Here is a 55,132-nt window from a genome sequence, read left to right as displayed (position 1 = left end):
GACCCTCGGAGCCCCATCCGTCAGCAGGCCTACGTGCGCGCTCTCCGCACCTCGCCGAGGGTCTCCGTCCACCTCGGCACGTTCCGGGTGGACAAGCGGACGATGCCCGTCCATCCGGTCCGGTTCGATGCTGACGGCGCGCTCGTCAAGGTCAACGTGCGGAAGACCGAGGAGAAGGGCTCGGATGTGAACCTCGCCGCCCACATGCTGGTCGACGCCTTCCGCCGAGTCTCCGACGTGTGCTTCTTGCTGTCCAACGACTCGGACTTCACCGACGCCTTCCGCCTCGTCCGAGACGAGGCGGGTACCGACATCGGTCTCATCTCACCGACGGACCGCCCCTCCGCGTCGCTGCTCGGCGTCGGGCCCTCGCACATCAGGAAGATCCGACGCGGGGCGCTCGAGCGATCGCAGTTTCCGGACACCATCGGCGACTCGGTCGGAGAGGTCCACCGACCGGAAGCGTGGCGGGAAATAGCTGAGGCTCCTTCCGGGGAAGGAGCCTCGCGCCCGGAAGCCGAAGCGACCGGGGGTGTGAACCCATGTTAGCGGACCGCCGCTCTCGTTGAGCGGAGCTGCCCGGCGACAAGTCCGGCCGTGGACGCGCTCCGACTCAGTCGAGCACGATCCCGACGATCATGGCCAGCATCCCGACGATGGCGAAGGGCAGGGCCGCGAGGTACATGGACCTCGGCGCCGGCTCGTTCGTGCGGGAGGTGTGGTTCAGCGTGCGGAAGAGGCCCACCCCCATCCCGATGAGGCACACGATCGTCACGACCTGCAGCACCTTCTCCACGACGTCAGGCACGGGTCCGCCTCCGCAGCCGGACCGCGCGGACGACCGCCCATCCCAGTCCCGCGAGGCCGAGGCTCGCGAAGAGGCACGCGCCGAACCAGGCGGGCGTCCCGCCCGCACGACCGCTCGGCGTGGACAGGTCGGGGACGAGCCCCACGATCAGCAGACCCAGCATCAGCGTGAAGGCGGCGATGCCCGCGAGCGTCCGGACCCGGGCCGCCTCGGCGTCGTGGTCGCGCATGCCGTCCCCCTCGCGTGGTCGCGCCCGGTGCCGGCCGCTCCCCCCATCGTGCCCGACGCGTGGAGGTCCGTCGCACGGGTCCCGCGTCAGCGACCCAGGAGCGCCTCGAAGGCCGGGAGCGCCTCTGCCGCCGGGGGCAGGGCCGCGATCTGGTCGCGGATCCGGCCGGCCGCGTCCGCGAAGGACGGCTCGTCCCGGATCCCGCGGACCGCGTCGGCGATCTCCTGGGGCGTCGCCGTCGCCGCGTCCAGCATGCGGCCGACCCCGAGCTGCGCGATCCGCTCGCCGTTCAGCCGCTGGTCGGCGCCCATGGGCAGCACGACGAGCGGGACGCCGGCGGCGAGCGCGCCGGCGACCGTCCCGGATCCGCCGTGCGTGATCACGACGTCCACGCGATCCAGCACCGCGCCCTGGGGCACGTAGTCCTCGAGGCGGCGGCGCGGGGTCGCGCCGGGGAAGGCGGCGGGATCCACGCAGGGCCCGACCGTCGCCAGCACCCGCGCCTCGGTGGTCGCGAGGCCGTCGAGGATGCGGTGCAGCAGGTCCCCCGAGCGCGTGTTGAACTGCGTGCCGAGGGTCGCGTAGACGCGCCAGGGCTCGTCGCCGGCGGCGAGCCAGCGCACGGCGGGGTGGTCGTCTCCCGTCTCGGGGGCCTCCGGTCGCACCCGCAGCACGGATCGGGGCGCCGGCTCGGCGCCGGACGCCGCGCCCTGCCCCGCACCGGCCACGGACTCCGGGAACGGCACGACGAGGAGGTCGCCCGCGAGCATGGCGAGCCCGGGATCCGGCGCGAGCCCCGCCTCGGCCCGCAGCGCATCCAGCGCGTGCGCCACCGACGGCCGCCAGCCCGCGTACGCCGAGGCGGTCACCTCCACCACGACGACCGGCACCCCCGCGCGCTCCGCGGCCACCATCGCGCCGAAGTCGAACTCGTCGCAGACGACGAGGGACGGGGCCCAGTCGGCGATGGCATCGTCCACGCTCCGCGCGACCGTCCGCGCCGCCTCGCCCAGGAACACCTCCTCCACCCGCGCGTACGGCCGCCGCGGATCCGCGACCACGAGGCGGCCGGTGCCCCGCTCGGTGCGCGCCGCCCCGGTGTCGCTCGGGAACAGGGGCGCGAAGTCCGCCCGCCCCGCCACGTTCTCGCGCGGCCCGGCGAGGGCCGTCTCGTGACCCCGCGCGCGTGCGGCGCGGGCGAAGGGCAGCAGGGGGTTCAGGTGGCCCTGACCGCGCGCGAAGGAGAACAGGATCCGGAGCGGAAGGGGCATGGCACCACGATCGCCCGTGCTCGCGGACACGGGAGCACCCTCTCCACATCGGCTCGCCGTCCGCGCGTCCGGGAGACTGGACGCATGTCCTCCCCCGTCACGCTCACCGCCCGCGCGCTCCTCCTCGACATGGACGGGACGCTCGTCGACTCGACCGCGCTCGTCGAGGAGATCTGGACGATGCTCGCCGTGCGCTTCGGCCACGACCCGGCCGACCTCCTGCGGCGGATCCACGGCGTGCGCGCCGCCGACAGCATCGCCCGGTTCGCGCCCGCCGGCAGCGACGTGCCCGCCCTCCTCGCCGAGCTCGACCGCCTCGAGCTCGACGGGAGCCCGGCGACCGTCGAGATCCCCGGCGCCCGCGAGCTCGTGGCCGGGCTGCCGGCCGGATCCCACGCCCTCGTCACGAGCGCCGGCCGCGAGCTCGCGCGCGCCCGCCTCACCGGCGCCGGCGTCCGCGTGCCCGACCTGCTCGTCACCGCCGAGGACGTGGCCAACGGCAAGCCGCATCCCGACGGCTACCTGCTCGCAGCGGAGCGCCTGGGTGTCGACCCCGCGGACGCGATCGTCTACGAGGACGCCGAGGCGGGGATCCGCGCGGGCCTCGCCGCGGGCATGCGCGTGGTCGTCGTCGGCGACCACGCGAGCGACACGACCGTCGGCCTCCCCCGCGTGCGCGACCACCGCGGCACGACGGTAGAGGTCCGCGACGGGATCCTGACGCTCACGCTGCCGGGCGCCTGACGCCGGCCGCCAGCCGCCGGCCGCCGGGCGCTCCCCTGCGCATCAGCTCGGAGCGACCTGCGCGGAGCCCTCGATTAGGCCACCCGGCCGAATCCAGCGATACGGTCTCCCCATGACCTCCCGCTCCCGCATCCGCTCCCGCAGGGCCGCCTCGTGAGGTGGCTCCTCCTCGGCGCCGCCATCGTCTCCGAGGTGGTCGCCTCGCTCGCCCTGCAGGCCGCCGTCGAGGTGCCCGGCTGGTACGCGCTCGTCGTCGCCGGCTACCTCACCGCGTTCTGGTTCCTCACCCGCGTGCTCAAGGCGGGCATGGCCGTGGGCGTCGCCTACGGGATCTGGGGCGCGTCCGGCGTCGCGCTCACCGCGATCGGCGCGACGGTGCTGTTCGGGCAGCCGCTGACCGGCCTCATGATCCTCGGCCTCGTGCTCATCGTCGGGGGCGTCCTGCTCGTCGAGCTCGGCTCGCAGCGCGCGCACGCGACCCGCGCGGCCGCCGCCGCCAGCGCGACCGCCGCCGAGGCAGCCGCGCCCGCCCACGTGACCCCGACCGGCGAGGCCCGCTGATGGCCTGGCTGCTGCTCGCGATCGCCATCGTCACCGAGGTCGCCGCGACCATCTCCCTCAAGCTCGCGACCGACGGCCGGAAGCGCTGGTACGCGGTGGTCGCGGTCGGCTACGTGACCGCGTTCTCGATGCTCGCCGGCGCGCTCTCGCTCGGCCTCCCCATCGGCGTCGCCTACGGGATCTGGGCTGCCACCGGTGTGGCCCTCACGGCGATCCTCGGCCGCGTGCTCTTCCGGGACCCGCTGACGCGCACGATGCTCGCGGGCATCGCCCTCATCATCGGCGGCGTGCTGCTCATCGAGCTCGGGCACTGACGGCGGCGCGACCGGCCCTGGCACCATGGCCGCATGACATGGACGGACGCGGGAGACCCGCAGCGGTACGGCGCGGGGATCCTGCAGGGCGAGCGGATCCGGCTGCGGGCGCTCGAGGACGCCGACCTCCCCGACCTCGTGCGCTGGTGGCGGGATCCGGAGTGGGCGGTGCTCCAGCAGCTCACGGTGCGCCCGCGGCCCGAGGGCGATCTGACGGAGCTGTTCCGGAAGTGGAGCAGCAGCGAACCGGCGGGCGACGTCGGCTTCTGCGTCACCGACCGGATCTCCGGCCGACTCGTCGGCCACGTGACTCTCTTCGGAGCCAAGCTCCTGACCCGCGCGGCGACGCTCACCGTGATGATCGGATCCGAGCACACGGGCTCCGGCTACGGCACCGACGCCGTCCGCACCCTCGTCGACTACGGCTTCCGCGAGATGGGGCTGAACCGGATCCAGCTGCACGTGTTCGCGTTCAACGCCCGGGCCCGCGCCACCTACCGGAAGGTCGGCTTCGTCGAGGAGGGCGTGCTCCGCGAGACGGTCTTCCACGACGGCGCGTTCCACGACGAGGTCGTCATGTCGGTGCTGGCGCGCGACCGGCTCGCCGCCCGCTCCTGATCCGCCGCCCCGCTCACTGCGGGTGCGGCGCCTCCCCGCGCTCGAGCATCGCGACGAGCTTCGCGAGCCGGTTCGCGCGGACGGTCGCGTTCGGCGCCGTCGTCACCCGATGGATCACGGCGTAGCGGTTGACCTTGGACAGCGTCGCGAAGGTCTCCGCGGCCGCGGGCGACGCGGCGAGCGCGGCCAGCAGGTCCTCCGGCTCGGCCGCCGACGCCTGGCCCGCGTAGGCGCGCTCCCACCGGCCGTCGGCCTGCGCGCGCTCGACCTCGCGGATCCCGGCCGGCCGCATCCGGCCCTCCGCGGTGAGCGTCGCGACGAGCCCGATGTTGCGCTCCGACCACAGCGACGCCTTCCGCCGCGGGGTGAAGCGGCGCCGGAAGACCCGCTCGTCGATGCTCGCGGTCTGCCCGTCGATCCACCCGCTGCACAGCGCCTCGTCGAGGGCCTCGGCGTAGGTGAGCGAGGTCGGATCCGTGGTGCCCTTCTTCGCGAGCACCAGCCACACGCCGTCGCTCGTCTCCTCGTGCGCGTCGAGCCAGGCGCGCCAGGCGGCGCGGTCGGGGACGGTCAAGAGCTCGTGCGCGGCGGCGGGCATGCCCCGATGCTACGGAGCGCCGCCGACGACGCGGCTCCGCTCAGGCGCGGTCGACGGGGTGGCCGGCGGAGATCCAGGCGCTCGTGCCGCCCTCGACGTCGACCGCGTCGACGCCCCGGGCGGCGAGCGCCTCGGTCGCCCGGGCGCTGCGGCCGCCGGACTGGCAGATCACGTGCACGGGACCATCGGTCGGCACCTCGTCGACGCGCGCGTCGAGCTGCGACATGGGCAGGTTGACGGCGCCGGGCGCGTGGCCCGCGGCGTACTCGTCGGGCTCGCGCACGTCGATGAGGACGGGCGAATCCAGGGCGGCGAGCTGGTCGACGGTGATGCGGCTCATGCGGGTGCTCCTCGGGTGTCGGTGCTCCCCACGCTAGCCGCGCGGGTCACGCCCGGTCGTCCAGCGCGACGACGTCCTCTCAGCGCATACCAGAATCATTCGCGCCGACGTATGATTCTGGTCTCACATGGGAGGCGACATGGCGGAGGTCAGTGCGGCCGAGTACGCGAAGGACCAGGGCGTCTCCGCCCGGAGGGTCCAGGCGGCGGCCTCGGCAGGCGTGCTGCGTGCACGCAAGATCGCGGGCAGGTGGGTCATCGACTCGACCGAAGCCCGACATGACGAGGTCGGACGTCCGCTGTCGTCGCGCTCGGTGCGCGCGCTGCTCGCGCGCCTCTCCGGGGATGACGCATGGCGCGCCGGATTGTCCGCCAGCGAGGCGGGCCGCGTGATCGTGCGTCTCACGAGGCTCCGAGACGCCCCGAACGCAGCGGAGGTGCTGACAGCGTGGATGCGGAGCGCTCGGCCCGCGGCCCGGTCCTTCCACGTGGCGGACGAGGATCTGGAGGACCTGCGTGGGGATCCGCGAGTCGTCGCCGGCGGGATCAGCGACCCCCGCTCGGGCATGTCGGACGCGGGGGAGCTCGAGGCGCACGTGCACGTGCACGATCTCGATCCGATCGTCCATGAGTACCTGCTCGTCCCGGCCGACCGGCCCAACGTCCTCCTGCACGTGCATGAGCGACCCGTCCAGCGCCCCCTGCCGCTCGGGGAGCTGATCGCCGATCTGGCCCAGCACCGGGGCCCCCGCGAAGGCGCGGCGGTCGCGCGCCTCCTCGGGGAGGTCGCGTGATCGTCGAGGCGCCGCCCCTCCGCCGCGCCCAAGCCGATGCATGGCATGCGCTCTTCGAGGTCCACGAGCGGATCCCCACCGGCTGGGCACTCGTCGGCGGTCAGATGATCCAGGCGCTGTGCTGGGAACGCGGCGCCCCGACCAACCGCCCGACGGTGGACGCGGACACCGCCCTCGACATCCGCGCGCATCCGCAGATGCTCATGACGTTCACGACGGTGCTGCGCGACATCGGCTTCGAGCCGGACGGCACGAGCTTCGAAGGACACCAGCATCGATGGGTCCGTGGGGAGGCGCTCATCGACGTGCTGATCCCGAGGTTCCTCGGCGAACGGGCCGATGGCCGTCGCGGCGCCGGTGGCGGGACGACGGTCTCCGCTCCCGGGGCGCAGGGCGCGCTCGACCGATCGGCCTATCTCCTCTTCGGCGTCGAGGGCCAGGTCGGGACCATCCGCCGCCCGACGCTGCAGGGCGCGATCCTCTCGAAAGCCGCAGCTCTCGAGATCACGGGTGACGACAGCACGCGGCACCTCGTCGACATCGCCACCCTCGGAGCGCTCGTGACGCGACGAGACGATGTGGGCGCGAACATCAGCGCGACCGAACGCCGTCGTGCGCTGGCTGCTGCGGCCCTGATCCGGCGCGACTCCACGTACGCGCGCCTGGCGGGCGTGGATCCTTCGGTCTCCGAGCGGCTGCGCCTGGCCTTCGCCGAGCCTCCGCTCGCCGCACCCCGCGCCTCGGACAGGCCCCGCACCCACCCACGCGCTCCCGGAGGCACGACGGGTCGTGGTCGCTAGCGACGGAGAGCGATCGCTGGAGGGGTCGGATCCGTCGTGCCCTTCTTCGCGAGCACCAGCCACACTCCGTCCGATGCCTCCTCGTGCGCGTCGAGCCAGGCGCGCCAGGCGGCCCGGTCGGGGACGGTGAGGAGGTCGTGCGCGGCGGCGGGCATGGATCCGATGCTACGGACGGACCCCGCCACCTACCGCGTGGGCATCTCCATCATCCCGTCAGCGGTCATCGCCATCCCGCCGTCGGCCGCCATCTCCATCGCGCCATCTGCCGTCATCGGACCCATGTCGCCGAAGGCGGAGGGCGCCGCGGAGGCCGCCTCGGCCTGATGGGCGGCGCAGGGCACCGTGACGTCGATGGTGGCGGTGTGCGCGGTCTCGTCCATCGCGGCGACGGAGACGGACATGCCGTCGGCGAGCGCCACCTTCTCGCCGGGCTGCACGAGCTCGTCGCCGACGCCCGAGTCGCCGGGGCGGATGAGGATGGTCCCCGAGTCCGGCACGGTCGGATCGGTCCGCAGGATCTGCACGCCGGACGGTCGCTCGACCTTGAAGCCGGAGATCCACAGCGGGTCGTACTCCGACTGGTCGACCACGTCGGCGTACTGCACGTAGTACCGGACCGACGGGCGCTTCGGGTCCGTCCACGAGATGATGCGCAACGCGTCGAAGCCCGCGCTCATGGTCTGGATGGGGATGCGCCGCGTGGCGCCGCACGTGGGGACGGCGCGACGCGAGATCAGGCCGAGCCGGTCGAGCGAGGGCGCCGACGCCGGGTAGTAGGAGTAGGAGGAGCCCATCAGGTCCGTGGTGTTCCCGTACTCGTCGCGGCTGCAGGAGGAGGGCAGCCCGTTCGAGGCGTCGAAGTCCCAGCCGGTGGAGCACTGCACGCCCGACGCATGGTGCAGCGAGAGGTTGTGCCCGAGCTCGTGCGTGAGTGCCGCCGGCGTGATGTCCGTGACGTAAGCAGTGCCCCCGGCGTCGATGTCGTCCCCCTGGTCACCGGAGGAGAAGTCCCCGCACTGCTTCCCGCCGGGCACGAAGGCGACGAGGTCCTTGTCAGGGCCCGGCTTCCAGCCGGACTGGGCCAGTGCGAACGTGACGACCGCGGTGGGGTCGTCGCAGCGGACGCCCGGGTCGGCCGGCTGGATCCAGTCGGTCACCGACGCGGCGTCGAACTTCACGAAGCCGTTCGACTCGTGCTCCCAGTACGCGGACGCGTCCTGGATCGTGGTCAGGGCGTCGGCCCGCGTGAAGTCCCGCGTGGTGCCGGCCGGGGCGACGAGGACCGCCGTCACCTCGTGCACGGCTGCTTTCCCCGCGGGTGAGGACGACACGACCGTGTACGGAGCCGTCGCCGCCAGCGCCGAGTCGGCCGGGACGGCGGACGTGACCGCCCCCATGAGGAGCAGGCCGGTCAGGACGAGCAGGGTCAGCGGTCTCCGCATGGCGATGCCTCACTCCCGCGAACGGGGTTCACGCCGCAGGTGCTCCGCAACGTGGAGGAAGCTAGCCGGTCGCGGCCGACGCCCGCGGGATCACCGCACATGCGACGCGCGGGCCGGTCGCCGGGCCTCTCCGCCTACAGCGTGACCACGAGCTTCCGCGCCGAGACGCCCTGGCGCAGCCGGTCCATCGCGGGCTGGATCGCCGCGAGCCCGGATCCGACGACCTCGGCCGCCGGCGCCGCGACGTAGCGACCCTCGGCGAGCGCGGCCGGCAGGAAGCGCTCCCAGAGCATCGGGCCGACCTCGTCGTGCATGAGGGCGCTGCCCCAGATGAAGGTCGCCCGGATGCCGCGGACGCGCGCGCGGATCATCAGGGCCGGGGTCGCGGTGCCCATGCGGATCCCGAGGCGCACGAGCGGCAGGCCGACGCGCCCGCCGCGCGGGAGGGTCTCGAACGACACCGGCGGGCTCGCCATGCTGACCCGCGTCGCGCCCGTGGCGACGGCGATGTCGACGGCCGGGGCGCCGGATCCGGTGCCGATGGCGAGCACGCCCGCCACCTTCCTGCCGCTCGCCGAGAGGTGCGCCACGATGTCCCGCACGGCCGTCGGGCTCCGGTAGTCGAACGCGCGGCTCGCGCCGAGGCCCGTCACGAGCTCGTGGTTGCGCGGCGAGGCGGTGGTCACGACGTCGTACCCGGCGGCGACCGCGAGCTGGATCGCGTTCAGGCCGACGCTCGTGGATCCGCCCCACACCACCACCGTCCCGCCCGTCGGCGACGTGGTCGCGTCGGGCATGCGGAGACCGAGCTGGCCGGCGCCGAACAGGGCCGATGCGGCGGTGGAGATCCCGAGCGGGAGGACGGCGGCGTCCTCGAAGCGCATCGCGTCCGGGATCGGCGAGGCCAGGTCGGTGCGCACGATCGCCCGCGTCTGGAACCCGCCCTCGGGCGCGTGGCGCCGCCCCTTCTCCATGCCGACCGCGTACGCGACGACGCGGTCGCCGACGGCGAAGCGCGTGACCCCGGGGCCGACCTCCTCGACGACACCCGCGACGTCCTCGCCGAGCACCGCGGGGTGCGGCAGCCAGCGGTACATGAGGTCGCCCATGTGCTGCTTCATGGTGTCGAGCGGGTTGATCGCGACGGCGCGGACGCGGATCGCGACCTCGCCCTCCCGAGGAGCGGTGAGCGGCGCGGGCCCGACGGTGAGGTCGGCGGCGGACGAGGCGAGCCAGGCGGCGGATTCGGTGGGCACGGTGGATCTCCGATCTGCGGATCGCGCTGCCCGATGGCATCGCGTGTCATCACCATACACACCCATGACACGGAATGTCATCACTAGGATCGACGCATGAGCAGATGGCGGCCGGACACGCGTGAGCGCCTGGCCGCCGCCGCCCTCGAGCTGTTCCAGAGCCAAGGCTTCGCAGAGACGACCGTCCCCGAGATCACCGCCCGCGCCGGCCTCACGACCCGCACCTTCTTCCGCCACTTCGCCGACAAGCGCGAGGTGCTCTTCGCCGAGGAGGACGAGCTGCCCTCGCTCGTCACGCGCATCATCCGCGAGGCGCCCGCCGACCGCTCGCCGCTGCAGGTCGTCGAGGACGGCTTCCCGGAGGTCGTCGCCTCGCAGTTCGCGGAGGGGCGCGACACGCTGCTCGCCCGCAAGCGCATCATCGGCGCCGATGCCGGGCTGCAGGAGCGCGAGATGCGCAAGGTCCAGGCGATGCAGGAGGCCGTGCGCGCGGGCTTCGTGGAGCGCGGGTCGGATCCGCTCACCGCCGTGCTCGTCGCCCACGCAACCGCGACGGTCTTCGGCGTCTCCATCGGCCGCTGGCTCTCCGACGGCGGCGCCGAGACCGACCTCGCCGAGGTGCTGCGCGAGACGCTGGATGCGTTCCGGGCACTGATGGGTTCGGGCGCGTGATGCAGGTCACCTACGACCCGAGCGCCGACGCCGCGTACGTCGAGCTCACGGGGCCGCTCGGCGACGGCGCGGCGGCCACGACCATCCACTCGATCATGACGCCGGGCGGCCGCGGCGAGGTCGCGCTCGACTTCGACGCCGACGGCCGCCTCCTCGGCATCGAGGTGCTGCACGCGAGCGCGGTGCTGCCGGCGGCGGTGCTCGCGGAGGCCGTGCGAATCGGCTAGCTGCCGCGCAGCACCTTCTGCATCGGCCGGCCGCGCGCGACCTCGTCGACGAGCTTGTCGAGGATCCGGATCTCCTTCATCAGCGGGTCCTCGATCTCCTCGATGCGGACGCCGCAGATCACGCCGCGAACCTCGTCGGCGAGCGGGTTGAGGCGGGCCGCCGCGAAGAAGTCCTGGAAGGTCGTCTCCGCGTCGATGTGGCGCTGGAGCTCCGCGGCGTCGAAGCCGGTGAGCCAGGTGATCACCTGGTCGACCTCCGCCTGCGTGTGCCCCTTGCGGTCGACCTTCTTCACGTAGAGCGGGTAGACCGCGGCGAACGGCGTCGTGAAGATGCGGTGCATGGTCGGAGCGTAGGCCGGTGAGGTCGGGAGTGCCAGGTACCGTCGCGTCACCCCCGACGAAAGGTGACCATGACCGAGGACGACGAGACCTCCTACCTGCTCCGGAACCCCGCTGGAGCGAAGAGGCTGCTGGCGGCGCTCGAGCGAGCGCGTTGTGGGGAGATCGTCGAACGCGAGCTGATCGAGCCGTCGGATGAGGTTGAGCGGCACGACCCGCGGGAATAGGCAGGCGCGGGGGCGTGGTTCGCTTCCATGCAGACGCATCCACCCGGATCCGTCGCCGTCGAGCACCGAGGAGCGCCCCATGGCCACGAAGATCGGCTTCCTGTCGTTCAACCACTGGCAGGACGTGCGCGGATCCCGCGTGCGCACCGCCCAGGACTCGCTGCTCCAGTCGATCGACCTCGCGGTCGCGGCCGAGGAGATCGGCATCGACGGCGCGTACTTCCGCGTGCACCACTTCGCGCCGCAGCAGGCGTCGCCGTTCCCGCTGCTGGCCGCCATCGCGAGCCGCACCAGCCGGATCGAGATCGGCACCGGCGTCGTCGACATGCGCTACGAGAACCCGCTCTACATGGCGGAGGAGGCGGCCATGACCGACCTCATCTCCAACCGCCGGGTGCAGCTCGGCATCAGCCGCGGATCGCCCGAGCAGGTCGAGGCCGGCTACGAGTCGTTCGGCTACGTGCCGCTCGACGGCGAGACCGACGCCGACATGGCCCGCCGCCACACCGGCCTCTTCCTCCGCGCGCTCGAGGGCGAGGAGCTCGCGACCGCGGCACCGCAGCGCGGCATGATCGCCGGCGGCGTCGCCATCACGCCGCAGTCGCCCGGCCTCCGCGAGCGGATCTGGTGGGGCGCCGGCACGCGCGCCACCGGCCAGTGGGCGGCCGAGCAGGGCATGAACCTCATGTCGTCGACGCTCCTCTCCGAGGACACCGGCGTGCCGCTCGACGTGCTCCAGGCCGAGCAGATCCAGCTGTTCCGCGACGGCTGGGCCGCCGCCGGACACGCGTGGGAGCCGCGCGTGAGCGTCAGCCGCAGCATCATCCCGATCGTGGATGACGAGTCGGAGATGTACTTCGGCGTCCGCTCGCAGATCGAGGGCAAGGACCAGGTCGGCCAGGTCGGCGGCGAGAAGTGGCGCTTCGGCCGCTCCTACATCGGCAGCCCGGAGCGCCTCATCGAGGAGCTCGGCGCCGACCAGGCGATCGCCGCGGCCGACACTCTCCTCGTCACGATCCCCAACCAGCTCGGTGTGGACTTCAACCTGCGGTCGCTCGCCGCGATCAAGCAAATCGGGGAGGCGCTGGGGTGGGACCGGGCGGACGTCGCGGTGGGGGCGTCCGCCTGATCCGCTGACGCCTGCGCGCCCTCGCGCTCAGTCCCCGGTCGGCCGCTTGCGCTGCTGCTTTGTCGCGGAGCGCTGCGTCTTGGCCGCGAGGCGCCTCTTCTGGGATCCCTTCGTGGGGCGGGTCGGACGTCGTGGCGCGGCGTCGGGCGCGAGCGCATCCGCCACGATCTCGCGGAGCGCGTCGAGCGCGGCCACCCGGTTCCGCAGCTGCGACCGCTGCTCCGAGACCGTCACGGTGATGGTCCCGGCGACCAGGCGCCGACCGAGCCGGTCGAGGATCCGCTCCCGCTGCTGATCGGTGAGCACCAGCGACTCGACCGGGCTCCACGTGAGCTGCACCCGACTGTCCGACGTGTTGACGTGCTGCCCACCGGGCCCGGACGACCGGGAGAACCGCCACCGCAGCTCGGCGGCGGGGATGGTCAGCGCGGGGCCGACCTCGAGATCCATGCGGCAAGGGTCGCACGGAGCGGCCCTGGCGCGGGCGGGCTAGCGGTTCCGGCGGAGGTTGCTGCGGCGGATGACGACCCGGCCGATCAGCATGAGCACCAGCATCACGACGATCATCAGGACGATCCGCGTGACGAAATCGATCTCGACGAATGCGAGGGCGGACGCGGACATGAACGCGGTCACCGCGATCAGCACGAGGATCTGACGAGCGGACGGCTCACCCGTCAGACGCTGGTGTGCCGCGGAGTCGTGCTCGAAGCTGCGCCTGTCATCCATCTCCCCACCGTCCCACAGGCCGGACGGATCAGCGGGCCCCGACGACCGACGCCACCTCCGGCCGCCGCGTTGTCAGATACAGCCGATGCGCCGTGATCACCAGCGCAAGCCACGCGCCGCCGAGGAAGAAGGCCGCGAGCACGTCCGTGAACCAGTGGTGGCCGAGGTAGACGCGGGTGGCGGCGATGGTCACGGCGAAGACCACAGCCACCGCGACCGAGAGCACGCGGGTCGCGCGGCGGTGCTGGCGGAGGAGGAGTAGGTAGGCGAGGATCCCGGCGATCACGACCGCGTTGAGCGTGTGGCCGCTCGGGAACGACGGCGAGGTCTCGTACGGCGGCACCGCGTCGGCGAGCGCGGGGCGGGCGCGGTCGATGATGTCCTTGCCCGCGATGGTGAGCAGCAGGGATCCGCCGCCGGCCGCGACGACCAGGATGATCGGCGTCCACGAGCGGCGCCGCAGCGCGAGGAACAGCATCGTCGCTACCGCGATGATCGGCATGCCGACGACGCCCGCCACGTTCGTGTACGCGGTCGCCGCGTCGTCGAGCCACGGGGTGCGGAGGCCGAGCATCGCCGTGAGGATCGGCTTGTCGAGGCCCGCGACCCCGTCGGCGTCGGTCACGTTGTCGTAGACCTGCGCGGCGATCGCGGAGAGACCAAAGGCGAGCACGAGGCCCACCAGCAGCGTGATGACGAGGGCCGCGTACGGGCCGAGCGCCCGCACGATCCGCTGCACGAGCCGCACCAGCGCACGGCCGGGCGGCGTCGCCCAGCGGGTGAGGTCGCGTCCGCCGAGGAACCGGTCGCGGCGGAGCTCGCCCTCGACGCCCTGGTCGGCGGGGTCGATGCGCGTGCGGCCGGGGGTCTCGCTCATGTGGTCCTCCTGGTCGGGCGGAGCGGCGGGAGGACGCCGACCGCGCGGGGACGGCGCCGCGCGCTCCCGACCAGCTTGGCCCGCCGGGCGCCCGGCCGCCGCCACCGGGAGGATCCGGGACACCGACACCGACGCCGGATGCCGACACCGGAAGCCGGAAGCGCGGCGCACGCGGACCGGAGCGCCCGCGCCCGCCACCCGCCACCCGCCACCCGCCACCGGCCACCGGCGGCGCCCTACCCCCCGGTCGACGCCCGGACGACGAGCTCGGGCTGGAAGAGCACCTGCCGCGGCGATCCGCCGAGCAGCAGCTCGACCGCCGTGGCGCCGATCAGCGCGCTCGGCTGGCGGATGCTCGACAGGGGCACGACCGTCGCGCTCGCGAACGCGATGTCGTCGTAGCCGATGAGGGCGATGTCGTCGGGCACCCGGGTGTCGCCCAAGAGCACCAGCGCCTGGAGCACTCCGACGGCCACGAGGTCGTTGGCGGCGAAGATCGCGTCGGGGCGCGCGGCAGCGTCGCGGGCCGCGATCGCGCGCCCGGCCTCGCGCCCGGCCAGCACGGAGAGGTCGTCGGTGGGGATCTCCTCGAGGACGGCCCCGGGCACGGCGGCGACCGCGGCGCGCGCCCCGGACACCCGGTCGGACACCTGGCGGATGGAGGACGGGCCGCCGATCACCGCGATCCGACGGCGACCGAGCCGCAGGAGATGCTCCACCGCGAGGCGGCCGCCGGCCACGTCGTCGACGGCGACCGACGAGTGCTCCGCGTCGTCGGCCTCGCGGTCGACCAGCACGCAGGGGATCCCGTGGGCGCGGAGCCGGGCGATGCGGGTCGAGCCCTCGCCCTGCGGGGAGATGAGGACGCCCGTCACCCGCTGCTCCTCGAACAGATCGATGTAGGCGTCCTCCCGCCCGGCGTCGCCGTCGGTGCTCCCGAGCAGCACGGCGAGCCCCGCGTCCGCGGCGCGGGCCTGGGCACCGCGGGCGAGCTCGGCGAAGAACGGGTTGCCGGAGTCGAGGACGACGAGGCCGATGCTCCGGCTCCGGCCCGCGCGGAGCTGCCGTGCGGCGTCGTTGCGGATGAAGCCGAGCTCGGCGATCGCGTCCTGCACCCTGCGCACGGCGTCGGGCCCGACCCGCTCCGGGCGGTTGAGGACGTTCGACACCGTCCCCACGGAGACCCCGGCCCGAGCGGCGACGTCGCGGATGCTCACGGACACGTCGGCTCCTCGCCACGGGATCGGGGATCGCGGCGGGGTCGCCACCGCCTCGGGTCCCGAGGCTATGCCATGGCGGGCCCGCGGCAGGGCGCGGGCGGATCGCCGGCGGAGCGCCGGCCGGGCGCGGACAGAGCCCGGGCGGATCGCCGGCTGGTCGATTCGGGCCCGGCTCGTTGACAGCCCCGCGGATCCCGCACTACTGTCGCTCACGGGTCGATGAAACGATTCATCCGCCGCCCTTCCTCCACCGTCGCAGACAAGGACTCCCCGTGACCGACCTCGGCCCCGACACTCTCCGCCAGCTCGAGCAGCAGGCCATCGAGCTGCCCTCCTGGGCGTTCGGCAACGCCGGCACGCGCTTCAAGGTTTTCGCGACGCCGGGCACGCCGCGCACCATCGAGGAGAAGATCTCGGATGCCGCGACGGTGCACGAGCTCACCGGGCTCGCCCCGACGGTCGCGCTGCACATCCCCTGGGACCGGGTGGACGACTACTCCGCGCTGGGCGACTTCGCCGCGTCGAAGGGGGTGTCCCTCGGCACGATCAACTCCAACACGTTCCAGGACGACGATTACAAGTTCGGCTCGCTCACGCACTCCGACCCGGCCATCCGGCGGAAGGCGATCGATCACCACCTGGCCTGCATCGACATCATGGACGCGACCGGATCCCGCGACCTCAAGATCTGGCTGGCCGACGGATCCAACTACCCGGGCCAGCAGGACATCCGCGGCCGCCAGGACCGTCTCGCCGACTCCCTCGCGGAGATCTACGCGCGCCTCGGGACCGAGCAGCGGATGGTGCTCGAGTACAAGTTCTTCGAGCCGGCGTTCTACCACACGGACGTCCCCGATTGGGGCACCAGCTACGCGCACGTGGCGGCCCTCGGCGACCGGGCGCTCGTGTGCCTGGACACCGGCCACCACGCGCCCGGCACCAACATCGAGTTCATCGTCGCCCAGCTGCTGCGCCTCGGGAAGCTCGGCTCGTTCGACTTCAACTCGCGCTTCTACGCCGACGACGACCTCATCGTCGGCGCGGCCGACCCGTTCCAGCTGTTCCGGATCCTCCACGAGGTGATCCGCGGCGGCGGCTACGGGCCCGACTCCCCCGTCGCGTTCATGCTCGACCAGTGCCACAACGTCGAGGACAAGATCCCGGGCCAGATCCGCTCCGTGCTCAACGTGCAGGAGATGACGGCGCGCGCGCTGCTCGTGGACCGCGCGGCGCTCGAGCAGGCGCAGCTCGCCGGCGACGTCCTCGGCGCCAACGGGATCCTCATGGACGCCTTCTACTCCGACGTGCGCCCCGCGCTGGCCGCGTGGCGGGAGAGCCGCGGCCTCCCGGGCGACCCCATGCGGGCCTACGCCGCGTCCGGCCGCGCGGAGCGGCTCGCCGAGGAGCGCGCCGGCGGGACCCAGGCCGGCTGGGGCGCCTGACCGCGCTCCGCCCTCCCACCCCTCTCGATCCCCCTCTGGACAGGAATCCCGCATCCCATGACGAACGACACCGCAGCTGAGCTCATCGCCCGCTCGAACCGCCTGGGCGCCGACCCGGCGAACACGAACTACGCGGGGGGCAACACCTCCGCGAAGGGGACGGCCACGGATCCCGTCACCGGGGAGCCCGTCGAGCTGCTCTGGGTGAAGGGCTCCGGCGGGGACCTCGGCACGCTCACCGAGTCCGGGCTCGCGGTCCTGCGGCTCGACCGCCTGCGCGCGCTGACGCGCGTCTACCCGGGCGTCGAGCGGGAGGACGAGATGGTGCCCGCGTTCGACTACACGCTGCACGGGAAGGGCGGCGCCGCGCCGTCGATCGACACGGCCATGCACGGACTCGTCGACGCGGCCCACGTCGACCACCTGCACCCCGACTCCGGCATCGCCTTCGCGACGGCGGCCGACGGCGAGCGGCTCACGGCCGAGGCCTTCGGCGGCACCGTCGCGTGGGTGCCGTGGCGGCGCCCCGGCTTCCAGCTCGGCCTCGACATCGCCGCCGTCAAGGACGCCGACCCGCGGCTCATCGGCGCGATCCTCGGCGGGCACGGCATCACCGCGTGGGGCGACACCAGCGAGGAGGCGGAGGCGAACTCGCTGCGGATCATCGAGACCGCGACCGCCTACATCGCCGAGCACGGCCGCCCGGATCCGTTCGGCCCCGTCCTGGACGGCCACGGCGCGCTCCCCGAGGCCGAGCGGCGGGCCAAGGCCGCGGCCCTCGCGCCGCACCTCCGCGCGATCGCCTCGCACGACCGCCCGCAGGTCGGCCACTTCACCGACTCCGCCGAGGTCCTCGACTTCCTCGCGCGCGCGGAGCACCCGCGCCTCGCCGCCCTCGGCACCTCGTGCCCCGACCACTTCCTCCGCACCAAGGTGACGCCGCTCCTCGTCGACCTGCCGGCGACGGCGAGCGTCGAGGAGATCGTCGAGCGCCTGCCCGCGCTGCACGAGGCGTACCGCTCGGGCTACCAGGCCTACTACGACGCGCACGCGACGCCCGAGAGCCCGGCGATCCGGGGAGCGGACCCGCTGATCGTCCTCGTCCCCGGCGTCGGCATGTTCTCCTACGGCGCGAACAAGCAGACCGCGCGGGTCGCGGGCGAGTTCTACGTCAACGCGATCAACGTCATGCGCGGCGCCGAGGCCATCTCGACCTACGCGCCCATCGACGAGGCGGAGAAGTTCCGGATCGAGTACTGGGCGCTCGAGGAGGCCAAGCTCCAGCGGATGCCGAGGCCCAAGCCGCTCGCCTCCCGCATCGCCCTCGTGACGGGCGCCGCGTCCGGGATCGGCAAGGCCATCGCCACGCGCCTGGCCGCAGAGGGCGCCTGCGTCGTCGTCGCCGACCTCGACCTCGCGAAGGCGCAGGCCGCGGCCGCGGAGCTCGGCTCGACCGACGTCGCCGTCGGCGTCGCGGCGGACGTGTCGGACGCCGCCGCGGTGAAGGCCGCCGTCGACGCCGCCGTGCTCGCCTTCGGCGGGCTCGACCTCGTCGTCAACAACGCCGGTCTCTCGCTCTCCAAGTCGCTGTTCGACACGACCGAGGCCGACTGGGACCTCCAGCACGACGTGATGGCCAAGGGCTCGTTCCTCGTCTCCCAGGCCGCGGCCCGCGTGCTCGTCGACCAGGGGCTCGGCGGCGACATCGTCTACATCTCCTCGAAGAACTCGGTCTTCGCGGGCCCGAACAACATCGCGTACTCCGCCACGAAGGCCGACCAGGCCCATCAGGTGCGGCTGCTGGCCGCCGAGCTCGGGGAGCACGGCATCAAGGTCAACGGCATCAACCCCGACGGCGTCGTGCGCGGATCCGGCATCTTCGCCTCCGGGTGGGGAGCGAACCGGGCCAAGACCTACGGGATCGAGGAGGAGGACCTCGGCGCGTTCTACGCGAAGCGGACGATCCTCAAGCGCGAGGTCGTGCCCGAGAACGTGGCGAACGCGGTCTTCGCGCTCTGCACGTCGGACTTCTCCCACACGACCGGCCTGCACGTGCCGGTCGACGCCGGGGTCGCGGCCGCGTTCCTGCGATGAGGGCGGTCGCGGCGGTGGACCTCGGTGCCACCAGCGGGCGGGTCGTCGTCGGGTACGTCGGCCAGGACGAGCTGCGCCTGCGCCACGTGGCGCGGTTCCCGAACCGGCCGGTGCGCACGCACGAGGGCGACGCGTCCGCGCTGCACTGGGACATCCTCGAGCTGCACCGCGCGCTGATGCACGGGCTGTCCGGCGCGCTCCGCGAGGAGCCGGGCATCGTCTCGATCGGGGTCGACTCGTGGGCCGTCGACTACGGCCTGCTGCGCGGCGGCCGCCTGCTCGGATCCCCGTACCACTACCGCGACGAGCGCACCGCGCGCGGCGTCGCCGACGTCCACGCGCGCATCGACGCCGAGGAGCTGCACGGGCGCAACGGCCTGCAGCACCTCCCCTTCACCACGCTGTACCAGCTCGCGGCCGAGCGCGACGTCGTGGCGCTCGCCGACCGGGCGCTCCTCGTGCCCGACCTGATCGGCTACTGGCTGACCGGGGTCGAGGCCACGGAGATCACCAACGCCTCGACCACGGGCCTCCTCGACCCGCGGACCCGCACCTGGGACGCGGAGCTCCTCGCCCGGCTCGACCTGCCGCGGGGGATCCTCGCGCCGCTGATCGAGCCCGGCGCGCGGCTCGGCACGCTGCTGCCCGCTGTGGCCGCCGAGCTCGACGCGCCGCCGGACCTCGGCGTCGTCGCGGTCGGCTCGCACGACACGGCCTCCGCGGTCGTCGCGGTGCCGTTCACCGGCGACGACGTCGCGTACATCTCGAGCGGCACCTGGTCGCTGGTCGGCCTCGAGCTGGAGGAGCCCGTGATCACGCCGGCCAGCCGCGCCGCGAACTTCACCAACGAGGGCGGGGTCGACGGGAGGATCCGGTTCCTCAAGAACGTGTCCGGCCTCTGGCTGCTGTCGGAGTCCATCCGCACGTGGGAGCGGTCCGGCGAGAGCGTCGACCTGCGCGGCCTGCTCGCGGAGGCCGCCGCCGTCCGTGGCCGCACGACGACGTTCGACGCGTCCGACGAGCGGTTCGTCGCCCCTGGCGACATCCCCGGGCGGATCGTCGAGTGGTGCGTCGAGCACGACGCCGCGCCGCCGCGCACCCGGGCGGAGTTCGTCCGCGCGATCCTGGAGTCCCTCGCCGAGGCCTACGCGACCACGCTCGAGCAGGCGTCCGCGCTCTCCGGCCGGCGGATCGACACGGTGCACGTCGTCGGAGGAGGATCGCAGAACGAGCTGCTCTGCCAGCTGACCGCGGACCGCACCGGCAGGACCGTCCTCGCCGGCCCGGTCGAGGCGACCGCGATCGGGAACGTCCTCGTGCAGGCGCGAGCGCAGGGTCTCGTCTCCGGCTCGCTCGAGTCGCTCCGCTCTCTCGTCCTCCGCACGTACCCGCCGGTCCGATACCGGCCGGCGCAGCCCACCCGCTGATCCGCTCGATCCACTCCCCTCCCCACCAGAAAGGGCGGCGCGCACATGGTGCAACGTCAGTTCCCCAAGCCCGTCGAGCTCCTCGAGTACCTGAGCTTCAAGAAGCCCGAGCTCGACGGCCGCAAGCGCCGGCTCGACGCGGCGCTCACCATCGAGGACCTGCGCGCGATCGCGAAGCGCCGCACCCCGAAGGCCGCGTTCGACTACACCGACGGATCCGCGGAGGGCGAGATCTCCATCGCGCGCGCCCGCCAGGCCTTCGAGGACGTGGAGTTCCACCCGCAGGTGCTGCGCGACGTGGCCGCCGTGGACACCACGGCGCACGTGCTCGGGGCGCCGTCCGCGCTGCCGTTCGGCATCGCGCCCACCGGCTTCACCCGGCTGATGCAGACCGAGGGCGAGACCGCCGGGGCGGGCGCGGCGGCCGCCGCCGGGATCCCCTTCACGCTCTCGACCCTCGGCACCACCTCCATCGAGGACGTGAGGAAGGTGAACCCCGAGGGCCGCAACTGGTTCCAGCTGTACGTGATGCGCGACCGCGACATCTCCTACGGTCTCGTCGAGCGGGCCGCCGCCGCCGGGTTCGAGACGCTCTTCTTCACGGTCGACACCCCCGTCGCCGGCGCCCGGCTCCGCGACAAGCGCAACGGGTTCTCCATCCCGCCGCAGCTCACGGTCGGCACCGTCCTCGACGCGCTCCCCCGCCCCTGGTGGTGGTACGACTTCCTCACCACGAAGAAGCTCGAGTTCGCCTCCCTCAGCTCGACGGGCGGCACCGTGGGCGATCTGCTCGACCTCGCGATGGATCCCACGATCAGCTTCGACGACCTCCGCATCATCCGGGAGATGTGGCCCGGGAAGCTCGTCGTCAAGGGCGTGCAGAGCCTCGAGGACGCGAAGCGGTTCGTCGAGGCCGGCGTCGACGGCATCGTCCTCTCCAACCACGGCGGCCGTCAGCTCGACCGGGCGCCGATCCCGTTCCATCTCCTGCCCGAGGTGGTGCGCGAGATCGGCTCCGACACCGAGGTCATGGTCGACACCGGCATCATGAACGGCGCCGACATCGTGTCCTCCATCGCGCTCGGGGCGAGGTTCACGCTCATCGGCCGCGCCTACCTCTACGGCCTGATGGCCGGCGGGCGGCAGGGGGTGGACCGCACGATCGCGATCCTCTCCGACCAGATCGTCCGCACCATGAAGCTGCTCGGCGCGCACTCGCTCGAGGAGCTGACCCCGCGGCACGTCACCCAGCTCGAGAGGCTGCAGCCGCGCCCGCGCCCCTGACGCGGGGCCGCATCCGGGAGGCGCCGCTGCGGGACCGGGCGGATCAGGCCGCCGTCCCTGGCGCGCCGCCGCGGCCCCCTCATCGGGAACCACGGCGGCGCGGGTCGCGGGCGGGTCGGGGGCGCGCCGTCGCCGGCCGCCCCCGTGCCGTCACCTCACCGTGAGGGAGGACGTCACCGCCGTCTCGACCGACGACCCGACCGTGACCTCGTAGCTCCCGGGCGACGTGACCCACGCCCCCGACCCCTCGTCCCAGTGCTGGAGCAGGTGCATGTCGGCGAGGTCGGATGCGGAGAGCAGCATGTCGACCCACTTCTGCTGGCCCGGCTGCAGGGTCACGCGCTGCCAGGCGACCAGGCGCTTGGAGGGCTCCCCCGCGGGGTCGGGGAGCGCGACGTACGCCTGCGCGACCTCCGTGCCGGGGCGGTCTCCGGTGTTGGTCACACGGACGCGGATCCGGACGAGCTTGTCGCCCTTCGTCGAGTTCGAGGTGACCTTGGTGTCGGTGTAGGCGAAGTCGGTGTAGCTGAGCCCGTGCCCGAAGGGGAACAGCGGGTCGATGCCCTGCGCCTGGTACCAGCGGTAGCCGACCTGGAGCCCCTCGCTGTAGTCGACCTGCCGGATCTCCTGGCTCCCGGCCGGACGCGTGGTGGATCCGTCGGCGAACACGCCCGGGTACTGCGCCGGGGTGCTCGTCGGGGTGTCCGCGAGAGCCTTCGGGAACGTCATCGGCAGCTTCCCGGACGGGTTGACGTCGCCGAAGAGGAGGCCCGCGAGGGCGGGGCCGCCCTGCTCCCCGGGGTACCAGGCTTCGAAGACGCCCTGCACGTCGTCGATCCAGGGCATCTCGACGGCGCTGCCGGTGTTCAGCACCACGACCGTGGAGTCGTTGACCGCGGAGACCTGCTTGATGAGCGCGTCGCCGCCGCCCTGCAGACGCAGGTCGGGGATGTCGTTGAACTCCCCCATGCGCTGGTAGCCGAAGACGATGGCGACGTCGGCCGCCGCGGCGTCGGCCGCCACGCTCGCCGGGTCGGTCCCGGGGTTGAACGTCACGCTGGCTCCCGACTTCGCCGCCCGCTCGCGGATGGCGGCCTCCGGCGAGACGATGTCCTCGCACGCGAGGGTGTTCCGGAGCGGTCCGGTGCCGAAGCGGATGGACATGCTGCAGACCGACGAGGCGCTGACGCCGTCGGTCGGCGTCGTAGACGCCGTGGGGCCGAAGACCGCGATCTTCGTGCCGGCTGTCGTCGTCAGCGGCAGCAGCCCGTCGTTCTTGAGTAGGACGGTGCCCTGCTCCGCCAGCTGGCGGGCGGTGGCCTTGTGCTGCGCGGTGGAGACGTCGGCCGCCGGGGTGGCGGGAAGCAGGGTGTCGAACAGGCCGCCGCGGATGTAGCCGGCGATGACGCGCGTCGCGGCCGCCTCGATCTGCTCCTGGGTGATCTCGCCCGCGGCCAGCGCCGCGTCGAGCTTCTCGGGGGTGTACCAGATCGGCCGGTTGAGCTCCTGGTCGAGGCCGTTCACGAGCGATGCGGCCGTCGAGTGGACGGCGCCGAAGTCGGACATGACGAAGCCGTCGAAGCCGAGCTCGCCCTTGAGGGTCGAGTCCAGCAGCGGGTTCTCGCAGGCGTACGCGCCGTTGATCTGGTTGTAGGAGCACATGACGCTCTCCGGGGCGCTCCGCTTCAGGGCGATCTCGAACGGCAGGTCGTAGATCTGCTTGAGGGTGCGCTCGTCGACGTTCGAGGAGCTGCTGCCGCGGTCGAGCTCCTGCTCGTTCGCGAGGTAGTGCTTCAGGTTCGAGATGACGGGCTTCTTCCGGTTGCCCTCCTCGAGCCCGGTGACGGTCGCGGCCGTGAGCAGACCGGTGAGGACGGGATCCTCGCCGAAGTACTCGGGCGTCCGACCGGCGAGCGGGGTGCGGCCGCTGGCGAGCCCGGGCCCGAGGACGCCGTTCTTGCCCTTGTCGAACGCCTCGGCCCCCATCTCGGCGCCCTTGGTCTGCGCGAGCGCGGTGTTCCAGCTCGACGCGATGGCGATCGGTGCCGGGTACGCGGTGACGCCCTCGCCAGCGCGGACGCCGTCCGGACCGTCGACGTAGGTGATCTGCGGCGTGCAGTCGAGCTGCGCCGGGTAGAGGACGCCCCCGAAGTCGGTCTGCGTAGGGTTGTTCGCAGGCTGCTCGACGAGCCACCGGTACTTCTGGTGCTGGCTGCTCGCGGCCAGCAGAGCGGCGGCGCGCTTCTCCGGGGCCTGGGTCTGCTTCATCCAGGGTGCCCGGAGGCAGTTGGCCGCTTCTGCGGGAGCGGCGTCGATCGTCGTCGCGACCGCCGGCACGAGCAGCGAGACGGCCGTCGCCGCGGCGACCACCCATCTGCGTCGCCGTGCTCCGGGTCGTGATGCGGGGGTCTCGTGCATGGGGTCCCTTCCCTCGTCATTGAGAGTGCGCGCGGTTGAAGCGCTGCAATGGTCGGAGGTTATTCCCTGGGCGGGGAACACGTCAACGGCGCGGAACGCCGGATACCGCCCTTGCGCTGCTCCCGGGGGACCCGCCGACTCGACCCTGTGGATGCTTAAGCTGCCGGACTTCTCACACGGAGTCCGCATCGCGCCCACCGCGGCATCCGGCTCCGAGCGGGGGCGCGAGGGTTGACGCCCTCGGCAGTCCTCCCTACAGTTCGAGACACTTGAAGCGCTTCACGTGCGCTCATCGCTCCGGCCGCCCGGAGTCCGTGATTCAAAGGAGAATCCCTTGCGCCCACCTGCTTCCCGTGCCCGGAGGAGGGCCTACGCGACGACCACGGCCGTGGCCATCGCCGTGGGCTCGTTCGCCCTCCCTGCCCACCCCGCGGTCGGAGCCACGGCCGCCGGTCCGTCCGTGTCCGTCACCTACAGCTCGTCCGACGGGAGCGATGAGCTCGCGAAGCAGGACGACCTCACCTTCACGCCTATCAGCGGGGCCGGCGTCACGACCATCGGCGTCGATCCGACGATGACGGGCCAGACGTTGGACGGGATCGGTGGATCGCTCGAGTCGTCGAGCGTCTACAACATCACGCAGCTCTCGCCCACGAACCGGGACGCCGTCATGGAGGCCCTCTTCGATCCCCGCACCGGCAACCGGTACGACCTGATGCGACTGTCCTTCGGCTGCCCCGACTTCTGCGCCGAGGACTTCTACACCTACGACGACCTGCCCGAGGGTGAAGTCGACCCGGAGCTGGAGCGGTTCTCCATCCAGAAGGACATCGACGCGGGGATCATCGATATCGCCCAGCAGGCGCTCCGCATCAACCCGGACGTCGAGTTCTTCGCGTCGGCGTGGAGCCCGCCGGCGTGGATGAAGGAGAACAAGAGCCTGAACAACGGCGGTTCCGTGCTGCCCGAGTACTACCCGGCACTGGCCGACTACTACCGCCTCGCGATCGCGGCGTACGCGGAGCAGGGGATCCCGATCACGGCCGTGACGGTCGCCAACGAGCCGCTCGTCGTGCCGGACTACCCGTCGTCGTCGTGGACGTGGGAGCAGGAGCGGGACTTCATCCCGCATCTGCGCCAGGCCCTCGACGAGGTGTCGCCCTCCACCGAGATCTGGATCCAGGACGACAACTGGTGGACGACCTCGCAGTTCGAGAACATCCTCAAGGACCCGGTCGTCGGCCCGATGGTGGACGGCGTGGGCGTGCATGACTACGACGATGGCGACGTCACGCAGGCGACGGGCATCGTGGACCGGTACCCGGGGGTCGAGGTGCGCCTCACCGAGCGGTCGTACTACGACGTCAAGGGGATGGACCGCCTCGTGCAGCTGTTCCGCAACGACGTGAGCAGCTGGACGTACTGGCTGACCTTCCTCGACGAGGACGGCCTCCCGAACGCGGGTCCCCTGGACGGCGATTCGTTCCCGCAGCAGATCGGCGCACCGCACGGCGACCTCGACTCCTACTACCTCGATCGGGACTACTACCTCTACGCGCAGTTCTCGCGCTTCCTGGACAACGGGGCCGTCCGGATCAGCAGCGATCCCGGGTCGCCCAGCACCGTGACGAACGTGGTGTTCCGCAATCCCGATGGGGAGCACGTCGCTGTGGTCGTGAACCAGACGGACTACGACCAGCAGTTCCGGATCGCGACCTTCGACGGCCAGGCCGTGGACACGATCCCGGCGGCCACGGTCGGCACCTACACCTGGACCCCGGCGAACGAGGAGCTCCCCCGCGACGGGTGGACCGCCGGCGCCAGCCTGCAGGAGTGGGGCGCGGCCTCGATGCTCGACGGCGACGCCGGCACGGCGTGGCGGAACTTCACGGCGCAGGCCGCGGGTCAGAGCATCACGCTCGACATGGGCGGCCGCACGCCGATCGACCAGCTGAGCCTCGACTCGGGGACGCTCGAGGGCGGCGCCAGCTCCAACGACTGGCCGCGAGGCTACGAGGTGACCGTCTCCGACGACGCGTCCAGCTGGAGCGACCCCATCGCGACGGGCCGCGGCACGAAGCGGTTCACGAACATCGCGTTCCCGACGGTCGACACCCGGTACGTCCGGGTGAGCCTCACGGCTGCGGCGCCCGCCGCCTACTGGTCGGTCGCGGAACTGCATGCCTTCGCCGGAGCGCCGGTCGATCCGTCCGTCACAGTGACCACGGACCCGGCTGCGCCCCAGGGCGCGAACGGCTGGTTCACCGACGCCCCCGTGCGCGTGTCGCTTGAGCTCGAGCAGGGATCGCGAGCGGGGACGCTCGAGTACGCCTTCGGGGATGTCTGGTCCCCGTACGCGGGACCGATCACCGTGGACGAGGACGGAGCGCACGCCCTCAGGTACCGCGTCCTGCGTGACGGCGAGGAGGTCCCCGCGGCCGGCGGGTCCGTCCGGGTGGACATCGATCGCGTCGCGCCCGTCGCGTCCGCGGCCCTCGACGCGCCTTCTCGCGCGGTGTCGATCAGCGCCACGGACGCCGGTTCCGGCATCGCCGCGGTGGAGTACCGGGTCGGCGACGCGGGTCCGTGGACGCCGTACTCGGCGCCGGTCCCCGTCGGCGACGGGGCGGCCACGATCGGATTTCGGGCGACCGACGTCGCGGGGCTCGTCTCGCCCGTCGCTCGCATCGCCGTCCCGTCCGCGTCGGCGGGTGTCGTGCAGGTCTCCGCCCTCTCGAGATGCGTCGGTACGAAGGCGTACGTGACGGTCACCGCCACGAACACCTCTACGGCGAAGTCGAACATCACGCTGAGGGCCCTGAGCGGGAAGCAGCAGTTCTGGAACGTCGCCCCGGGACGGACCGTCTCCTACCCGGTCAGCTCCACGAAGTCGTCGATCGCCGCCGGAACAGCCTCCGTCACCGCAGTCGCCTCCGCCAAGGGGTCCGTAGCGTCGACCGTGACCGCGGCCTACGCGGCCATCAGCTGCAAGTAGCCCACCCTGCTCGCCCTCCCGCCCTCGAACATCGGAGCTCTCATGAACGGATCAGCGGCCTCTCGTGCCATCTCGCGTCGGACGGTCACGGCGGGCCTCCTGGGAGGAGCGGCCACCGCTGCTCTCGGCCCCGTGCAGACCGCCCGCGCCGCGGGCGAGGGCGACTGGGTCACCGTCTGGGAGGACGGCTTCGGCGGTGGCGCCCTCGACGCCGGGTCCTGGAGCGCCATCGTCGGCGGCGGGCAGACCGACCTCCGTGACCAGCAGTACAACGACGCGTCGATGGTGATGCTGGACGGGCAGAACCTCGTCCTCAAGGCGCGGAAGGAGCCCACGAACGGGTTCGCGTACCGCGCCGGGAGCATCACCACGCGCGGCAAGCGCGTCCTGGGACCGCATGGGCGCCTGACCACCCGGCAGTACCTCACGACAGGAACAGGCGTCGGGGTGGGCGTCTGCCTGTTCGGCGAGGACATCGACGCCGTCGGCTGGCCGCAGTGCGGGGAGATCGACGCCACGGAGATCGCCCTGGGCCGCCCCGGCGCCCCCTTCGGGTCGATCCACGGGCCGGGGTACTCCGGCGCGTCGCCCATCTCCGGGACCTACACCGGTCCGCTCGACTCCCTGGCCGGCCGCTGGGTCGAGCACACGCTCGAGTGGTCGTCGTCGGAGATCACCTGGGCCATCGACGGCCAGGTGTACCACTCCGCCACGCCCACGGATCCGCGCGCCGCGGGGGGCTGGCCGTTCGATCAGCCGTTCTTCGTGCAGCTGGTCGTCACGGTGGGGTCCTGGGCGAGCGGTGAGGTGGATCTGGCGGACTGGCCGGTCGCCGCCGACGGGGTGCCCGAGTTCAGCGCGGTCATCGACCTCATCCGCTTCGAGCAGCGGTCTGCCTGAGAGCTGAGTCGTCAGGAGGCGCCCCCAGGAATCGCCTCCGCGACGAGGGCCGGCGCTGGGAGCACCGGCCCTCGTTCACGCGGTGACGAGGGCCTCCGCCACGGCCGCGGTGAACACGTGCTCTCCGGGGCCGACGATGTGGGTCGACCCGTCGGGCAGCAGGACGTCCCCGCTGGTGCCGATGGGTAGCGTCACGGTGAGGTGCATGGTGGTGCCGACGATCCTCCAGGAGGACGACGCCGATCCGTACGGCGAGAGGTGCCGGGCGCTCGCGTGGCGGAGCCCGCCGCCGGGCCGCGGCGCGAAGCGGATGCGTCGCCAACCCGGTTCGGCCGGGGCGAGCCCGGCGATGGTGCCGTGCATCCAGTCGGCGACGGCGCCGAGGGCGTAGTGGTTGAAGCTCGTCATCTCGCCGGGGTTCACGGTGCCGTCGGGCAGCATGCTGTCCCAGCGCTCCCAGATGGTGGTGCCGCCCATGCCGACCGTGTAGAGCCAGGACGGGCAGGAGCGCTCGAGCAGGAGGTCGTACGCCGCGTCCGCGTGGCCGGTCGAGGTGAGGGCGCCGGTCACGAGGGGTGTGCCGGCGAAGCCGGTGGCAATGCGGTTGCCGGCCTCGCGGACGAGCTCGGCGAGCCGGTCCCCCGCACGCTCGGCGGCATCGCCCGTGACCAGGCCGAACTCGATGGCGAGGGAGTACGCGGTCTGCGCGTCGCTCGTCATGGTCCCGTCGGGCAGGACGTACGCGCGCCGGAACGCATCGCGCACCTCATCGGCGACGCGGGCGTAGTGCGCCGCGTCGTCGTCGAGCCCGAGGACCTCGGCGGTACGGGCGAGGTGCAGCGTCGACTGCGCGAGGTACGCGGTGGCCACGAGGTAGCGGTCCGTGGAGGCGTCAGCCGGGTCCTCGGGCGGCGCGGCCGGATCCAACCAGTCGCCGAGTTGGAAGCCCTCGTCCCAGAGCCGGTCGGGGCCGGCCAGGGAGACGATGAGGTCGACCCATGCCTTCGCGGACGGGTACTGCTGTGCGAGGACGCCGGTGTCGCCGAAGCGCTCGTACAGGACCCAGGGGGTGAGGACGGCGGCGTCTCCCCAGACGGCGCCGGGCTTGATGGGCTCCCACGAGGGTCCGCCTGGGATGCGCGGGATGAACCACGGGACGGTGCCGTCGGGGAGCTGCTCGATGGCGAGGTCCTGGAGCCAGGATCCGAGCATGCCGGAGCAGTCGTAGAGGAAGGAGGCCGTCGGGGCGAAGACCTGGATGTCGCCGGTCCAGCCGAGCCGCTCGTCGCGCTGGGGGCAGTCGGTGGGGATGTCGACGAAGTTGCCGCGCGTGCTCCAGAGGACGTTCTCGTGCAGGCGGTCGAGCTCCGGGTCGGAGGACGCGAACCAGCCGGTGCGCTCCATGTCGGTGTGGCAGACGAGGGCGGTCACGGTGGAGGCGTCGAAGCCGTTCGGCGCCCCGGTGATCTCGGCGTAGCGGAACCCGTGGATGGTGAAGCGCGGCTCCCAGGTCACGGAGCCGGTGCCGGCAAGGGTGATGCTGTCCTCGGCGGCCGCGATGCGCAGCGTGCGGCGGTAGAGCTCGCCATCCTGGATGACCTCCGCGTGTCGGAGGGTGACGACGTGCCCGGCCGGGCCGTCGACCGTGAGGCGGAGACGTCCGACGAGGTTCTGGCCGAAGTCGAGGAGCAGCGCGCCGGATGCAGTGCGGCGCACGTCCACGGGGGCGAGTTTCTCGATGCGGCGCACGGGCGGCTGCTCCGTCGCGACGAGGGTCCCGGGGTCACGCGCGCCGACGGCTACAGGCGCCCATTCCCTGCCGGCAGATGCGGGCGTCGACCACGCGAGGTCGTCGAGGCGCTGGTCGTAGCGCTCCCCGTCGTAGAGGCCGCTGAAGGTGATGGGGCTCGGGCCGGCCTCCCAGTCGGCGTCGGTCGCGATGCGCTGGATGGTGCCGTCGGTGAGGGTGATCTCGAGCTGTCCGATGAACGAGAGGTCGGTGCCGTAGAGGTCGTGGTAGCCGCCGTTGAAGCCGAGCCGGCCCCGGTACCAGCCGTCGCCCAGCCAGGCACCGATCATGTTGTCGCCCTCGGCCACGAGGTCGGTGACGTCGTAGGTGCGGTAGCGCAGACGTGATCCGTAGGAGGTCCAGCCGGGCGCGAGGACGTCGTCGCCGACGCGTGTGCCGTTGATCTCGGCCTCGAAGACGCCGTGGGCGGTGGCGTGGAGGCGGGCGGAGGCGATGGGGGCGTCCACGTGGAAGCGCCGGCGCACGCGTGACGGGCGGCGGTCGGTGCCGGCCCCCTCCGGCCAGCTGCCGCCGACGGGAGCGGCCGACCAGTCGGACGGCTGGAGGAGCCCGGTCTCGAGGGCCGTCGGTGCGCTCCACTCCCCCGTCGTGCTGTCCTCGCCGTGGAGCCGGATCCGCAGGTCGACCCGATCGCGGCTGGCCAGCGCCGGGAACGGCCAGGGCACGAGGACCTGGTCGGCCGAGCGGACGACTGCGGTCAGGGGTTCGTCGGTGCCGCGGCGGAGCTCGATCTCGTAGGCGGCCTGTCGCCAGCCGTCGGGCGCGGCGGTGCGCCAGCTCAGGCGGGGTGCCGGGGTGCCGACTCCGAGCGGTTCCCGGAGGTGCTCGATGCGGATGGGCCCGTCGATGTGCGCCATGCCTCAGCCCTTGACCGCGCCGGCGGTCAGGCCCTTCTGGACCTGCTTGTTGAGGAAGAGGTAGATCACGAGGATTCCGATCACGTTGAGGCAGATGGCCGCGAAGAGCGGGCCGTACTGCACCGAGCCGAACTGGCCGGTGAAGTTGAGGAGGCCGACCTGCAGGGTGCGCAGGGAGCCGGAGTTGGTGAAGGTGAGGGCGATGAGGAGGTCGTTCCAGAGCATGAAGAACTGCACGAGCCCGACCGTGAAGAGGGCGTTCCGCACCATGGGCAGGCCGACCAGGAAGAACGAGCGGATGATGCTCGCCCCGTCGAGGGTCGCGGCCTCGAACACCTCGCGCGGGACGGCGCGGAAGAAGGTCGCCATCAGGAACACGGTGAGCGGCAGACTCGTCGCGGTGTAGGTGATGATCAGCGGCCAGAGAGTTCCCGTGAGCCCGGTGCGGAAGTACGCGGCGAACAGCGGCAGCAGGATCATCTGCGTGGGCACCATGATCCCGGCGAGGAAGGTGAGCAGGATGGCGCCGCGGCCCTTCCAGACCAGCACCTCCAGCGCGAACCCGGCCATCGAGCCGAGGAGCAGGACGAGGAAGAGCGACGGGATCACCGTGACGACGGAGTTGAACGCGTACTGCGCGAAGTTGCCCGTCGTCCAGGCGAAGACGTAGTTGTCGAAGTTCCATTGCTGCGGCAGCATCCAGACGGGGTTCTCGAGGAACTCGGTCTGGGTCTTAAAGGAGCCGAGGACCATCCAGATCAGCGGTCCGACGACGATGACGAGCAGGAAGGCGACGAGGGCGCCGCTGACGATGCGGCCGAGCACCCGCCGCGGCGACACAGGTCGGCGGCTGGGACGGGTGGCGGGACGGGGTGCGTCGATGCGCGGCTGTGCGGTGGTGGTCATCGGTCAGCCCTTCGTGGTGTCGCGTCGGTTGGCGCGGAAGATGACGACCGTCACGGCGAGCGAGACGATCGTGAGGAGGAAGGCGACCGTCGATCCGTAGCCGTACTGCCCGTAGCGGAAGGCGGTGTCGAACATGTAGATCGTCAGCGGGCTGGTCGAGGTGCCGGGGCCGCCGTTGGTCAGCGCGAGGATGCTGTCGAAGACCTTCAGCGTCCCGTTGATGGAGAAGATCAGCGAGGAGATCAGCACGGGCAGCGAGAGCGGCAGGACGATGCGCCGGACGAGGCCGAAGCCGGAGGCGCCGTCGAGGCGCGCGGACTCGAAGATCTCGTCCGGGATGTCGAGGAGGCCCGCGTAGAGGAGCACGCCGTAGAAGCCCATCGAGCGCCAGACGTCCATGACGATGATCACGAGGAACGCGGTGCCCCCGTCCCCGAACCAGTCGGTGGACGACAGGCCGATGGCGTTGAGGAACGTGTTGACGAGGCCGTTCTGCGGGGCGATGGCGAACATCTGCTGGAAGAGCAGCGCGACCGCGACCGTGGGCAGGACGACGGGGAAGAACACGAGCGTGCGCACCGAGCTCGACCACCTGCGGAGGACGAACACGTACGTGAGCGCGAGGAGGTACCCGAAGCCGACCTGGAGGACGGTCATCACGATCGCGTACCGGATGGTCAGCAGGAGGGCGTCCCTGACCCGGGTGTCGGAGAGGAGCTCGGCGTAGTTCTCGATGCCGGAGAACTGGAAGCCGATGATGGCGTTGCCGGAGGTGAAGGTGTACCCGATCGAGACGATGATCGGGACGAGCATCACCACGCTGTAGATCAGCAGGGCGGGTCCGACGAGGATCAGGGTCGATCGCCGGTCTCCGAGGAGGGGGTTCATGGGCTGCCTTCTGTGCGGATGTGCGCGTGGAGGCGCGGCTCACGGCGGTGCCGTGAGCCGCGCCCGGGTCGATCAGTCCAGGTCGCCCTGGACCAGCGTCATGAACTGCTCCGCCGTGATGGCGCCGGTCACGAGCTGCGCGGCGTTCTGCTGCGAGGTCGTGGTCGCCTGCGCGGAGAAGTACGCCTCGAACCACGGGACGGTGGTGTCCGTGGAGGAGATGAGGTCGCGGACCTCGGTGGTCAGCGGCGACGTGGGGACGTCGCCGTCGACCGTGAACCCGGAGATGCGGCTGCTGTCCTGCAGGGCGACCGTGCCGTAGTTCTCGGTGATGCACTTCACCCAGGCGCGGCTGTCGTCGTTCAGCGCCGACTCGTTGATGGTGAAGGGCAGGCCCACGTTGGCGACGAGCTGGCTGCTGTCGCCGGCGCCGCCGTCGACGTCGGGGAACGGCAGGAAGCCGATGTTCTCCTCGCCGACCTTGTTGGCCTCCGGATCGGCGATGTTGCTCAGCAACCAGCTGCCCATGTAGATCATGGGCGAGCTGCCGTTGAGGAACTGGTTGAGAGAGGTGTCGTAGTCGATGGATCCGACGCCCTCGCCGAAGTAGCCGGCGGCACCGAGGTCGGCGACCTCCTGAGCGGCGGCGACGTACTCGGGATCGGTGAGCTTCGCGTCACCGTCCTTGACCTTCTGCAGCGCATCGGGGCCGAGGTCGCGCTCGATGTAGTTGCCGATGAGGCGGGTGAGGGGCCAACCCTGCTCGCCGCTGGCGGAGAACGGCACGACGCCGTCGGACTCGAAGGTCGCGGCAGCGGCCTTCAGGTCGTCCCACGTCTCGGGGACCGCGATGCCCTTCTCCTGGAACTGGGCCTTGTTGTACCAGACGCCCTCGATGTTGTACTCGGTCGGCAGCACCACGAAGTCGCCGTCGTAGAGGGACTCGACGGTGGATCGCGCCGCGGGCTCGATCTTGTCGGAGACACCCAGGTCGTCGAAGAGGGTACTGAAGTCGGCGCCGCTGCCGGCCTCCTTCAGCTGGAGGGTGAGCTCGCTGGTGTCGACGGCGTACATGACGGGGAGCCCGCCCTGGCCGGCGAGGAGCTGGACCTGCTGGTTGAGGTTCGTCTGCGGCACGGTGTCGACCTTGAGCGGCATGGCCGCCTGCTGGGTCTTGCACGCACCCTCGGCGAGCGTCTGAAGGGTTTTAGGGACGACCTCGTTCTCGACGTTGCCGAGGACGGTGAACTCCGTGGGAGCGGCGCCCCCTCCGCCGCCGGCGCACGCGGACAAGGCCAAGATGGTCACGCCCGCTGCGGTGACCGCAGCAGCCCGACGAGCTGACTTGAGCAACATTCCTCCTTGAATGGCTGGGCGCTCCAGAAGTTGAAGCGCTTCAAAGTAAGTCACGGCGACGCGGCTCTGTCAAGTTCCGATCCGGTCACGGCGAGGTACGCTCGGCAGCACCATGACGGTCTCCTCCTCGACACCTCCGCGCCGGGCGCCGCTCATGTCGGACGTGGCCAAGCTCGCGGGCGTGTCCATCGGGACGGTGTCGAACGTGCTCAACAGCCCGGCGGCCGTCCGGGCCAGCACCCGCGACCGCGTGCTCGACGCGATCTCCACGCTCGGGTTCGTGCCCAACAGCACGGCACGCAACCTGGCGGCCGGCCGGGGGACGGCGATCGGCTTCATCGCGGTCGACCTCGGCAACTCCTACTTCCTCGACATCTCCCGCGGCATCGAGCAGGAGGCCGACTCGATCGGCCGCCGCGTGCTGCTCGCGAACTCCGACGTCGACCTCGGCAAGCAGACCGCGCACCTCGAGCTCTTCGAGCAGGCGCGGGCTGCCGGCATCGTCCTCGCCCCGTTCGACGGGCCGCTCGACGAGGTGCAGACGCTCCGCCGACGCGGCTCGCGGATCGTCTACGTGAACTGGCCGGGGGTCGACGGCGAGAGCTGCGGCGTGGTCGTCGACGAGGTGCTCGGAGGCGAGCTGTCGGCGCAGCACCTCATCGACCAGGGACGGACCCGCCTCGTGTTCGTCGGCGGGCCGCTCAGCCTCACCGCCGTGCGCGACCGCTTCGAGGGGGCGTCGCGCGCCGTCCGGGCGGCGAGCGGCGTGACGCTGGAGCTCCTGACCACGCCCAAGCTCACCGTGCAACCGGGCATCGCGCTGGGTCGGGAGATCGCCGGGAGGGCGCCGGCGTCGCGCCCCGACGGCATCGTCTCCGCGTCCGACGCCGTCGCCGCGGGCATCGTGCAGTCGCTCCTCGTGGAGGGGATCCGGATCCCCGAGGACATCGCCGTCGTCGGCTACGACGACAACCACTTCGCCGACAGCACGCTCCTGCCGCTGTCCACGGTCGGCCAGCCGGGCCTGGAGATGGGGCGGCGGGCGATGCGGCTGCTGGCGGAGGAGATCACCTCGCCCGCGGACCACGTGCACGAGACCGTGACGCTCTCGCCCCGGCTCATCCAGCGCGCGAGCAGCGGAGGGCGCTGAGCGGCACACCCGCCGGACGCGCACGTCGTCGGCCTGGGCCCCTGTCCGCTGGCCGCACGGATCCGGTCACTCGCCGCACCCGGTGGTTCGCTGGCGAGGACGCCCGGCACGGGACCCGCCCGCCGCCTGCGCGTCCGCCGACGAAGGAGTCCGCCATGCCCGACATCACCAAGGTCACCGTCCTCGGAGCCGGGGTGCTCGGCGCGCAGATCGCGTTCCAGGCCGCGAACCACGGGAAGACCGTGACGAGCTACGACGTGGACGACGCCGCGCTCGAGGCCGCGCGCGGGCGGCTCGACGCGATCGTCGCGCAGTTCGTGTCCGAGTCGGGCGAGGAGACCCGGGAGTCCGCGACGGCGGCCGCCGCGGGGATCACGCTGACGAGCGACCTCGCCGCCTCCGTCGCCGACGCCGACCTCGTGATCGAGGCGGTCCCCGAGCGCCTCGACCTCAAGCAGGACGTCTACCGGCGCATCGCCGAGGCCGCGCCCGAGCGCACGGTCTTCGCCACCAACTCGTCGACGCTCCTCCCGAGCGCGATCGCCGACTCCACCGGCCGCCCCGACCGCTTCCTCGCGCTGCACTTCGCGAACCATGTGTGGCGGCAGAACACGGCCGAGATCATGGGCACCGAGCGCACGTCGCCCGAGGTGTTCGACCGGGTCGTCGCGTTCGCGGAGGAGATCGGCATGGTCCCGATCCCGCTGAAGAAGGAGCAGCCCGGCTACGTGCTCAACTCGCTGCTCGTGCCGCTGCTCGACGCGGCCGCGGGCCTCCTGCTGAAGGGCGTCGCGGATCCGCAGACCATCGACACCACCTGGCGCATCGCGACCGGCGCGCCCCTCGGCCCGTTCCAGATCTACGACGTCGTCGGCCTCCGCACCGTCCACGCCATCGCCGCGGCGAGCGACGACCCGGGCGCGCAGGCGTGGGCTGCCCACCTCCAGAGCGAGTACATCGACCAGGGCAAGCTCGGCGTGGAGTCGGGCGAGGGGTTCTACGCGTACCGGTGAGGCCACGGGCCGACGACGGGCCCCGCCCCGTGGATCCGCCAAGCTGGTGATCCCGGCAGCGGACCACCCGCCGCCGACCCGCGAGGAGGGCACCGCATGATCACCCTGGCCGCCGCATCCGCCATGGCGCTCGTCGCCCTCGGCATGGTCCTCACGCCGGGCCCGAACATGATGTACCTGGTCTCGCGCAGCATCAGCCAGGGGCGTCGCGCGGGACTCGTCTCGCTGGCCGGCACGGGCGTGGGCTTCGTGATCTACATGACAATGGCCAACGTCGGCCTCGCCGCCGTGTTCGTGGTCGTCCCGTGGCTCTACACGGCGCTCAAGGTCGCCGGGGCGGCGTACCTGCTGTGGCTCGCGTACTCGACGCTGCGCCCGGGCGGCGCCTCCGTCTTCGACACGCGCGACCTGCCCCGCGACTCCACCGCGAAGCTCTTCCGGATGGGGCTCGTCACGAACCTGCTCAACCCGAAGGCCGCGATCATGTACCTCGCGCTGATCCCGCAGTTCGTCGACCGGGCCGCGGGCGACGTCGTGGCGCAGGGCTTCCAGCTCGGGGCGGTGCAGATCCTCGTGAGCCTCGCGGTCAACGCGGGGATCGTCCTCGCGGCCGGCTCGATCGCCGTGTTCATGCGCGGTCGGCCCCGGTGGATGCGCTGGCAGCGCTGGGCCACCGGCGGGCTCCTCGGCGCGGTCGGCCTGAAGCTCGCCGTCGAGGCGCCGGCGCCCGCCTAGGTCCGGACCCGTCCGGGAGGATCCGGCTACCGCGGACCCGGCGCCCCGCTCGCCGCGAACGACCGCGCCGCGCGCGTCACCGCCTCCGACAGCGCGTGCATCGCGGGCGTCTCGACGCGGCGGGCGAGGGTGGCGAGGTAGATGGTGCGCGCCGGGATCCGGTCGGCCGGCCGGAACGACACCGCCCGCACGTCGTCCCGGTGCGACGCGAGCGCGAGCCGCGGCGCCATCGCGATGCCGACGCCCGCCGCCACCATCGCCTGCACCTCCTGGTAGTCGTACGCCTCGTACGCCACCTCCGGCGTGATCCCCGCGGCCGCGCAGCTGCGGTAGAGCACGTCGGCCGCCGGGTGCCCGCCGTTGCGCGTGATCCACGACTCCCGCCGGAGCGACCGGAGCGACACCCCGTCGCGGATGGGGCTGTCGGCCGCGACGAGCAGCATCGTCTCGTCCTCCACGAGCTTCCGCAGCGCGAGGTGCTTCTCGGTCTCCTCGGTCCAGGCGTAGCTCCACAGCAGCGCGAGCTCGACCTCGCCGGAGCTGAGCTTGTCGATGAGCTCCGGCCGCAGCGCCGACTGCACGCGGATCTCGATGCCCGGCCACGCCGCGTGCGCGTCCTTGAGCGCATCCGCCAGCAGCGATGCGCTCACGGTGGGGAAGGACCCGAGCCGCACGGTGCCGTGCTCGAGCCCGCGGATCGCCTCGAGCTCGCCCTCGGCGGCGCGCAGCTCCCGCCGCACGGTCCGCGCCTTCGCGGCGAGGACCTGGCCCGCCTCGGTCAGCCGCATGCCGCGCGGGAGCCGGTCGAGCACGGGCTGCCCGATGAGCTGCTCGAGCTTCGCGATGCGCTGCGACGCCGCCGAGGTGGTCATCCGCGAGCGGGCCGCGCCGCCCGTCAGCGTGCCGGAGTCGACGACGTCGAGCAGCAGATCCAGCGTGACGAGGTCGAAGGAGGCCATGCCGCGACTTTAGCTCAGCTGAACAGGGGCGTAGGAGATCGAGATTTTGCTCAAGGCGCCGGGTTCATAGCGTGAGGTCATCGACGACGACCAGGAGGCCTCGTGAGCATCCCCGCCACCCTCATGCGCGGAGGGACCAGCAAGTGCTGGCTCTTCGACCGCGATGCCGTCCCGGCCGACCGGGACGCCCTCGCCGAGCTCCTCATCGAGCTGTTCGGCGCCGACGACCCGCGCCAGCTCGACGGCGTCGGCGGGGGCACCTCGGTCACGTCCAAGGCCGTCGTCGTCGGCCGGAGCGAGGAGCCCGGCATCGACGTCGACTACCTCTTCGCGCAGGTCGCGATCGGCGCGCACGTCGTAGAGTGGGGCAGCAACTGCGGCAACTGCGCGACGGCGGTGGCCCAGTGGTCGGTCGAGCGCTTCGGTCTCGCCGGCTCGGACGACGCGCCCACCACCGTGCGGATGCGGAACCTCAACACCTCCGCCGTCGTCGTCGCGCAGGTCGCCGGCGCCGCGGCCGGTGAGGTCTCGGTGCCGGGCGTGCGGGGATCCGGCACCGCCGTCGACCTCGCGTTCGTCGACCCGGCCGGATCCACGACCGGCGCGCTCTTCCCGACCGGATCCGTGCGCGAGGAGCTCGTCGTCGACGGCGCCGCCTACGAGGTGACCATGGCCGACGCTGGGGCGCCCGTCGTGCTGCTCGCCGCGGCCGACCTCGGGCTGCCCGCCGCCGCGACAGAGATCGAGATCCTCGCCGCCGTGCCGCTGCTGCGCCGGATCCGCGCGCACGCCGCCGTCGCGATGGGCATCGCGCCGAGCGTCGAGGCCGCGGGCGACGCGGTGCCCAAGGTCGGCGTCGTCGGGCCCGCCGTCGACCACGTCACCACGCTCGGCCAGGAGGTGCGCGCGGCCGACCACGACGTCTCCGTCCGCATGCTCTCGATGAACGCGGCGCACCCCACCATCGGCCTCACGAGCGCCGTCGCCCTGGCCCTCGCGGCGCGCGAGCCGGGCACCGTGCTCGAGAGCGTGGGCGTGGATCCGGCCACCTCGCCCCTCCGCCTCGGCACCCTCGGCGGCCCGCTCCGCGCCGGCGTCGAGGTCGACGCCGCAGGCACCCGGGTCCTGCTCCAGCGGGCGGCCCGCCGCCTCGCGGACTCGGAGCTGCTCACGCACCACGAACCCATCCCGCTCGCCCCCACCCGCTGACGCGTCCCGCGTCCGCGATCACCAGGAGAAGACAGTGTCGTCTATCGAGATCATCCCCCTCATCGGCCTCGTCGTGATGTTCGTCATCGCGACCGTGTTCCCGATCAACATCGGCTTCCTCGGCTTCATCGGGGCCTTCCTCGTCGGCGCCATCGCGTTCGGCTACGACGACAAGGAGATCCTCGAGGTCTTCCCGTCGTCGATCGTGCTCACGATCATCGGCGTCACCTACTTCTTCGGCATGGCGAAGCAGAACGGCACCATCGACCTGATGGTGAGCGCCTGCATCCGGGCCGTGCGCGGGAAGCTCTACCTGATCCCGTGGGTCTTCTTCCTGGTGGCCGCGTTCCTCACCTCGCTCGGCACGTTCAGCCCGGCCGCGGTCGCGCTCATCGCCCCCGCCGCCATGGCCTTCGCGGGGCGCACGCGCATGAGCCCGCTCGTGATGGGGATCATGACCATCAACGGCGCCCACGCCGGCGCCTTCTCGCCCATCTCGGTCTCGGGCGTGCTGGTGCGCGACATCGTCGAGGGCAACGGCCTGACGCTCGACCCCTGGCAGCTGTTCTTCTCGAGCTTCGGGATCAACACGCTCCTGTCGGTGCTGACGGTCGCCGCCTACGCCATCACGAGCCGTGTGAAGACGCTCGAGTACACGGCCACCGGCAGCGTCATGACCATCGAGGACGACACGGTCGACGCCGACCACGTGCCGCTCACCCGGGTGCGGATGCTGACGCTCGCGCTCATCGCCGCGATCCTCGTGATCGTGCTCGTCGGCCACCAGCCGATCAGCTTCGTCGCCATCGCCGCGGGCGTGATCCTGTCCTTCACGGATCTCAAGAACACCAGCCGCTCGATCGCCGGCATCAGCTGGCCGACCGTGCTCCTCGTGGGCGGCATGGTCACGTACATCGCGATGCTCCAGGAGCTCGGCGTGATCGACGACCTCGCCGACATGGCGCTGCTCATCGGCGCCCCCGTGGTCGTGGCCCTCGTGCTCTGCTACGTGATCGGCGTCTCCTCGGCCTTCGCCTCCTCCACGGCGCTGCTGGCGGCGATCATCCCGCTGTCCCTGCCGCTGCTGCAGCTCGGCGAGCTGCCCGTGGTGGGCGTGGTCGCGGCGCTCTCGATCGCGGCCACGGTGGTCGACGTCTCGCCGTTCTCCACGAACGGCGCGCTCGTGCTCGCCAACGCGCAGGGCATCGACCGGACCGTCTTCTACCGGCAGCTGCTGCTCAACGCGGGGGCGGTGGTGGCCATCGCCCCGCTGATCTGCTGGGTGCTGCTGGTGGTCGTCCCGAACGCCTTCGCCTGATCCGACCGCACGCGCCTCCCGCTTGAGTGCGGGGGAGGGAGAGTGGAGCATGACCGCACCGATCCGCATCGCCGTCCTCGACGACCACCAGGGCGTGTCCGCTCGTCTCGCCGACTGGGGATCGATCCCCGGGGCCGAGGCCACCGCGTTCCGCGCGCACCTCGGATCCGCCGAGGAGGTGATCCAGGCGCTGCAGCCCTTCGACGTCGTCGTCGCGATGCGCGAGCGCACCCGCTTCGACGAGGCCGTGCTCTCCGCCCTGCCGGAGCTCCGCCTCCTCGTGACCACGGGCCGCGCGAACGCCGCCATCGACCTGGGGGCTGCGGCACGCGCCGGGATCCTCGTGTCGAGCGGCGCGACGGGCGGCACCTCGGGCGCCGCCGAGCTGACGTGGGCGCTGATCCTCGCCGCGCTCCGGCACGTCCCCGAGGAGGACCGGCGCGTGAGGGACGGCCTCTGGCAGGGCACCGTCGGCGGCGACCTGGCGGGCCGGCGGCTCGGGATCGTCGGCCTCGGCGCCATCGGCGCGCGCGTCGCCCGGGTCGCCCTCGCCTTCGACATGGAGGTGGCGGCGTGGAGCCGGCACCTGGATCCGGAGCGGGCGCGCGCCCTCGGCGTGATCCCGGTGGGCAAGGACGAGCTCGTCGCCACCGCCGACGTGCTCAGCGTGCACGCGAAGCTCGACGCGGCGTCGGCCGGGCTCATCGGCGCTGCGGACATCCAGGCGATGAAGCCCACGGCGATCCTCGTCAACACCGCGCGCGGACCGCTCGTCGACGAGGCCGCGCTGCTCGCGGCCCTGCACGCGGGCCGGATCGGCGGCGCCGCGCTCGACGTGTTCGACCGCGAGCCGCTGCCGCTCGACTCGCCCTGGAGGTCGGCGCCGCGCACCGTGCTCACGCCGCACCTCGGCTACGTGACGGAGGACACCTACCGGCGCTTCTTCGCCGAGGCGCACGAGAGCGTGGCCGCGTGGGTCGCGGGAGCGCCGATCCGGCTACTCGGCTGATCAGCCTCGGCGGATCAGCGGCGACGGGCTCCCGCGGTCGTCCCGCCCGATCCCAGCACGAACCGCACCAGCCGCGTCACGCTCTCGGCGTGGTCGCCCTGCCGGCCGAGCACGCGCAGCACGATGACGCCGAGGATCGCCTGGCCGAGCTCGTCGACGGGCGCGTCGGCGGGGAGCTGGCCCGCGCGGATTCCCGAGGCGAGGCGCTCGGACAGGTCGCGGTCGACGCCGAGGCTCGCGCTCAGGCTGTCGCCCACGGCCTCGTCCTCGGCGGCGGCCGCCACGAGCGAGCGGACGAGCGGGCCGCCGGTCGGGGCGTCGAGCACGGCGAGCACGTCCGTGAGCCAGCGCTCGATGTCGGCGAGGAGGTCGCCCGTGTCGGGCACGGCGAACTCGACCGGCATCAGCCGCCCCTCGGTCATGCACTCGGCGATGAGCGCGCCGCGCGACGGCCACCACCGGTAGATCGTCTGCTTGCCGACGCCGGCCTCCTTGGCGACGCCCTCGATCGTGAGGTGGTCGTAGCCGACGGCGTGGATGAGGCGCACGGTCGCCCCGAGGATCGCCTCGCGGGCCGCTTCGCTGCGGACCCTCCCGGTTCGGTGCTCGTTCACCTGCACAGGGTAGCTCCAGAAACTAGACGAGACGTAGCGTATCGTCGAAACGTCTGAGGGAGATGACATGGCGTCAGTGCTGTACCGGCTCGGTTCGATGGCCGCGCGTCGCGCGTGGCTCGTGATCGTCTCGTGGGTGGTGATCCTCGGGATCGGCGTGGGCTCGTTCCTCGCGTTCGCCGGCACCCTCGGCAACAGCTTCGACATCCCGGGCACCGCGTCCGGCGCCGTCACCGACGAGCTCGCGGAGACGCTGCCCGACACCGCGGGCGGCACCGGCACGGTCGTCTACCGCACCACCGACGGCTCGGCCTTCACCGACCAGCAGAAGCAGGACATCTCCGCCCTCGCCACGAGCGCCGGCGACCTCCCGGGCGTCGCGCGCGTGGTGGATCCCTTCGCCGTCACCCAGCAGCGCGCCGACCAGGCCGCGCAGCTGCAGAGCGGCGACGACCAGATCACCGCGGGCCGCACCCAGCTCGACGCCGCGCAGCAGCAGCTCGACGCCGGGAAGGCGCAGCTCGACGCGGGTCAGCAGCAGCTCGCCGCCGCGCGCCAGCAGGCCGAGGCCGCGGGCGCTCCGGCCGCGCAGATCGCCGCGCTCGACGCGCAGCAGGCCCAGCTCGACCAGCAGACCCAGGCCCTCCAGCAGCAGCAGGCCACGGTCGACTCCTCGCGCGCGCAGCTCGACTCCGGCGCCGAGCAGGCCGAGCTCGGCCGCACGCTCCTCGGCCTCACGGACGGCATCGGCGTCGTCTCCGCGGACGGCTCGACGGCCATCGTCAACGTCTCCTTCACGGATCCGCGCCTCGAGCTCTCGGAGGAGACCAAGGAGTCCGCGATCGCGCACTTCCAGGACTCCCCCGTCGCCGGCACGAGCGTCGACTTCGCGACCGACCTCGCGCAGGGCGTGCCCGAGATCTTCGGCATCGGCGAGGTCGTCGGCCTCGTGTTCGCGGCCATCGTGCTCATCGTGATGCTCGGCACGCTCATCGCCGCCTCGCTCCCCATCGTCACCGCGGTCGTCGGCGTGGGCGTCGGCGTCACGGCGTCGCTCGCGTTCTCCGGCGTGGTCGACATGGCGTCGGTGACCCCGGTGCTCGGCGTGATGCTCGGCCTCGCGGTCGGGATCGACTACTCCCTCTTCATCGTCAACCGGCACCGGAAGCAGATGCTCGCCGGCACGGGCGTGCGCGAGTCGATCGGGCTCGCGAACGGCACGTCGGGCACGGCGGTCGTGTTCGCGGGATCCACCGTGATCGTCGCGCTCCTCGCCCTCAACATCACCGGCGTGCCGTTCCTCGCGCTGATGGGCACGGTGGGTGCGGTGTGCGTGCTCGTGGCCGTGCTCGTCGCGATCACGCTGACGCCCGCGGTGCTCGGCCTCGCCGGAATGCGCGTGCTGCGGAAGCGCGACCGGGCGGCGGCGGCCGAGGCCGGATCCGCGGCTCGCCCGCAGGAGGCCGCGAAGACCCTGAAGCCCATGTCGAACGCGCGCGCCGTCCTCACGGTGCTCGGCACGGTCGTCGCCCTCCTCGTGATCGCCATCCCGAGCCTGTCGATGCGGCTCGGCCTGCCCGACGGATCCAGCGAGCCGGCCGGATCCACCAGCCAGCGCGCCTTCACCACGGTCGCCGACGAGTTCGGCGAGGGCGCCAACGGCCCGCTGCTCGTGGTCGCGGACGTGCCCGCGGGCATCGCCGACGCGGACCTCCTCGCCACCCAGGTCGACGTCGCGCAGGCGCTGCACGACCTCGACGACGTGGTCGCCGTGGCGCCCGTCGCGAACACCGACGACGGCACCGTCCTCGCGTTCCAGGTGCTCCCCCAGGAGGGCCCGAACAGCGCGTCCACCGAGCGGCTCGTGCAGGACATCCGCGCGCTGCCCGAGCTCGACGGCGGGATCACGCTCGGCGTCGCCGGGCAGGCCGCCACCAACATCGACATCTCCGAGGCGCTGGCCGCGGTGCTGCCGCTCTACCTGCTCGTGGTCGTGGGGCTGTCGCTGCTGATCCTGATCGTGGTGTTCCGCTCGATCCTCCTGCCGCTGATCGCGACCGGCGGGTTCGTGCTGTCGCTCTTCGCGACCTACGGCCTCATCGTCGCGGTGTTCCAGTTCGGCTGGGGCGCGGGGCTCATCGGGCTGGAGAGCCCGGGGCCGATCCTGAGCTTCCTGCCGGTGATCCTCGTCGGGATCCTGTTCGGCCTCGCCATGGACTACCAGCTGTTCCTCGCGAGCGGCATGCGCGAGGCCTACGTGCACGGTGCCGAGGCGCGGCTCGCGGTGGTGCAGGGGTTCCGGGCGGGGCGCGCGGTCGTCACGGCGGCGGCGCTCATCATGGTGTCGGTGTTCGGCGGGTTCGTGTTCTCGGAGTCGACCATCATCCGGTCGATCGGCTTCGGGCTCGCGTTCGGCGTGCTGCTCGACGCGTTCGTGGTGCGGATGCTGCTGATGCCCGCGCTCATGCACCTGCTCGGCCGCTCGGCCTGGTGGCTGCCGCGCTGGCTCGACCGGATCCTCCCCGACGTCGACATCGAGGGCGCCGGGCTCGACCGCACGCACCCGCACGCGGCGTCGGCGGGGGCGGATCTCCCGGCCGGCCTCCCCGCGGACGGCGGGCACGGCGCGCACGCGGCCCCGCCCACCGCGTCGACCATCGAGGCGGAGACGGCGGCGGTCCCGCGCGACTGAGCGCGCGGCCGGTATCGTCGGAGCGGGCTCACCGTCGTGCCCGGGAGGCGAGCACCATGACCACGTCCGATCGCCGACCGGGAGCCGCCGACGCACCCGCCGACGCACCCGCACCCGACCGCCTGCCCGTCGTCGTGGTGGGCGCCGGCGTCATGGGCGCGCTCTGGATCCGCATGCTCGCCGACTCCCCGCACGCCGAGCTCGTGGGCGTCGTCGACCTCGACGTGCCGCTCGCGGAGTCCGCCGTGCAGGCCGCGGGGCTCGAGGGGATCGCCGTGGGCGCGTCCGTCGCCGAGGTCGCCGCGCGCTCCGGCGCCCGGGCCGTGGTGAACGTGACCGTGCCGCAGGCGCACCGCGCGGTCAACGAGCAGGCGCTCCGCGCGGGCCTGCCCGTGCTGTGCGAGAAGCCGCTCGCGCCCACCGTCGCGGAGGCGCTCCGCCAGGTCGCCCTCGCCGACATCACGGGCGGCCTCCTCATGGTCAGCCAGTCGCGCCGCTACTTCACCCACCTCACGGCGTTCCGCGAGGCGGTCGCGCAGGTCGGGCCGCTCGCGGTCGTGCACGCCCAGTTCCTGCACGAGGACCACGAGCCGGGCTTCCGCGAGCAGATGGCGCACCCGCTGCTCGTCGACATGTCCATCCACCACTTCGACCAGCTGCGGTACGCAACGGGCGAGGAGCCCGTGGCCGTGCGCTGCAGCTCGTGGAACCCGCCGTGGAGCTGGTTCGCGGGCGACGCCGCCGCGACGGCCGACTTCGAGCTCGCGTCCGGCGCCCGGTTCGCGTACGTCGGCAGCCGCTGCACGCCCGGCATGCCCACGTCGTGGAACGCGGACTGGCGCGCGTACGGCGAGCGCGGCGCGGCGCACTGGGACGGCGACGACGTCGTCGGCCTCGACGTCCCGGGCGCCCGGTTCGACGTGCCCGAGCACCCCGAGGGCATCGCGGCGTCGCTCGAGGAGTTCGTCGGATCCCTCCGCGCCGGCACGACCCCGCCGACGGAGGTGCGGCACAACGTGCCCAGCCTCGCGATGGTCGAGGGCGCGATCCGGAGCAGCGAGCGGGGCGGCGCGCGCGTCGTCATCGCCGACCTCCTCGAGGACGCGCTCGCCCAGGCGATCGCCGACGAGCGGAGCCCCGACGTCGCCGACCTGCTGCGCTCCTGGACGAGCGCGGCGGACGGCATCCGCAGCCAGGCCTGGGGATCCGCCCCGGCCGCCCCGCCCGCGGCGACCGCCTCGCGCGACGCCCGCTGACCGACAGCCCGCCTCACGTGCGGCGCCGTCCCCTCCCGCCGCGGCAGGCTGGCACCGACCGCCCCTCCCCTCCGTCTCGACAGAAGGAAGCCCGATCATGAGCGACAGCACCGCCCGCATCCCCAAGCCCGAGCACCCGCGCCCGCAGTCCACGCGCCCCGACTGGCTCAACCTCAACGGCCCGTGGCAGTTCGAGCGCGACCGCGGCGACAGCGGGCTCGAGCGCGGACTGCTCGAGCGCGATCTCGCGGAGGAGATCCTCGTGCCGTTCGCGCCGGAGTCCACCGCGTCGGGCATCGGCGACGTCGACTTCCTCACGGCCGTCTGGTACCGCCGCACCGTGCGCATCCCCGCGGGCTGGAGCGGCCGCCGCGTCCTCCTCCACTTCGGCGCCGTCGACCACGACGCGACCGTGTGGGTGGGCGGCGAGGAGGTCGCCCGGCACCGCGGCGGCTTCACGTCGTTCACGGCGGATCTCGGCGTGCGGGCCGACGAGGAGGAGGAGCTGACCATCGTGGTCCGCGCCCGCGACACCCGCGACGAGCCGCAGGCCCGCGGCAAGCAGGCGACCTGGTTCGAGAACACGTCCTGCTTCTACACGCGCACCACCGGGATCTGGCAGACGGTGTGGCTGGAGCCGGTGCCCGAGGCGCACATCCGCTCGGCGCACATCGAGCCGCAGCGCGCGGACTCCTCCTTCACCGTCACCCCGGAGCTCTCGCACCGTACCGCCGGCCTCGCGTTCGAGGCCGTGCTCGCGGACGCCGCCGGCGAGATCACGCGCTCCCGGATACCGGCGGGCGACCTGGGGGCGCGCGTCACCCTCCGCATCCCCGAGGATCGCGTGCGCGAGTGGTCGCCCGAGGATCCGCACCTCTACGACATCACGCTGCGCTTGGTCGACTCCGACGACCGCGTGGTCGACGAGGTCGCCTCCTACGGCGGCCTCCGCTCCCTCGCGATCGACGGCTGCGACGTGCTCCTCAACGGCCGCCGCGTCTTCCAGCGGCTCGTGCTCGACCAGGGCTACTGGCCCGACACCCTCATGACCTCCCCCGACGACGCCGCCCTCGTCCGCGACATCGAGCTCTCGATGGCCGCGGGATTCAACGGCGCGCGCCTGCACCAGAAGGTGTTCGAGGAGCGGTTCCTCTTCCACGCCGACCGGCTCGGATACCTCGTGTGGGGCGAGTTCGGCGACTGGGGCGCGGGAGGCGGCCTGGGCAAGGACGCGCAGCAGCCGACGGCGTCGTTCATCACCCAGTGGATCGAGGCGGTCACGCGCGACCGCTCGCACCCGTCGATCGTCGGCTGGTGCCCGCTGAACGAGACGTACCAGGCGATCCACGACCGCATCACGCAGCTCGACGACGTGACCGCGGGCATGTACCTGGCCACGAAGGCGGCGGATCCGTCGCGTCCCGTCCTCGACGCCTCCGGCTACTCGCACCGCGTTCGCTCCTCCGACGTCTACGACTCGCACTCCTACGAGCAGGACCCGGACGCCTTCCGCCGCGAACAGGCGGGCCTCGCCGACGGCCGGCCGTTCGTCAACGACCTCGACGGCCGCGCGATCTCCGTGCCCTACGCCGGCCAGCCCTTCTTCGTCTCCGAGTACGGCGGCATCTGGTGGAACCCGGACGAGATCGACCGCCCGCAGGCCGACGCCAGCGACCCGGCGCGCGCCGTCTCCTGGGGCTACGGCGAGCGCGTCGCGAGCGTCGAGGAATGGCACGCCCGGTTCCGCGGCCTCACCGAGGTGCTGCTCGGGGATCCGCTCATGTTCGGCTACTGCTTCACGCAGCTCACCGACACGTTCCAGGAGCAGAACGGCATCTACGACTTCCACCGCCGGCCGAAGTTCGACATCGCCCGGATCCGCGAGGTGCAACAGCAGCGGGCGGCGTACGAGGAGCGGGACGACGAGGCGTAGCCGCACGCTCCCCGCACGACGAGAGCCCGCCCCCGCGATCACATGGATCACGGGGGCGGGCTCTCGTCCGGGGCGAGGCCGCATCACCTCCCGGCGAGCGACCCGCCGATCCCGCCGACGCTGAAGTACTTGTTCAGCAGGGCGAAGATCAGCACGGGCGGCAGCATCATGATGACCGCGACCGCCATCACCGAGCCCCAGTCGGCCGCGTTCTGCTGGAAGAACGTGTTGAGGCCGATGGGGAGGGTGTACTTCGTGAAGTCCTGCAGGAACAGGAGCGCGATCAGGTAATCGTTCCAGGCCAGCAGGAACGAAAAGATCGCGGTGGAGAGGATGCCCGGCAGGGAGTTGCGCAGCACCACGTGCACGAAGCCGCTGAATACGCTCGCGCCGTCCATCCACGCCGCCTCCTCGAGGGTGATGGGGATGGAGTCGATGTACGCCGCCATCATCCAGATCGCGACCGACATGGTCGAGCCGATGTAGATGATCGCCACGCCCTGCAGCGTGTTGATGAGGCCCATGGCCGAGAACGTGATGAACAGCGGGATCGCCGCGGTCACCACCGGCAGGGCCTGCACCACGAACAGCACGAGCGAGTACCCGGAGACGAGCTTCGACCGCGAGCGGCTGAGCACGTACCCGGCGGGCGCCGCGATCACGACCGAGACGACGACGGTGACGAGCGCGACGATCAGGCTGTTGCCGAGCCAGATCATCACGTCGGTGCCGCCGAGCACGCGCTGGAAGTTCTCCAGCGTGAATCCGGTCGCCGTGGAGTTCTGCCCCGGCTGGGTGGAGAGGAACAGCACCGCGAGGATGGGCGTGATCACCACGAGCGTGATGACCGCGATGAGCAGGAAGCGCCACCACTGGCCCTTCTGCTCGCGCTGCTTCGCGGAGGTCCGCTTGACGTCCCCGACGGTCGCCGAGGTGGCGCCGCCGACGGCGAGTGCCTGGCTCATTCGATGTCCGCCTTCTTGATCTGCCGGTACAGCAGCGTCGACACGATGACGAGCACGGCCGTCATCATGAACGCGACCGCCGTGGCCGGGCCGGTCTGCAGGTTCTGGAACGCCTGCTGGTACGCCAGCACGATCAGCGACGTCGTCGCGTTCACGGGACCGCCCTGCGTGAGCAGGAAGATCGTCGGGAAGTCGTTGACGCAGAAGATCGTCATCAGCACCCAGCTGATGTACGTGGTGCGGGAGATGATCGGGAGGGTCACGCCGCGGAACGCCTGCCACGCGTTCGCGCCGTCCATCTTCGCCGCCTCGTAGACGTTGGTGTCCACCGACGCGAGCGCCGAGGACATCATCATCAGCATGAACGGGAAGCTGATCCACACCTTGAAGACGCAGACCACGACCTGCGCCAGCACCGGATCGCCGAGGAAGTTCGCGTCGGGGAACCCGAGCCTCTCCAGGATGATCGGCACCGGGCTCTGCGGCGTCGCCACCAGCCAGTTCCACGAGGTCGACGAGACGACCACCGGGACGATCCACGGCAGGAGCAGCAGCACCTTGAAGAACCCGTTGGCGGGGATCCGGGTGCGCAGCAGCAGCGCGAGCGCGAGCCCCACGAGCCACGACCCGAAGACGCCCACGACCGTGAACACGATCGTGAAGGTGGTCGCGTTGCGGAACGACTCCGAGGTGAGCACGTTCGCGTAGTTCTCGAGCCCGACGAACGGCGTCTGCCACGGCAGCGTCGACGGCGTGCCCCGCTGGAGGGACTGCAGGAACGAGTACACGACCGGATAGACGTTGAGCAGGATGAGCAGGAGCAGGGACGGCAGCGCGAACAGCGCCAGCGTCTTCCCCGCCCGGCCGAGCGGCGTCTTCCCGCGGCCCTTCCGCGGCGCGCTCGGCGGCCGACCGGGGCCGGCCACGCCGACGCCGCGGCGGGCCAGCCCGATCTTGTCGGCGACGCGGGTGTCGACGGCCATCAGATCACCCCGTCCACGTCATGCCCTCCGGATGCGCGCGCATCAGGCGCCCGCCTCCAGCTCCTTCTGCAGCGTCTCGAGGGCGGCCTTCGCCGTGACCGTGCCGCCGAGGACCGCCTGCGCGAACGAGATCGTCGGCTGCGTGCCGTCGACCTTGGTCACGTTCTGGAAGACCGTGTTCGAGCCCGGGGCACCCCAGGTCTTCGAGATGGGCTGCCAGTCGTTGAGAATCTTCGTGGTGTTCGGGTCGTCCGCGTACGCCTCGTCGGCGATGGACTTCAGCGGCGGCAGGCCGATGCCGGTCTGCTTCGTCCAGAGCGACTTCATGTTCTGGTAGTAGTACGTGAGGAACGCCTCGCTGTTCTCCTGGCTGGGCGTCGACTTGTACATCATGATGTTGTTCGGGAAGTAGAGCGCGCCCTTCTCGCCGCCGGGGCCCACGAGCGGGTCGCCGACCACCATCTGCGCCGCGGTCTCGGGCGTCACGTTCGCCGTGGCCCCCGCGCCGTCCCAGAACATGCCGAACGTGCCGGCGTCCATCTGCTGGTACGCGTTGTCCGAGGTGTAGGTGGCGCTGCGGGGATCCACGTAGCCGTTCTTCACCATGCCGAGCACCCACTCGACGGCCTGGATGTTGGCCTCGGTGACGACGTCCGGGTTCTGGTCGGCGTCGAAGAGGCCGCCGCCGTTGTTGATCATGTGGGCGACGATCTGGTGGAAGCCGGTGAACGCGCCGGCGCCCGAGCGGGTGCCGTAGCCGTAGACGCCGATCTTCTTGAGCGCGGCGCACGCGGCCTCGTAGGAGTCCCAGTCGGTCGGCACGTCGGCGCCGGCCTTCTCGAGGAGGTCCTTGCGGTACCAGTACATGCGCATGTCGAGGTTGTACGGGACGGCCGCGTAGCCGTTGGCCGTCTTCAGGGTGTCGACGAGGCCGGGGAGGAAGTCGTCGTAGATCCCGTTGCCCTTCCACGTCTCGATGAGGTCGTCGGCGTACGCGATCTTGCCCTGCGACTCGAAGAGGAACGCCGTCGTCCCGCCGCCCGAGCTCACGGCCGGGCCGTTGTTGGCGGCGACCGCGGTCGAGAAGGTCTGCGTGAAGTTGGCCCACTGGACCTGCTGGTAGCTGACCTTGCCGAACCCGCTCGCGGGCTTGTACGCGGCGGAGATCACCTTGTCCTCCGTGAGGAAGGCGGGCGCTCCCCAGGGCATGTTCCAGAACTTGAGGTCGCCGGCGGCGCCGCTCGCGCCTCCGCCGCCGCCGCTGCATGCGGCGAGGAGGCCGACCGCCGCGGCGCCGACGCCCGCGCTCAGGAGGGATCGTCGGGTGAGGCCGTTGCCGAAGGCGCTGGATGACTGCTGTGGCATTTCTGACTCCGTTGTCCGGTGGTGCTGTGTGTGGTGGAAGGGAAGGGGCTGGGTCTAGGGGCGCGCGTCGGCGGCGAGCGCGGGCGCGGCGGCGAGGAGCGAGCGGAGGTCGGCGACGTCGTCGGGCACCTGCCGTCCGTGGGCGCCGTCGCGGGCGAGGCGCATCGCGGTGCGGTGGCCGGACTCGAAGACGACGGGGAGGTCCTCGCGGCCGGCGGCGTCCGTGACGCTCGCGCGCCCGGGTGCTGCCGTGCCGGGCGCGGGGAGTGCGACGTGCGCGGCGCGGTCGCCGACGACGAGCCGGAAGGTCGCGCACGCGTGGGCGTGGGCCGTGACGACCGCGCTCACGATCACGTGGACGCCCGAGGCGGTCTGGCCCGAGAGCATCAGGTGGTCGGGGGTCCGGGCGAGCGGCGCCAGCTCGGTGAGCGGGGATCCGACGAGCACCTGCGCGGTGAGGGCCAGCGCGCGGGCGGAGCCGGCGAGGTCGTCGGTCGCCGCGACGGTGGCGCGCGCCTCGAACAGGGCGCCGGGGGCGGCGAGGCGGTGGATCCGCGGGGCGACCCGGCGCACGGCCTCGTCGTGCCGCCACGGCACGTCGAGCACCACGGGGACGCCCGCGGCAGCGAGGTCGGCGAGGTCGGCGTCGGCCACCGGACCGGGATCGAGCACGAGGAGGGCGCGGGCACCCGATCGGGCGGCGTCCGTCGCGCGGCCGGCCCAGCCGGCGTCGCCCGCGACCACGACCACGTCGCCCGCGTCGTCGGTGCGGCGGAAGGACTCGGGCAGCGAGGCGAGGGTCGCGACGGCCGCGTGCGCGTGGGTCGCCGAGGCCGCGGGATCGATGCGGAGGGTGAGGGCGGTCATGCCGCGACCTCCGTCCGGGTGGCGTGTGCGTCGGATCCGCCCTCGGTCGCCGCGGGGACGACGCCGCCCGCGCGGATGATCGCCGCGCACTGCTCCGCGATGTCGGTCGCCAGGTCGAGGTCGGCGAGCTGCACCTCCATCGGCACCGGCGCGGTCCGGCCCGTGATCACGTCGTGCACGTGCTCCCACTCCCCCATGTAGCCGTTGTCCGCGTACGGGCCCCAGCCGGTGGTGCCGCGGACGTCCGTGAGGGTGGCGGTGCTGGATCCGGCGTGCACGTAGGAGAGCGAGAAGTCGAGGTGGAGGGAGCGGTCACGCGCGACGGCGTCGAGCGTCCACTCGGGATCCCACGATGCGCCGCCGATGCCGTGGATCTCGAGCACGCTCTCGCCCACCATCGCGACGATCTCGTAGCCCCACGGCCGGAGGGCGCGCGCGCTGAGCACGCGCGGGCGGGCGTCGGGCAGGAGGCGGCGCGCGAGCGGGAGGTCGTGGATCGCGAGGCCGAGCACGCCGCCGGTGACCGCGAGCGCCTGCGCCTCGAGGTCCGGCTCGCCCGCGATGCGCGGTGCGGGGCGGCCGACGATCTCGGTGGCGGAGTCCTCGGAGTCGGGGTTCGGCGGGATGACGGCCGAGATGCGGACGGTGTGCGGCGCGCGGCCGGAGGCGTCCCAGGCGTCGGCCGCGGCGATCCACGCGGGGTCGAACGCGTGCATCGTGCCGACGATCACGGGCACGCCGTGCTCGGCGGACGCGCGGGCGATGGCCCGGCCCTCCTCGGCGGAGACGGCGAGCGGCTTCTCGCAGAGCACGGCGCGCTTGCCGGCGCGGCACGCGGCGATGACCTGCTCGGCGTGGAAGCGGTTCGGGCTGCCGATGACGACCACATCGACGGCGGGATCCTGGATGAGCGCGTCCGCGTCGGTCGAGTGGCGGGCTCCCACGCGGGCGGCGACGCGCTCGGCGACGTCCGCGTCGACGTCCATCACGTGGACGACCAGGAACCGGTCCGCCATGCGCGCCAGGGTCGGCAGGTGGATGGCCTGCCCGACCGGTCCGGCCCCAATGAGGCCCACACCGAACACCTCTTCGCCCACGACGCCCTCGTCCCTAGCAATGGTCACCGTGGCACGAAAACTGACGCTTCGTTTACGGTTGAGTCACTGTACGTCGGGGTCCATGGAGGCACAAGAGGGAGAATCGGCATCGTGACCGAGTCGAGAAGCGCGGCCCCGAAGCGACGCGCATCCGCCGCCTCGGTGGAAAACTTTCCGCGTGATGACGGGGATCCGGAGGCCTCGGCAGGCGCTGCCGCCGCCGCGGGATCGCCGTCCCGCGGCCTCTACTCGACGGGCGTCCGGCGGCGTGCGGAGATCATCGCGGCAGCCGTCCGCGTGTTCGGTGTTCGCGGCTACGGCGCCGCCACCATCAAGGAGATCGCCGACGAGGTGGGCGTCTCGCCCGCGGCCGTGCTCCGCTACTTCCGCAAGGAGGAGCTGCTGACGGAGGTGCTCCGGCAGTGGGACCGGCAGCAGCCGTTCGTCGCCGAGGCCGCCCCGGGCCTGCCCGCGATCCGCGCCTTCGTCGACCTGATGCGGTACCACGTGGAGCACCGCGGCTTCCTCGAGCTGTACCTGACCTTCGCGACCGAGACGAGCGACGCCACGCATCCGGCCCACGAGTACATGCGCGGCCGGTACGCGCGCACTATCGCGCAGATTCGCCGCCGCATCGGCGAGGCCGTCGCGCTCGGCCAGGTGCCGCCGATGGACGACGCGACCCTCGACTACGAGGCCGCGTGCTTCCTCGCGATCCTCGACGGGCTCGAGATCCAGTGGATCCACAACCCGGCGCTCGACCTGCCCGCCCTCGTGGGCGAGTACGTGGAGCAGTCCATCGCGCGCTGGCGCGGCGGCACCCGGGCGGCGGTCCCGCCGGGCTCGGCGAGCTGGGACTGAGGGCGTCGACGTGCGCCGCCCCGACCCGGAACGCGCGCCGCGGGTGATCCGCGCCCTCTGGATCGCGGGCTTCGGCATCGGCACCACCACCCACGTCCTCGACATCGTGATCGGCGGGGCGGATGTCTACGCCGGCTTCCCGCTCGCGCTCCGCGCCTTCTGGCTGTCGCTCACGGTGCTGGATCCGCTCGTCATCGCCCTGCTAGCCCGACGGCGCCGCACCGGGGTCGCGCTCGGCATCGCCGTGATCGTCGCCGACATCGCGGTCAACTGGACGGTGTTCGCGACGATCGGCGGCCTCTCGGTGTGGGGCGTGGTGGACCAGACCCTGTTCGCGATCCTCGTGCTGACCACCGCGCCCACGCTCCTCCGGCGGTGGCGTCGCCCGGAGGCCGTGGCGCGCTAGCCCCGCCGCGTCAGCGCCCGCCAGCGCGGCTGCTCCGTGACCACCACCGCGAGGCACAGCACCGTCACGGCCACGGCGATCCACGTCGGCCAGATCGCCCACGCCGCGAGCGACGCCGCGACCAGCTGCAGCAGCACGAGCAGGATCGTCACGATGCCGGGCGCCGCGACCGGGCCGTCGCCGCCCGGCCGGTCGCCGGGGGTGCTGAAGATCGCGGGCAGGCCGATCAGCAGCACGACCGCGCCGATGGCGAGCGGGATCGAGTGCGGCCACAGCGCCCACGGGGTCGCGACCCACGCGACCAGCTCGGCGAGGAACCGCAGGCCGCCGGCGAGGGTGTCGTGCCCGGGCGGCCGCGCGCCGGACCGCGTGCCGGGCCGCGCCGACGGGACGGCCCGCGAGCGCACGCCGCTCACGATGCGCGCCCGCCGCCGGCCGTCGCCCGGAGGCCGCCGTCGAGGAACGCGACGATCCAGCCGAAGCTCACGTCGATGTCGGTCGCCATCTGGAAGTCGTCGGCGACCTCCAGGGTCGCGAAGCCGTGCAGCACGCTCCGCAGCATGCGCAGCGCGTGGATCCGGTCGGCCTCGCCCAGCCGGTAGCCGTGCAGCACGGCGGAGAGCGCGTCGAGGGCGCGGGCGCGCGCCGGGTCGAGCGGATCCCCGTCGCCCGTCGACCGCGCGCCGACCGTCGCCGCGTAGCGCCCCGGGTGCGAGGTCACGTAGTCGCGCAGGGCGTGCGCCGCGCCGGTCAGCGCCTCCTGGCCGGATCGGCCCTGGGTCGCGTCGCGCATCGCGTCGCCCGCCTCGGCGGTGGCGAGCACGGCGATCCGATGCTGGAGATCCGCGAGGGAGGCGACGTGCTTGTAGAGCGACGGCGTCTTGACCCCGAGCCGCTCGGCGACCGCGCCCATGCTGAGGCCCGCGAGGCCGATCTCGTCGGCGAGCGCGGCGCCCGCCTCGGTGACCGTGGCGGCGTCGAGCCCGGCCCTAGGCACGGGCGCCCGGGGTCGTCGCGGCGAGCGTGCGGCCGAGGAACGGCAGGAGCAGGGCCAGCGCCCGGTCCGGCGTCTCGGCGTGCGGGTAGTGCCCGGCGCCGTCGATGACGGCGAGCTCGCCGAGGCCGTCGG

At 72.3% G+C, this 55,132-nt stretch carries 55 protein-coding genes and 1 pseudogene (2 of these 56 only partly in view); 28 read left to right on the top strand and 28 right to left on the bottom strand.

Annotated elements, in window-relative coordinates; all coding sequences use genetic code 11:
• A protein-coding gene (locus JOE38_RS11440; RefSeq protein WP_204576398.1) for an NYN domain-containing protein crosses the window boundary here: on the top strand, positions 1-549 show its 3' portion. It extends 186 nt beyond the left edge of the window; only the last 549 of its 735 coding nucleotides appear in the window; its start codon lies off the left edge, out of view; it ends in the stop codon at positions 547-549.
• Between the two features lie 64 nt (positions 550-613).
• Here JOE38_RS11440 and JOE38_RS11435 read toward each other — a convergent pair whose 3' ends face one another.
• From JOE38_RS11435 to JOE38_RS11425, 3 genes are all read right to left on the bottom strand, one after another.
• Entirely contained in the window at positions 614-808 is a 195-nt protein-coding gene (locus JOE38_RS11435; RefSeq protein WP_204576397.1) for a hypothetical protein, read from the bottom strand.
• Positions 801-1,037, bottom strand: coding sequence for a hypothetical protein (locus JOE38_RS11430; protein ID WP_204576396.1), 237 nt, complete (start codon positions 1,035-1,037; stop codon positions 801-803). Before JOE38_RS11430 ends, JOE38_RS11435 begins: the two co-directional genes overlap by 8 nt.
• An 86-nt stretch (positions 1,038-1,123) precedes the next feature.
• Positions 1,124-2,308, bottom strand: a complete 1,185-nt coding sequence (locus tag JOE38_RS11425; protein ID WP_204576395.1) for a glycosyltransferase — start codon at positions 2,306-2,308, stop codon at positions 1,124-1,126.
• 84 nt (positions 2,309-2,392) lie between these two features.
• Here JOE38_RS11425 and JOE38_RS11420 point away from each other — a divergent pair, with 84 nt between their 5' ends.
• From JOE38_RS11420 to JOE38_RS11405, 4 genes are all read left to right on the top strand, one after another.
• Positions 2,393-3,052, top strand: a complete 660-nt coding sequence (locus tag JOE38_RS11420; protein ID WP_204576394.1) for an HAD-IA family hydrolase — start codon at positions 2,393-2,395, stop codon at positions 3,050-3,052.
• Positions 3,053-3,205: 153 nt separating this feature from the next.
• A complete protein-coding gene (locus tag JOE38_RS11415) occupies positions 3,206-3,613 on the top strand; it encodes a DMT family transporter (protein ID WP_204576393.1) in 408 nt (135 codons plus the stop codon).
• The gene (locus tag JOE38_RS11410; RefSeq protein WP_079530964.1) at positions 3,613-3,927 is read left to right on the top strand and encodes a DMT family transporter; all 315 of its coding nucleotides are present in this window, start codon (positions 3,613-3,615) and stop codon (positions 3,925-3,927) included. Before JOE38_RS11415 ends, JOE38_RS11410 begins: the two co-directional genes overlap by 1 nt.
• 33 nt (positions 3,928-3,960) lie before the next feature.
• The gene (locus JOE38_RS11405; RefSeq protein WP_204576392.1) at positions 3,961-4,545 is read left to right on the top strand and encodes a GNAT family N-acetyltransferase; all 585 of its coding nucleotides are present in this window, start codon (positions 3,961-3,963) and stop codon (positions 4,543-4,545) included.
• A gap of 13 nt (positions 4,546-4,558) precedes the next feature.
• On the opposite strand, the gene JOE38_RS11400 is transcribed toward JOE38_RS11405, so the two are convergent.
• Positions 4,559-5,143 carry a YdeI/OmpD-associated family protein gene (locus JOE38_RS11400; RefSeq protein ID WP_204576391.1) on the bottom strand — a complete coding sequence of 195 codons (585 nt, stop codon included), beginning with the start codon at positions 5,141-5,143 and terminating at the stop codon, positions 4,559-4,561.
• A 40-nt stretch (positions 5,144-5,183) separates the two neighbouring features.
• Positions 5,184-5,483 carry a rhodanese-like domain-containing protein gene (locus JOE38_RS11395; protein ID WP_204576390.1) on the bottom strand — a complete coding sequence of 100 codons (300 nt, stop codon included), beginning with the start codon at positions 5,481-5,483 and terminating at the stop codon, positions 5,184-5,186.
• 487 nt (positions 5,484-5,970) lie between these two features.
• Here JOE38_RS11395 and JOE38_RS15800 point away from each other — a divergent pair, with 487 nt between their 5' ends.
• A complete protein-coding gene (locus tag JOE38_RS15800) occupies positions 5,971-6,276 on the top strand; it encodes a hypothetical protein (protein WP_239544816.1) in 306 nt (101 codons plus the stop codon).
• Positions 6,273-7,076: a hypothetical protein gene (locus JOE38_RS11385; RefSeq protein ID WP_204576388.1), complete on the top strand. Its 804-nt coding sequence runs from the start codon at positions 6,273-6,275 to the stop codon at positions 7,074-7,076. Before JOE38_RS15800 ends, JOE38_RS11385 begins: the two co-directional genes overlap by 4 nt.
• A 23-nt stretch (positions 7,077-7,099) precedes the next feature.
• Here the strand turns inward: JOE38_RS11385 and JOE38_RS11380 are convergent.
• The 3 genes and pseudogenes from JOE38_RS11380 to JOE38_RS11370 form a co-directional block, all read right to left on the bottom strand.
• Positions 7,100-7,231: pseudogene (locus tag JOE38_RS11380) on the bottom strand (YdeI/OmpD-associated family protein); the annotation flags it as partial.
• Between the two features lie 30 nt (positions 7,232-7,261).
• Complete coding sequence (locus JOE38_RS11375; protein ID WP_204576387.1) at positions 7,262-8,518, bottom strand: hypothetical protein; 1,257 nt, start codon at positions 8,516-8,518, stop codon at positions 7,262-7,264.
• Positions 8,519-8,652: 134 nt separating this feature from the next.
• Positions 8,653-9,774: a zinc-binding alcohol dehydrogenase family protein gene (locus JOE38_RS11370; protein WP_204576386.1), complete on the bottom strand. Its 1,122-nt coding sequence runs from the start codon at positions 9,772-9,774 to the stop codon at positions 8,653-8,655.
• Between the two features lie 96 nt (positions 9,775-9,870).
• Between JOE38_RS11370 and JOE38_RS11365 the strand changes: the two genes are divergently transcribed.
• Positions 9,871-10,446, top strand: a complete 576-nt coding sequence (locus JOE38_RS11365) for a TetR/AcrR family transcriptional regulator (RefSeq protein ID WP_204576385.1) — start codon at positions 9,871-9,873, stop codon at positions 10,444-10,446.
• Complete coding sequence (locus tag JOE38_RS11360; protein WP_204577190.1) at positions 10,446-10,673, top strand: DUF2283 domain-containing protein; 228 nt, start codon at positions 10,446-10,448, stop codon at positions 10,671-10,673. Before JOE38_RS11365 ends, JOE38_RS11360 begins: the two co-directional genes overlap by 1 nt.
• Here JOE38_RS11360 and JOE38_RS11355 read toward each other — a convergent pair.
• On the bottom strand, positions 10,670-11,014 hold the full coding sequence (locus tag JOE38_RS11355) for a DUF2200 domain-containing protein (protein WP_204576384.1): 345 nt from the start codon (positions 11,012-11,014) through the stop codon (positions 10,670-10,672). The genes JOE38_RS11360 and JOE38_RS11355 overlap by 4 nt on opposite strands.
• 69 nt (positions 11,015-11,083) lie before the next feature.
• Here JOE38_RS11355 and JOE38_RS11350 point away from each other — a divergent pair, with 69 nt between their 5' ends.
• Both JOE38_RS11350 and JOE38_RS11345 read left to right on the top strand, forming a co-directional pair.
• Positions 11,084-11,239 carry a hypothetical protein gene (locus JOE38_RS11350; protein ID WP_204576383.1) on the top strand — a complete coding sequence of 52 codons (156 nt, stop codon included), beginning with the start codon at positions 11,084-11,086 and terminating at the stop codon, positions 11,237-11,239.
• Between the two features lie 79 nt (positions 11,240-11,318).
• Complete coding sequence (locus tag JOE38_RS11345) at positions 11,319-12,368, top strand: LLM class flavin-dependent oxidoreductase (protein WP_204576382.1); 1,050 nt, start codon at positions 11,319-11,321, stop codon at positions 12,366-12,368.
• Positions 12,369-12,395: 27 nt separating this feature from the next.
• Here JOE38_RS11345 and arfB read toward each other — a convergent pair whose 3' ends face one another.
• The 4 genes from arfB to JOE38_RS11325 all read right to left on the bottom strand — a co-directional run bounded on the left by arfB (position 12,396) and on the right by JOE38_RS11325 (position 15,197).
• Positions 12,396-12,818, bottom strand: a complete 423-nt coding sequence (gene arfB / locus JOE38_RS11340; RefSeq protein ID WP_204576381.1) for an alternative ribosome rescue aminoacyl-tRNA hydrolase ArfB — start codon at positions 12,816-12,818, stop codon at positions 12,396-12,398.
• Positions 12,819-12,857: 39 nt separating this feature from the next.
• Positions 12,858-13,097, bottom strand: coding sequence for a hypothetical protein (locus JOE38_RS11335; RefSeq protein ID WP_204576380.1), 240 nt, complete (start codon positions 13,095-13,097; stop codon positions 12,858-12,860).
• Between the two features lie 28 nt (positions 13,098-13,125).
• The gene (locus tag JOE38_RS11330) at positions 13,126-13,974 is read right to left on the bottom strand and encodes a phosphatase PAP2 family protein (protein ID WP_204576379.1); all 849 of its coding nucleotides are present in this window, start codon (positions 13,972-13,974) and stop codon (positions 13,126-13,128) included.
• Positions 13,975-14,210: 236 nt separating this feature from the next.
• The gene (locus JOE38_RS11325; protein WP_204576378.1) at positions 14,211-15,197 is read right to left on the bottom strand and encodes a LacI family DNA-binding transcriptional regulator; all 987 of its coding nucleotides are present in this window, start codon (positions 15,195-15,197) and stop codon (positions 14,211-14,213) included.
• A 269-nt stretch (positions 15,198-15,466) separates the two neighbouring features.
• Between JOE38_RS11325 and rhaI the strand changes: the two genes are divergently transcribed.
• The 4 genes from rhaI to JOE38_RS11305 are packed head-to-tail and all read left to right on the top strand — an operon-like array spanning position 15,467 to position 21,441.
• Positions 15,467-16,636 carry an L-rhamnose isomerase gene (gene rhaI, locus JOE38_RS11320; protein WP_204576377.1) on the top strand — a complete coding sequence of 390 codons (1,170 nt, stop codon included), beginning with the start codon at positions 15,467-15,469 and terminating at the stop codon, positions 16,634-16,636.
• A gap of 57 nt (positions 16,637-16,693) precedes the next feature.
• Positions 16,694-18,730 (top strand): bifunctional aldolase/short-chain dehydrogenase, encoded by a 2,037-nt coding sequence (locus JOE38_RS11315; protein ID WP_204576376.1) that lies wholly within the window; start codon positions 16,694-16,696, stop codon positions 18,728-18,730.
• Entirely contained in the window at positions 18,727-20,157 is a 1,431-nt protein-coding gene (locus JOE38_RS11310) for a rhamnulokinase (RefSeq protein ID WP_204576375.1), read from the top strand. The genes JOE38_RS11315 and JOE38_RS11310 overlap by 4 nt, the downstream gene beginning before the upstream one ends.
• Positions 20,158-20,202: 45 nt before the next feature.
• Complete coding sequence (locus JOE38_RS11305; protein ID WP_204576374.1) at positions 20,203-21,441, top strand: alpha-hydroxy acid oxidase; 1,239 nt, start codon at positions 20,203-20,205, stop codon at positions 21,439-21,441.
• Between the two features lie 150 nt (positions 21,442-21,591).
• On the opposite strand, the gene JOE38_RS11300 is transcribed toward JOE38_RS11305, so the two are convergent.
• On the bottom strand, positions 21,592-23,859 hold the full coding sequence (locus JOE38_RS11300; protein WP_204576373.1) for a beta-glucosidase: 2,268 nt from the start codon (positions 23,857-23,859) through the stop codon (positions 21,592-21,594).
• Between the two features lie 388 nt (positions 23,860-24,247).
• Between JOE38_RS11300 and JOE38_RS11295 the strand changes: the two genes are divergently transcribed.
• Positions 24,248-26,854: an OmpL47-type beta-barrel domain-containing protein gene (locus tag JOE38_RS11295; protein WP_204576372.1), complete on the top strand. Its 2,607-nt coding sequence runs from the start codon at positions 24,248-24,250 to the stop codon at positions 26,852-26,854.
• A gap of 42 nt (positions 26,855-26,896) precedes the next feature.
• Positions 26,897-27,754 carry a glycoside hydrolase family 16 protein gene (locus tag JOE38_RS11290; RefSeq protein ID WP_204576371.1) on the top strand — a complete coding sequence of 286 codons (858 nt, stop codon included), beginning with the start codon at positions 26,897-26,899 and terminating at the stop codon, positions 27,752-27,754.
• A 75-nt stretch (positions 27,755-27,829) separates the two neighbouring features.
• Here the strand turns inward: JOE38_RS11290 and JOE38_RS11285 are convergent, their stop codons facing one another.
• The 4 genes from JOE38_RS11285 to JOE38_RS11270 all read right to left on the bottom strand — a co-directional run bounded on the left by JOE38_RS11285 (position 27,830) and on the right by JOE38_RS11270 (position 33,508).
• Positions 27,830-30,421: a glycoside hydrolase family 78 protein gene (locus tag JOE38_RS11285; protein WP_204576370.1), complete on the bottom strand. Its 2,592-nt coding sequence runs from the start codon at positions 30,419-30,421 to the stop codon at positions 27,830-27,832.
• Between the two features lie 3 nt (positions 30,422-30,424).
• Positions 30,425-31,327, bottom strand: a complete 903-nt coding sequence (locus JOE38_RS11280) for a carbohydrate ABC transporter permease (RefSeq protein ID WP_204576369.1) — start codon at positions 31,325-31,327, stop codon at positions 30,425-30,427.
• Between the two features lie 3 nt (positions 31,328-31,330).
• On the bottom strand, positions 31,331-32,215 hold the full coding sequence (locus tag JOE38_RS11275; protein WP_204576368.1) for a carbohydrate ABC transporter permease: 885 nt from the start codon (positions 32,213-32,215) through the stop codon (positions 31,331-31,333).
• A gap of 72 nt (positions 32,216-32,287) precedes the next feature.
• Entirely contained in the window at positions 32,288-33,508 is a 1,221-nt protein-coding gene (locus tag JOE38_RS11270) for an ABC transporter substrate-binding protein (RefSeq protein WP_239544814.1), read from the bottom strand.
• Between the two features lie 175 nt (positions 33,509-33,683).
• Here JOE38_RS11270 and JOE38_RS11265 point away from each other — a divergent pair, with 175 nt between their 5' ends.
• From JOE38_RS11265 to JOE38_RS11255, 3 genes are all read left to right on the top strand, one after another.
• Positions 33,684-34,721 carry a LacI family DNA-binding transcriptional regulator gene (locus tag JOE38_RS11265; RefSeq protein ID WP_204576366.1) on the top strand — a complete coding sequence of 346 codons (1,038 nt, stop codon included), beginning with the start codon at positions 33,684-33,686 and terminating at the stop codon, positions 34,719-34,721.
• Positions 34,722-34,876: 155 nt separating this feature from the next.
• The gene (locus JOE38_RS11260) at positions 34,877-35,734 is read left to right on the top strand and encodes a 3-hydroxyacyl-CoA dehydrogenase (protein WP_204576365.1); all 858 of its coding nucleotides are present in this window, start codon (positions 34,877-34,879) and stop codon (positions 35,732-35,734) included.
• 96 nt (positions 35,735-35,830) lie between these two features.
• On the top strand, positions 35,831-36,469 hold the full coding sequence (locus JOE38_RS11255; protein ID WP_204576364.1) for a LysE family translocator: 639 nt from the start codon (positions 35,831-35,833) through the stop codon (positions 36,467-36,469).
• 26 nt (positions 36,470-36,495) lie between these two features.
• Here JOE38_RS11255 and JOE38_RS11250 read toward each other — a convergent pair whose 3' ends face one another.
• Positions 36,496-37,428: a LysR substrate-binding domain-containing protein gene (locus JOE38_RS11250; protein WP_204576363.1), complete on the bottom strand. Its 933-nt coding sequence runs from the start codon at positions 37,426-37,428 to the stop codon at positions 36,496-36,498.
• A gap of 102 nt (positions 37,429-37,530) precedes the next feature.
• Here JOE38_RS11250 and JOE38_RS11245 point away from each other — a divergent pair, with 102 nt between their 5' ends.
• Genes JOE38_RS11245 through JOE38_RS11235 form a run of 3 tightly spaced genes read left to right on the top strand, consistent with a single transcriptional unit; the run spans position 37,531 to position 40,964 of the window.
• Positions 37,531-38,637 (top strand): PrpF domain-containing protein, encoded by a 1,107-nt coding sequence (locus tag JOE38_RS11245; protein WP_204576362.1) that lies wholly within the window; start codon positions 37,531-37,533, stop codon positions 38,635-38,637.
• Positions 38,638-38,671: 34 nt separating this feature from the next.
• Positions 38,672-39,955, top strand: coding sequence for an SLC13 family permease (locus tag JOE38_RS11240; RefSeq protein WP_204576361.1), 1,284 nt, complete (start codon positions 38,672-38,674; stop codon positions 39,953-39,955).
• A 49-nt stretch (positions 39,956-40,004) separates the two neighbouring features.
• Complete coding sequence (locus tag JOE38_RS11235; protein ID WP_204576359.1) at positions 40,005-40,964, top strand: D-2-hydroxyacid dehydrogenase family protein; 960 nt, start codon at positions 40,005-40,007, stop codon at positions 40,962-40,964.
• Between the two features lie 14 nt (positions 40,965-40,978).
• Here JOE38_RS11235 and JOE38_RS11230 read toward each other — a convergent pair whose 3' ends face one another.
• A complete protein-coding gene (locus tag JOE38_RS11230) occupies positions 40,979-41,578 on the bottom strand; it encodes a TetR/AcrR family transcriptional regulator (protein ID WP_307838866.1) in 600 nt (199 codons plus the stop codon).
• Positions 41,579-41,645: 67 nt separating this feature from the next.
• On the opposite strand from JOE38_RS11230, the gene JOE38_RS11225 reads away from it, so the two are divergent.
• From JOE38_RS11225 to JOE38_RS11215, 3 genes are all read left to right on the top strand, one after another.
• Positions 41,646-44,270, top strand: a complete 2,625-nt coding sequence (locus JOE38_RS11225) for an MMPL family transporter (RefSeq protein ID WP_204576355.1) — start codon at positions 41,646-41,648, stop codon at positions 44,268-44,270.
• 56 nt (positions 44,271-44,326) lie between these two features.
• Positions 44,327-45,526 carry a Gfo/Idh/MocA family protein gene (locus tag JOE38_RS11220; protein ID WP_204576353.1) on the top strand — a complete coding sequence of 400 codons (1,200 nt, stop codon included), beginning with the start codon at positions 44,327-44,329 and terminating at the stop codon, positions 45,524-45,526.
• A 97-nt stretch (positions 45,527-45,623) separates the two neighbouring features.
• Positions 45,624-47,459, top strand: coding sequence for a glycoside hydrolase family 2 protein (locus JOE38_RS11215; RefSeq protein ID WP_204576351.1), 1,836 nt, complete (start codon positions 45,624-45,626; stop codon positions 47,457-47,459).
• An 83-nt stretch (positions 47,460-47,542) separates the two neighbouring features.
• On the opposite strand, the gene JOE38_RS11210 is transcribed toward JOE38_RS11215, so the two are convergent.
• The 5 genes from JOE38_RS11210 to JOE38_RS11190 are packed head-to-tail and all read right to left on the bottom strand — an operon-like array spanning position 47,543 to position 52,736.
• On the bottom strand, positions 47,543-48,424 hold the full coding sequence (locus JOE38_RS11210) for a carbohydrate ABC transporter permease (protein ID WP_086521426.1): 882 nt from the start codon (positions 48,422-48,424) through the stop codon (positions 47,543-47,545).
• Positions 48,421-49,407 (bottom strand): carbohydrate ABC transporter permease, encoded by a 987-nt coding sequence (locus JOE38_RS11205; protein ID WP_204576350.1) that lies wholly within the window; start codon positions 49,405-49,407, stop codon positions 48,421-48,423. The genes JOE38_RS11210 and JOE38_RS11205 overlap by 4 nt, the downstream gene beginning before the upstream one ends.
• A gap of 42 nt (positions 49,408-49,449) precedes the next feature.
• A complete protein-coding gene (locus JOE38_RS11200; RefSeq protein WP_204576348.1) occupies positions 49,450-50,772 on the bottom strand; it encodes an ABC transporter substrate-binding protein in 1,323 nt (440 codons plus the stop codon).
• A 54-nt stretch (positions 50,773-50,826) separates the two neighbouring features.
• Complete coding sequence (locus JOE38_RS11195; RefSeq protein ID WP_204576346.1) at positions 50,827-51,639, bottom strand: hypothetical protein; 813 nt, start codon at positions 51,637-51,639, stop codon at positions 50,827-50,829.
• Positions 51,636-52,736 carry a Gfo/Idh/MocA family protein gene (locus JOE38_RS11190; protein WP_204577189.1) on the bottom strand — a complete coding sequence of 367 codons (1,101 nt, stop codon included), beginning with the start codon at positions 52,734-52,736 and terminating at the stop codon, positions 51,636-51,638. Before JOE38_RS11190 ends, JOE38_RS11195 begins: the two co-directional genes overlap by 4 nt.
• 111 nt (positions 52,737-52,847) lie before the next feature.
• Between JOE38_RS11190 and JOE38_RS11185 the strand changes: the two genes are divergently transcribed.
• Both JOE38_RS11185 and JOE38_RS11180 read left to right on the top strand, forming a co-directional pair.
• Positions 52,848-53,597, top strand: a complete 750-nt coding sequence (locus JOE38_RS11185) for a TetR/AcrR family transcriptional regulator (RefSeq protein ID WP_204576345.1) — start codon at positions 52,848-52,850, stop codon at positions 53,595-53,597.
• Positions 53,598-53,607: 10 nt separating this feature from the next.
• Positions 53,608-54,003, top strand: a complete 396-nt coding sequence (locus JOE38_RS11180) for a hypothetical protein (protein WP_204576343.1) — start codon at positions 53,608-53,610, stop codon at positions 54,001-54,003.
• Here the strand turns inward: JOE38_RS11180 and JOE38_RS11175 are convergent.
• The 3 genes in view from JOE38_RS11175 to JOE38_RS11165 are tightly spaced (each overlapping or abutting the next) and all read right to left on the bottom strand, a layout consistent with a single transcriptional unit that may run on beyond the window.
• Positions 54,000-54,419: a hypothetical protein gene (locus tag JOE38_RS11175; protein WP_307838864.1), complete on the bottom strand. Its 420-nt coding sequence runs from the start codon at positions 54,417-54,419 to the stop codon at positions 54,000-54,002. The genes JOE38_RS11180 and JOE38_RS11175 overlap by 4 nt on opposite strands.
• Positions 54,416-55,000, bottom strand: a complete 585-nt coding sequence (locus JOE38_RS11170) for a TetR/AcrR family transcriptional regulator (protein ID WP_204576341.1) — start codon at positions 54,998-55,000, stop codon at positions 54,416-54,418. The genes JOE38_RS11175 and JOE38_RS11170 overlap by 4 nt, the downstream gene beginning before the upstream one ends.
• A protein-coding gene (locus tag JOE38_RS11165; RefSeq protein ID WP_204576339.1) for an alpha/beta fold hydrolase crosses the window boundary here: on the bottom strand, positions 54,993-55,132 show its 3' portion. The gene runs 715 nt beyond the window's last position; 140 of the gene's 855 nt are visible here — the last part of the coding sequence; its start codon lies beyond the right edge, outside the window — the gene reads right to left on this strand; its stop codon occupies positions 54,993-54,995. Before JOE38_RS11165 ends, JOE38_RS11170 begins: the two co-directional genes overlap by 8 nt.

It is taken from the genome of Clavibacter michiganensis (genome assembly GCF_016907085.1).
Lineage (GTDB): Bacteria > Actinomycetota > Actinomycetes > Actinomycetales > Microbacteriaceae > Clavibacter > Clavibacter michiganensis_O.
This window is presented reverse-complemented; position numbering and strand designations above follow the sequence as displayed.

Bases quoted from the DNA above. Each gene is read 5' to 3' on its own strand.
- arfB (WP_204576381.1), bottom strand. From the start codon at position 12,818: ATGGATCTCGAGGTCGGCCCCGCGCTGACCATCCCCGCCGCCGAGCTG.
- JOE38_RS11265 (WP_204576366.1), top strand. From the start codon at position 33,684: ATGACGGTCTCCTCCTCGACACCTCCGCGCCGGGCGCCGCTCATGTCG.
- JOE38_RS11250 (WP_204576363.1), bottom strand. From the start codon at position 37,428: ATGGCCTCCTTCGACCTCGTCACGCTGGATCTGCTGCTCGACGTCGTC.
- JOE38_RS11365 (WP_204576385.1), top strand. From the start codon at position 9,871: ATGAGCAGATGGCGGCCGGACACGCGTGAGCGCCTGGCCGCCGCCGCC.
- JOE38_RS11335 (WP_204576380.1), bottom strand. From the start codon at position 13,097: ATGGATGACAGGCGCAGCTTCGAGCACGACTCCGCGGCACACCAGCGT.
- JOE38_RS11410 (WP_079530964.1), top strand. From the start codon at position 3,613: ATGGCCTGGCTGCTGCTCGCGATCGCCATCGTCACCGAGGTCGCCGCG.
- JOE38_RS11330 (WP_204576379.1), bottom strand. From the start codon at position 13,974: ATGAGCGAGACCCCCGGCCGCACGCGCATCGACCCCGCCGACCAGGGC.
- JOE38_RS11395 (WP_204576390.1), bottom strand. From the start codon at position 5,483: ATGAGCCGCATCACCGTCGACCAGCTCGCCGCCCTGGATTCGCCCGTC.
- JOE38_RS11430 (WP_204576396.1), bottom strand. From the start codon at position 1,037: ATGCGCGACCACGACGCCGAGGCGGCCCGGGTCCGGACGCTCGCGGGC.
- JOE38_RS11290 (WP_204576371.1), top strand. From the start codon at position 26,897: ATGAACGGATCAGCGGCCTCTCGTGCCATCTCGCGTCGGACGGTCACG.
- JOE38_RS11210 (WP_086521426.1), bottom strand. From the start codon at position 48,424: ATGAGCCAGGCACTCGCCGTCGGCGGCGCCACCTCGGCGACCGTCGGG.
- JOE38_RS11350 (WP_204576383.1), top strand. From the start codon at position 11,084: ATGACCGAGGACGACGAGACCTCCTACCTGCTCCGGAACCCCGCTGGA.
- JOE38_RS11400 (WP_204576391.1), bottom strand. From the start codon at position 5,143: ATGCCCGCCGCCGCGCACGAGCTCTTGACCGTCCCCGACCGCGCCGCC.
- JOE38_RS11360 (WP_204577190.1), top strand. From the start codon at position 10,446: ATGCAGGTCACCTACGACCCGAGCGCCGACGCCGCGTACGTCGAGCTC.
- JOE38_RS11405 (WP_204576392.1), top strand. From the start codon at position 3,961: ATGACATGGACGGACGCGGGAGACCCGCAGCGGTACGGCGCGGGGATC.
- JOE38_RS11215 (WP_204576351.1), top strand. From the start codon at position 45,624: ATGAGCGACAGCACCGCCCGCATCCCCAAGCCCGAGCACCCGCGCCCG.
- JOE38_RS11285 (WP_204576370.1), bottom strand. From the start codon at position 30,421: ATGGCGCACATCGACGGGCCCATCCGCATCGAGCACCTCCGGGAACCG.
- JOE38_RS11260 (WP_204576365.1), top strand. From the start codon at position 34,877: ATGCCCGACATCACCAAGGTCACCGTCCTCGGAGCCGGGGTGCTCGGC.
- JOE38_RS11280 (WP_204576369.1), bottom strand. From the start codon at position 31,327: ATGACCACCACCGCACAGCCGCGCATCGACGCACCCCGTCCCGCCACC.
- JOE38_RS11355 (WP_204576384.1), bottom strand. From the start codon at position 11,014: ATGCACCGCATCTTCACGACGCCGTTCGCCGCGGTCTACCCGCTCTAC.
- JOE38_RS11200 (WP_204576348.1), bottom strand. From the start codon at position 50,772: ATGCCACAGCAGTCATCCAGCGCCTTCGGCAACGGCCTCACCCGACGA.
- JOE38_RS11425 (WP_204576395.1), bottom strand. From the start codon at position 2,308: ATGCCCCTTCCGCTCCGGATCCTGTTCTCCTTCGCGCGCGGTCAGGGC.
- JOE38_RS11375 (WP_204576387.1), bottom strand. From the start codon at position 8,518: ATGCGGAGACCGCTGACCCTGCTCGTCCTGACCGGCCTGCTCCTCATG.
- JOE38_RS11305 (WP_204576374.1), top strand. From the start codon at position 20,203: ATGGTGCAACGTCAGTTCCCCAAGCCCGTCGAGCTCCTCGAGTACCTG.
- JOE38_RS11205 (WP_204576350.1), bottom strand. From the start codon at position 49,407: ATGGCCGTCGACACCCGCGTCGCCGACAAGATCGGGCTGGCCCGCCGC.
- JOE38_RS11195 (WP_204576346.1), bottom strand. From the start codon at position 51,639: ATGACCGCCCTCACCCTCCGCATCGATCCCGCGGCCTCGGCGACCCAC.
- JOE38_RS11220 (WP_204576353.1), top strand. From the start codon at position 44,327: ATGACCACGTCCGATCGCCGACCGGGAGCCGCCGACGCACCCGCCGAC.
- JOE38_RS11300 (WP_204576373.1), bottom strand. From the start codon at position 23,859: ATGCACGAGACCCCCGCATCACGACCCGGAGCACGGCGACGCAGATGG.
- JOE38_RS11310 (WP_204576375.1), top strand. From the start codon at position 18,727: ATGAGGGCGGTCGCGGCGGTGGACCTCGGTGCCACCAGCGGGCGGGTC.
- JOE38_RS11275 (WP_204576368.1), bottom strand. From the start codon at position 32,215: ATGAACCCCCTCCTCGGAGACCGGCGATCGACCCTGATCCTCGTCGGA.
- JOE38_RS11345 (WP_204576382.1), top strand. From the start codon at position 11,319: ATGGCCACGAAGATCGGCTTCCTGTCGTTCAACCACTGGCAGGACGTG.
- JOE38_RS11235 (WP_204576359.1), top strand. From the start codon at position 40,005: ATGACCGCACCGATCCGCATCGCCGTCCTCGACGACCACCAGGGCGTG.
- JOE38_RS11420 (WP_204576394.1), top strand. From the start codon at position 2,393: ATGTCCTCCCCCGTCACGCTCACCGCCCGCGCGCTCCTCCTCGACATG.
- JOE38_RS11255 (WP_204576364.1), top strand. From the start codon at position 35,831: ATGATCACCCTGGCCGCCGCATCCGCCATGGCGCTCGTCGCCCTCGGC.
- JOE38_RS11225 (WP_204576355.1), top strand. From the start codon at position 41,646: ATGGCGTCAGTGCTGTACCGGCTCGGTTCGATGGCCGCGCGTCGCGCG.
- JOE38_RS11315 (WP_204576376.1), top strand. From the start codon at position 16,694: ATGACGAACGACACCGCAGCTGAGCTCATCGCCCGCTCGAACCGCCTG.